General features: G+C 63.9%; 53 protein-coding genes and 1 tRNA gene (2 of these 54 cut by a window edge). 33 read left to right on the top strand and 21 right to left on the bottom strand.

What is annotated here, in order from left to right:
• The 3 genes in view from RDV64_RS19940 to RDV64_RS19930 are tightly spaced (at most 11 nt apart) and all read left to right on the top strand, a layout consistent with a single transcriptional unit that may run on beyond the window.
• Positions 1–1,051, top strand: the 3' portion of a protein-coding gene (locus RDV64_RS19940; protein WP_309196709.1) for a cysteine desulfurase. Its footprint begins 185 nt before the window's first position; only the last 1,051 of its 1,236 coding nucleotides appear in the window; its start codon lies off the left edge, out of view; the stop codon is at positions 1,049–1,051.
• A 10-nt stretch (positions 1,052–1,061) separates the two neighbouring features.
• On the top strand, positions 1,062–1,442 hold the full coding sequence (locus RDV64_RS19935; RefSeq protein ID WP_309196708.1) for an SUF system Fe-S cluster assembly protein: 381 nt from the start codon (positions 1,062–1,064) through the stop codon (positions 1,440–1,442).
• 11 nt (positions 1,443–1,453) lie between these two features.
• A complete protein-coding gene (locus RDV64_RS19930; RefSeq protein ID WP_309196707.1) occupies positions 1,454–1,804 on the top strand; it encodes an iron-sulfur cluster assembly accessory protein in 351 nt (116 codons plus the stop codon).
• 21 nt (positions 1,805–1,825) lie between these two features.
• Here RDV64_RS19930 and RDV64_RS19925 read toward each other — a convergent pair whose 3' ends face one another.
• Positions 1,826–2,677, bottom strand: coding sequence for a hypothetical protein (locus RDV64_RS19925; protein ID WP_309196706.1), 852 nt, complete (start codon positions 2,675–2,677; stop codon positions 1,826–1,828).
• 133 nt (positions 2,678–2,810) lie between these two features.
• The gene (locus tag RDV64_RS19920) at positions 2,811–4,397 is read right to left on the bottom strand and encodes a DEAD/DEAH box helicase (protein ID WP_309196705.1); all 1,587 of its coding nucleotides are present in this window, start codon (positions 4,395–4,397) and stop codon (positions 2,811–2,813) included.
• Between the two features lie 208 nt (positions 4,398–4,605).
• Here RDV64_RS19920 and RDV64_RS19915 point away from each other — a divergent pair, with 208 nt between their 5' ends.
• Positions 4,606–6,192, top strand: coding sequence for a gamma-glutamyltransferase family protein (locus RDV64_RS19915; protein WP_309196704.1), 1,587 nt, complete (start codon positions 4,606–4,608; stop codon positions 6,190–6,192).
• A 19-nt stretch (positions 6,193–6,211) separates the two neighbouring features.
• On the opposite strand, the gene RDV64_RS19910 is transcribed toward RDV64_RS19915, so the two are convergent.
• The gene (locus RDV64_RS19910) at positions 6,212–6,505 is read right to left on the bottom strand and encodes a hypothetical protein (protein ID WP_309196703.1); all 294 of its coding nucleotides are present in this window, start codon (positions 6,503–6,505) and stop codon (positions 6,212–6,214) included.
• 435 nt (positions 6,506–6,940) lie between these two features.
• On the opposite strand from RDV64_RS19910, the gene RDV64_RS19905 reads away from it, so the two are divergent.
• The 22 genes from RDV64_RS19905 to RDV64_RS19805 all read left to right on the top strand — a co-directional run bounded on the left by RDV64_RS19905 (position 6,941) and on the right by RDV64_RS19805 (position 30,128).
• The gene (locus RDV64_RS19905; protein WP_309196702.1) at positions 6,941–8,086 is read left to right on the top strand and encodes an ABC transporter ATP-binding protein; all 1,146 of its coding nucleotides are present in this window, start codon (positions 6,941–6,943) and stop codon (positions 8,084–8,086) included.
• Complete coding sequence (locus RDV64_RS19900) at positions 8,083–9,174, top strand: ABC transporter ATP-binding protein (RefSeq protein ID WP_309196701.1); 1,092 nt, start codon at positions 8,083–8,085, stop codon at positions 9,172–9,174. The genes RDV64_RS19905 and RDV64_RS19900 overlap by 4 nt, the downstream gene beginning before the upstream one ends.
• A gap of 77 nt (positions 9,175–9,251) precedes the next feature.
• Positions 9,252–10,634 (top strand): extracellular solute-binding protein, encoded by a 1,383-nt coding sequence (locus RDV64_RS19895; RefSeq protein ID WP_309196700.1) that lies wholly within the window; start codon positions 9,252–9,254, stop codon positions 10,632–10,634.
• A 68-nt stretch (positions 10,635–10,702) separates the two neighbouring features.
• Positions 10,703–11,644, top strand: a complete 942-nt coding sequence (locus RDV64_RS19890) for a sugar ABC transporter permease (protein ID WP_309196699.1) — start codon at positions 10,703–10,705, stop codon at positions 11,642–11,644.
• An 11-nt stretch (positions 11,645–11,655) separates the two neighbouring features.
• Positions 11,656–12,480 carry a carbohydrate ABC transporter permease gene (locus tag RDV64_RS19885; protein ID WP_309196698.1) on the top strand — a complete coding sequence of 275 codons (825 nt, stop codon included), beginning with the start codon at positions 11,656–11,658 and terminating at the stop codon, positions 12,478–12,480.
• Between the two features lie 4 nt (positions 12,481–12,484).
• Complete coding sequence (locus tag RDV64_RS19880; protein ID WP_309196697.1) at positions 12,485–13,426, top strand: acetamidase/formamidase family protein; 942 nt, start codon at positions 12,485–12,487, stop codon at positions 13,424–13,426.
• A gap of 36 nt (positions 13,427–13,462) precedes the next feature.
• Positions 13,463–15,091: a GMC family oxidoreductase N-terminal domain-containing protein gene (locus RDV64_RS19875; protein WP_309196696.1), complete on the top strand. Its 1,629-nt coding sequence runs from the start codon at positions 13,463–13,465 to the stop codon at positions 15,089–15,091.
• A gap of 269 nt (positions 15,092–15,360) precedes the next feature.
• Positions 15,361–16,584, top strand: a complete 1,224-nt coding sequence (locus RDV64_RS19870; RefSeq protein ID WP_309196695.1) for an integrase arm-type DNA-binding domain-containing protein — start codon at positions 15,361–15,363, stop codon at positions 16,582–16,584.
• A 167-nt stretch (positions 16,585–16,751) separates the two neighbouring features.
• Entirely contained in the window at positions 16,752–17,033 is a 282-nt protein-coding gene (locus tag RDV64_RS19865) for a helix-turn-helix domain-containing protein (RefSeq protein WP_309196694.1), read from the top strand.
• A 103-nt stretch (positions 17,034–17,136) separates the two neighbouring features.
• Positions 17,137–17,883 (top strand): hypothetical protein, encoded by a 747-nt coding sequence (locus tag RDV64_RS19860; protein ID WP_309196693.1) that lies wholly within the window; start codon positions 17,137–17,139, stop codon positions 17,881–17,883.
• Positions 17,884–17,984: 101 nt separating this feature from the next.
• Positions 17,985–18,365 (top strand): hypothetical protein, encoded by a 381-nt coding sequence (locus tag RDV64_RS19855; RefSeq protein WP_309196692.1) that lies wholly within the window; start codon positions 17,985–17,987, stop codon positions 18,363–18,365.
• An 84-nt stretch (positions 18,366–18,449) separates the two neighbouring features.
• Positions 18,450–21,050, top strand: a complete 2,601-nt coding sequence (locus RDV64_RS19850) for a DUF5906 domain-containing protein (RefSeq protein WP_309196691.1) — start codon at positions 18,450–18,452, stop codon at positions 21,048–21,050.
• Positions 21,051–21,659: 609 nt separating this feature from the next.
• Positions 21,660–22,292: a hypothetical protein gene (locus RDV64_RS19845; protein ID WP_309196690.1), complete on the top strand. Its 633-nt coding sequence runs from the start codon at positions 21,660–21,662 to the stop codon at positions 22,290–22,292.
• A gap of 178 nt (positions 22,293–22,470) precedes the next feature.
• A complete protein-coding gene (locus tag RDV64_RS19840; protein WP_309196689.1) occupies positions 22,471–22,920 on the top strand; it encodes a terminase small subunit in 450 nt (149 codons plus the stop codon).
• Positions 22,921–22,940: 20 nt separating this feature from the next.
• Positions 22,941–23,453, top strand: coding sequence for a hypothetical protein (locus RDV64_RS19835; RefSeq protein WP_309196688.1), 513 nt, complete (start codon positions 22,941–22,943; stop codon positions 23,451–23,453).
• A 90-nt stretch (positions 23,454–23,543) separates the two neighbouring features.
• Positions 23,544–23,900, top strand: coding sequence for a DUF3489 domain-containing protein (locus RDV64_RS23910; RefSeq protein ID WP_375143774.1), 357 nt, complete (start codon positions 23,544–23,546; stop codon positions 23,898–23,900).
• A 2-nt stretch (positions 23,901–23,902) separates the two neighbouring features.
• Positions 23,903–25,882, top strand: coding sequence for a phage tail tape measure protein (locus RDV64_RS19830; RefSeq protein ID WP_309196687.1), 1,980 nt, complete (start codon positions 23,903–23,905; stop codon positions 25,880–25,882).
• Positions 25,879–26,697: a hypothetical protein gene (locus RDV64_RS19825; protein WP_309196686.1), complete on the top strand. Its 819-nt coding sequence runs from the start codon at positions 25,879–25,881 to the stop codon at positions 26,695–26,697. Before RDV64_RS19830 ends, RDV64_RS19825 begins: the two co-directional genes overlap by 4 nt.
• A 56-nt stretch (positions 26,698–26,753) precedes the next feature.
• Positions 26,754–27,863 (top strand): Mu-like prophage major head subunit gpT family protein, encoded by a 1,110-nt coding sequence (locus RDV64_RS19820; RefSeq protein ID WP_309196685.1) that lies wholly within the window; start codon positions 26,754–26,756, stop codon positions 27,861–27,863.
• A gap of 742 nt (positions 27,864–28,605) precedes the next feature.
• The gene (locus RDV64_RS19815; RefSeq protein ID WP_309196684.1) at positions 28,606–29,319 is read left to right on the top strand and encodes a hypothetical protein; all 714 of its coding nucleotides are present in this window, start codon (positions 28,606–28,608) and stop codon (positions 29,317–29,319) included.
• Between the two features lie 127 nt (positions 29,320–29,446).
• Entirely contained in the window at positions 29,447–29,809 is a 363-nt protein-coding gene (locus RDV64_RS19810) for a hypothetical protein (protein WP_309196683.1), read from the top strand.
• A gap of 88 nt (positions 29,810–29,897) precedes the next feature.
• A complete protein-coding gene (locus RDV64_RS19805) occupies positions 29,898–30,128 on the top strand; it encodes a hypothetical protein (protein ID WP_309196682.1) in 231 nt (76 codons plus the stop codon).
• Positions 30,129–30,168: 40 nt separating this feature from the next.
• On the opposite strand, the gene RDV64_RS19800 is transcribed toward RDV64_RS19805, so the two are convergent.
• Positions 30,169–30,744: a hypothetical protein gene (locus tag RDV64_RS19800; protein ID WP_309196681.1), complete on the bottom strand. Its 576-nt coding sequence runs from the start codon at positions 30,742–30,744 to the stop codon at positions 30,169–30,171.
• A 247-nt stretch (positions 30,745–30,991) separates the two neighbouring features.
• On the opposite strand from RDV64_RS19800, the gene RDV64_RS23905 reads away from it, so the two are divergent.
• Positions 30,992–31,777, top strand: a complete 786-nt coding sequence (locus RDV64_RS23905) for a DUF3800 domain-containing protein (RefSeq protein WP_375143773.1) — start codon at positions 30,992–30,994, stop codon at positions 31,775–31,777.
• Between the two features lie 240 nt (positions 31,778–32,017).
• Here the strand turns inward: RDV64_RS23905 and RDV64_RS19795 are convergent.
• The 13 genes from RDV64_RS19795 to secG all read right to left on the bottom strand — a co-directional run bounded on the left by RDV64_RS19795 (position 32,018) and on the right by secG (position 42,864).
• Positions 32,018–33,129 (bottom strand): IS3 family transposase gene (locus RDV64_RS19795; RefSeq protein WP_309195819.1). Its coding sequence is split into 2 segments (ribosomal slippage): positions 32,018–32,880 and positions 32,880–33,129, totalling 1,113 coding nucleotides; the frame shifts between segments, so codons are not numbered across the junction.
• Between the two features lie 264 nt (positions 33,130–33,393).
• Positions 33,394–33,469: transfer RNA gene (locus tag RDV64_RS19790), tRNA-Lys, on the bottom strand.
• 125 nt (positions 33,470–33,594) lie between these two features.
• Entirely contained in the window at positions 33,595–34,287 is a 693-nt protein-coding gene (locus RDV64_RS19785) for an FAD-binding oxidoreductase (protein ID WP_309196680.1), read from the bottom strand.
• Positions 34,288–34,394: 107 nt separating this feature from the next.
• On the bottom strand, positions 34,395–34,781 hold the full coding sequence (locus RDV64_RS19780; protein WP_309196679.1) for a hypothetical protein: 387 nt from the start codon (positions 34,779–34,781) through the stop codon (positions 34,395–34,397).
• Between the two features lie 502 nt (positions 34,782–35,283).
• Positions 35,284–35,979, bottom strand: a complete 696-nt coding sequence (locus tag RDV64_RS19775; RefSeq protein WP_309196678.1) for a glutathione S-transferase — start codon at positions 35,977–35,979, stop codon at positions 35,284–35,286.
• Between the two features lie 65 nt (positions 35,980–36,044).
• A complete protein-coding gene (locus tag RDV64_RS19770) occupies positions 36,045–36,947 on the bottom strand; it encodes an AEC family transporter (protein ID WP_309196677.1) in 903 nt (300 codons plus the stop codon).
• 63 nt (positions 36,948–37,010) lie between these two features.
• Positions 37,011–37,340 (bottom strand): type II toxin-antitoxin system RelE/ParE family toxin, encoded by a 330-nt coding sequence (locus RDV64_RS23900; protein ID WP_375143772.1) that lies wholly within the window; start codon positions 37,338–37,340, stop codon positions 37,011–37,013.
• Positions 37,333–37,593 carry a type II toxin-antitoxin system ParD family antitoxin gene (locus RDV64_RS19760; protein ID WP_309196675.1) on the bottom strand — a complete coding sequence of 87 codons (261 nt, stop codon included), beginning with the start codon at positions 37,591–37,593 and terminating at the stop codon, positions 37,333–37,335. Before RDV64_RS19760 ends, RDV64_RS23900 begins: the two co-directional genes overlap by 8 nt.
• Positions 37,594–37,662: 69 nt before the next feature.
• The gene (locus RDV64_RS19755; protein WP_309196674.1) at positions 37,663–38,640 is read right to left on the bottom strand and encodes a DUF4062 domain-containing protein; all 978 of its coding nucleotides are present in this window, start codon (positions 38,638–38,640) and stop codon (positions 37,663–37,665) included.
• 28 nt (positions 38,641–38,668) lie between these two features.
• Positions 38,669–40,297 carry a CTP synthase gene (locus RDV64_RS19750; RefSeq protein WP_309196673.1) on the bottom strand — a complete coding sequence of 543 codons (1,629 nt, stop codon included), beginning with the start codon at positions 40,295–40,297 and terminating at the stop codon, positions 38,669–38,671.
• 129 nt (positions 40,298–40,426) lie between these two features.
• Entirely contained in the window at positions 40,427–41,293 is an 867-nt protein-coding gene (locus tag RDV64_RS19745; RefSeq protein WP_309196672.1) for an FkbM family methyltransferase, read from the bottom strand.
• A 442-nt stretch (positions 41,294–41,735) separates the two neighbouring features.
• Positions 41,736–42,275, bottom strand: coding sequence for a hypothetical protein (locus RDV64_RS19740; RefSeq protein ID WP_309196671.1), 540 nt, complete (start codon positions 42,273–42,275; stop codon positions 41,736–41,738).
• 130 nt (positions 42,276–42,405) lie between these two features.
• Positions 42,406–42,864, bottom strand: coding sequence for a preprotein translocase subunit SecG (gene secG, locus RDV64_RS19735; protein ID WP_309196670.1), 459 nt, complete (start codon positions 42,862–42,864; stop codon positions 42,406–42,408).
• 190 nt (positions 42,865–43,054) lie between these two features.
• Here secG and RDV64_RS19730 point away from each other — a divergent pair, with 190 nt between their 5' ends.
• The 3 genes from RDV64_RS19730 to RDV64_RS19720 all read left to right on the top strand — a co-directional run bounded on the left by RDV64_RS19730 (position 43,055) and on the right by RDV64_RS19720 (position 46,872).
• Positions 43,055–43,258, top strand: a complete 204-nt coding sequence (locus RDV64_RS19730) for a hypothetical protein (RefSeq protein ID WP_309196669.1) — start codon at positions 43,055–43,057, stop codon at positions 43,256–43,258.
• Between the two features lie 29 nt (positions 43,259–43,287).
• On the top strand, positions 43,288–44,982 hold the full coding sequence (locus RDV64_RS19725) for a hypothetical protein (RefSeq protein WP_309196668.1): 1,695 nt from the start codon (positions 43,288–43,290) through the stop codon (positions 44,980–44,982).
• A gap of 321 nt (positions 44,983–45,303) precedes the next feature.
• Positions 45,304–46,872 carry a hypothetical protein gene (locus tag RDV64_RS19720; RefSeq protein ID WP_309196667.1) on the top strand — a complete coding sequence of 523 codons (1,569 nt, stop codon included), beginning with the start codon at positions 45,304–45,306 and terminating at the stop codon, positions 46,870–46,872.
• A gap of 18 nt (positions 46,873–46,890) precedes the next feature.
• Here RDV64_RS19720 and RDV64_RS19715 read toward each other — a convergent pair whose 3' ends face one another.
• Positions 46,891–47,394, bottom strand: a complete 504-nt coding sequence (locus RDV64_RS19715) for a 2'-5' RNA ligase family protein (RefSeq protein ID WP_309196666.1) — start codon at positions 47,392–47,394, stop codon at positions 46,891–46,893.
• Between the two features lie 48 nt (positions 47,395–47,442).
• Positions 47,443–48,447, bottom strand: coding sequence for a hypothetical protein (locus RDV64_RS19710; protein WP_309196665.1), 1,005 nt, complete (start codon positions 48,445–48,447; stop codon positions 47,443–47,445).
• A 224-nt stretch (positions 48,448–48,671) separates the two neighbouring features.
• On the opposite strand from RDV64_RS19710, the gene aspS reads away from it, so the two are divergent.
• Entirely contained in the window at positions 48,672–50,447 is a 1,776-nt protein-coding gene (gene aspS, locus RDV64_RS19705) for an aspartate--tRNA ligase (protein ID WP_309196664.1), read from the top strand.
• Here the strand turns inward: aspS and RDV64_RS19700 are convergent.
• A complete protein-coding gene (locus RDV64_RS19700) occupies positions 50,431–52,017 on the bottom strand; it encodes a GMC family oxidoreductase (protein ID WP_309196663.1) in 1,587 nt (528 codons plus the stop codon). The genes aspS and RDV64_RS19700 overlap by 17 nt on opposite strands.
• 237 nt (positions 52,018–52,254) lie before the next feature.
• On the opposite strand from RDV64_RS19700, the gene RDV64_RS19695 reads away from it, so the two are divergent.
• Positions 52,255–52,857 (top strand): hypothetical protein, encoded by a 603-nt coding sequence (locus tag RDV64_RS19695; protein WP_309196662.1) that lies wholly within the window; start codon positions 52,255–52,257, stop codon positions 52,855–52,857.
• A gap of 212 nt (positions 52,858–53,069) precedes the next feature.
• On the opposite strand, the gene RDV64_RS19690 is transcribed toward RDV64_RS19695, so the two are convergent.
• Complete coding sequence (locus tag RDV64_RS19690) at positions 53,070–56,921, bottom strand: vitamin B12-dependent ribonucleotide reductase (protein ID WP_309196661.1); 3,852 nt, start codon at positions 56,919–56,921, stop codon at positions 53,070–53,072.
• Between the two features lie 511 nt (positions 56,922–57,432).
• On the opposite strand from RDV64_RS19690, the gene RDV64_RS19685 reads away from it, so the two are divergent.
• Positions 57,433–57,450 carry the 5' end (the start) of an EAL domain-containing protein gene (locus tag RDV64_RS19685; protein ID WP_309199555.1) on the top strand. Its footprint extends 1,542 nt past the window's final position, so only the first 18 of its 1,560 coding nucleotides appear in the window; it begins with the start codon at positions 57,433–57,435; its stop codon lies beyond the right edge, outside the window.

Below are 57,450 nucleotides of genomic sequence, written 5' to 3'. Positions count from 1 at the left end.
CCTGCACACGCTCGCCAACCGCTCCACCGAGGCCTACGAAGGCGCGCGCGAGATCGTCCGCGCGCACCTCAATGCGCCGAGTGCGGAGGAGGTGATCTTCACCCGCTCCTCAACCGAGGCGATCAACCTCGTGGCGCAGGCCTACCTGCGGCCGCTGATCGAGCCGGGCGACGAGATCGTGCTTTCCGTCATGGAGCACCATTCCAACATCGTTCCCTGGCACCAGCTGCGCGAGGAGAAGGGCGCTGTCCTCAAGTGGGTCGAACTCACCGAGGACGGCTCGCTCGACATGGACGGGCTGGAGGCGGCGCTTTCGGAGCGCACCAGGCTCGTTGCCGTCGTCCACATGTCCAACGTGCTCGGAACCGTGAACCCGGTTGCCGAAATCGCGCGCCTTGCCCACGACAAGGGCGCGGTGGTGATGGTCGACGGCTCCCAGTCCGCCGCCCATGGCAGGGTCGACGTTCAGGCGCTGGATTGCGACTTCTTCGCCTGCACCGGGCACAAGATCTATGGCCCCAGCGGCATTGGCGCCCTCTATGGCCGCCGGTCGCTCCTTGAGGCGATGCCGCCCTTCATGGGCGGCGGGGAAATGATCGCCTCCGTCGGCCGCGACACCATCACCTATGCGGGCCTGCCCAACCGCTTCGAACCCGGCACGCCGCCCATCGTGCAGGCCATCGGCCTTGGCGCTGCCATCGAATACGCCAACGGCGTCGGCTGGGATGCGATCCATGCCCATGAGATGGACCTGCGCGATTATGCGCGCGAGCGGCTGCGCGGCATCAATGCCCTCACGCTGTACGGCGATGCGCCGGGCAAGGGTGCAGTCTTCGCGTTCAATCTCGAGGGCGCGCACCCGCACGACGTTGCCACCATCCTCGACCGTGAGGGCGTGGCCGTGCGGGCAGGCTCCCACTGCGCCGAACCGCTGATGACATATTTTGGCGTGAACGCATCCTGCCGGGCTTCGTTTGCCATGTACAATACGAGGGATGACGTGGACCGCCTTGCAGCGGCGATCGAAAAATCCCATAGATTCTTTGCGTAAGGAGAGCGTCATGGATGCCGTCGCCGAGAACGCAAAGGTGGATGCCGTCGCCGAGGCCGAAGAATCGGCCATCCCGACGGAGGAGCTGGACCGGATCACCAACGATATCGTCGCTGCACTGAAGACCGTGTACGACCCGGAAATCCCGGTCGATATCTACGAACTGGGCCTGATCTACCGTGTCGACATCGAGGACGACCGCTCGATCAAGGTGGACATGACACTCACCGCGCCAGGTTGCCCGGTTGCCGGCGAAATGCCGGGCTGGGTGGAAAATGCGATCGGTACCGTCGAGGGAATTGCCGGCGTCGAGGTCAACATGGTGTTCGATCCCCCATGGGATCCGTCACGCATGTCCGACGAGGCCCGTGTCGCCCTCGACATGTTCTAGGAGACTTTGCCATGCCCCGTCCCGCCGTGATGACGTTGAGCGATGAAGCCGTGAACCGGGTTTGCGAAATAATGTCCGCGCAGGAGCCGCCGCTCGCCGGCCTGAAGGTCGGCATCAAGAAGGGCGGTTGTGCGGGAATGGAGTACACCATGGCCGCCGTTGCCGAGGTCGACCCCAAGGACGAGGTGGTCGAGCGGGACGGCGCCCGCGTGTTCGTCGACAAGATGGCGACGCTTTATCTGCTCGGTTCGCGCATGGACTACGAGGTCACGAAATTCCGCGCCGGCTTCGTCTTCCAGAACCCCAATCAGGTGTCCGCCTGCGGCTGCGGCGAATCGGTCGAACTGAAGGCCGCTGGCTGACCGCGCGGCGTTGAGCCAGCGCTATGCGCGCTGGCCGGCTGCGGCCCGGCGCATCTGCGGGTCAGATTCGGCGATGACGGCGGACTGACCCTCTCGCTCTGCAACAGCCAGGCAGCGCTCTGCGAGGCACAGCGCTGCCACCGGGTCATCGTCCCGGTGGATTGCCGCCACACCCGCCGCAAAGATCAGCGGCGACGACGTTGCGTCCGACACCCGCGCTCCGATGGCCTTCTCGATGGCTTCGGCAATCTTCGTTGCCTGCCGGACGGATTTGTCCGCCATCAGCATGCCATTGGTGGTGTCGGTCAGCGTGTAAAGCACCCCAAGTTCCCGCAACGCCTCCGCAAGCGCACGGTTGGTCCGGTGCAGAAGATTCTCCGCCGACGGGGCGTTTGCGCCCGGCACCCGTGCCAGCCGGACCGAGGTGATGACCAGCGTATGCGGCACGCGCTTGAACGCCGATCCCATCCATGCGCGCCGGATGTCACGCAGCAGCAGCAGGCGCTCGGAAGGGACGGGCGCCTGGCGCGACGCCATGGGAGCCGCCGGCTCAAGGCCGCGGTCGGCCCGGATCGGTTGCCATGTGCCGGTCTTGAACGCTGCCGGTTCATTGTCTTCGACCGCACTGTCGTCCGGATTGTCGAAGGGGAGGGCCACGATGGAGCGGGGCATGGCCTGGGTGGTTCGCAGGCCAGGTCTGCTGCGTCCTGCAATGCGTGCGGGCCTGTCAGCCGGTGCATTCAGCGTATTAGAGCCACCGCCTTCAATGGCTCTGAGCGGCGATGCGGCCATCTCTTCGCTGAGGGCGGCGGCGAACGAGCCTTCCGTCCGCAAGTCACGCGGGGCGGCCGGGATCGGGAGCGTCTGTGCCATTGTCTCTGCCTCATGCGACCATTGAAGGGGGCGCTTGGAGGTCCGCGCGGTGGCGCGAACCCATGGCAATCAAGGTTGACGATCTAGGTTAATGGTCGGTTAACATCCACAGCACGCGCGGGAATATGGCCGCCTATTCGGCCGTATCCTTGCCGCTGTCGCGGCGCACATGGAACGGGCGCAGCAGAAACGCCGGGACGTAGGGCGTCTTCTCGAAGGGCACGCGGCTGTCGCCGTCGTCGTCCTGCCGGCGGTTGCCACGGCGGGAATTGCGGTTCGTATCCGACTTTTGCGCGGGTTCGGCTTGTGCCTGCGGTTGCGGCCGGGCCTGCTCCACCGGCTGCTCTTTCGGCGCTTCCGGTTTCCGCCGTCCACGCCCTTGCGTCTTCGGCTTCGGGGACGGTTCGGGTGCCGACGCTTCAGCGGGCGTCTCTGCCGGCGCAGCGGCGGGGGCTTCTGCTTCCGGCGCGGCTTCGACGGTTTCCGTCTCGGCGGTGCGCTTGCGCGACCGAGTGCGCGGCGGCCGCTTGGCGCGCTCTTCGCGGGCAGGCGTCTCGCTGGACGCGGGCGCCGGAACTGCGGCGGCGGCAACATCTTCCGGCTCGTCCAGCCACGGCACCTTCAGGCTCAGCATCTCTTCGATGCCGGCGATCAGCTTGGCGTCTTCCTTCGGCGCGGCAATGGTGAACGCCTTGCCGGAGCGGCCGGCACGGCCCGTGCGGCCGATGCGGTGGACGTAATCCTCCGAATTGTGCGGCACGTCATAGTTGAAGACGTGGCTGACTTCCGGAATGTCGAGGCCGCGGGCCGCCACGTCGGACGCGACCAGGAGCGTGATCTGGTTCTTCTTGAACCCGTCCAGCGTCGCCATGCGCGAGCGCTGGTCCATGTCGCCGTGGAGGGCGCCGACGGAGAAGCCGTGCCGCTCCAGCGAGCGGAACAGGGTGCCGATGTCGCGCTTGCGGTTGCAGAAGATGATGCCGTTGGTGAGCTCGGTTTCGGCCTTCAGGAGGCGGCGCAGCGTCTCGCGCTTCTCGGACGCGGCGCTGCCGGACTTCACGAACGCCTGCTCGACGGTTTCTGCCGCGGAGGAGGTTTTCGATACTTCCACGCGCACAGGATTGTGGAGGAAGCGGTCAACCAGCGACTGGATCTCCTTCGGCATCGTCGCCGAGAAGAACAGGGTCTGGCGCGTGACCGGGAGCTGCTTGCAGATCTTCTCGATGTCCGGAATGAAGCCCATGTCGAGCATCCGGTCGGCCTCGTCGACCACCAGGATCTCGATCTGCTGGAGCAGCAGCTTGCCGCGCTCCATGTGGTCCATCAGGCGGCCGGGGGTGGCGATCACCACGTCGGCGCCGCGGTCGATCTTGCGGTTCTGGTCGCCGAACGAAACGCCGCCGATCAGCAGCGCCACGGTGAGCTTGTGGTTGGCGCCGTACTTCTCGAAGCTTTCGGCCACCTGTGCGGCCAGTTCGCGGGTGGGCTCCAGAATGAGCGTGCGCGGCATCCGCGCGCGAGCGCGGCCGCGCTCCAGCAGCGAGAGCATCGGCAGCACGAACGAGGCAGTCTTGCCCGTCCCGGTCTGGGCAAGGCCCAGCACGTCCCGCTTTTCGAGGGCGTGCGGAATCGCCTCCGCCTGAATTGGCGTCGGTTGGCTATAGCCTGCGGCTTCTACGGCACTCAGCACCTTGGGGCTGAGGCCGAGGTCTTTGAACATCGGATCAGAAATGGTTTCAGTGTCTCGTGTTTTGGTGCGCGCCGGGGCATCGAACCGGGGCCGCGCACTGGCGCTGCGGTGCAGCATCTACAAAGGTGTAGCTAACCAATAAAATCGCGATGTCAATGCGCGTTTGGCTTTGGCCACCCTGCTCCTTTAAGCCTATCCATTCCCTGCACCCAAGTTGAACACGGCCGCGATCAAAATTATGAACTTCTCGCAACGCAACCTGTACCCCAGCCAGCGCTCCACCAATTTCGGGCGGGCGGCGGTGGCCACCTCCGAGCCGCTGGCCACTGCGGCTGGCCTTGAGGTGATGGCGCAAGGTGGCAACGCAGTCGACGCAGCCATTGCAACCGCCGCCACGCTGACAATCACCGAGCCCACCAGCAACGGCCTTGGGGCCGACACCTTCGCTCTGGTGTGGGACGGGACGGCGGTACACGGCCTCAACGCCTCCGGGCGGGCGCCGGCCGCATGGACGCTGGATCGCTTCAGTGGGATTGACACGATGCCGACCCGCGGGTGGGATGTGGTGACCGTGCCCGGCGCCGTCTCCGCCTGGGTGGCGCTTTGCGAGCGGTTCGGCACCAGAAGCCTTGCCGATCTGATGGCGCCCGCGGCCCGCTACGCCCGCGAAGGGTTCCCCGTTGCGCCGGTGACGGCCGCAAACTGGGCAGCGCAGGCCGATCTGGTGCCGCACGAGAACGGGTTTGCCGCCAACTTCCTGCCGGGTGGCCGCGCTCCCGCGGCGGGCGAAGTGTTCCGCTTGCCCGGCGCGGCGGATGCGCTGGACCTCATTGGCGAGAGCAATGGCTGGGCGTTCTATCGCGGTGCAATTGCCGAGGAGATTGTCGCCCAGTCGCAGGCGGGCGGCGGGGCGCACACCATGGAAGACTTTGCCGCCCACCGCGCGGACTGGGTCGACCCGCTGACCGTGGATGCGCACGGCCTCACCATCCACCAGATCCCGCCGAACGGGCAGGGGATTGCGGTGCTGATCGCGCTTGGCATCATGGACCGGCTCGACCTTGGCGACGAGCCGGACAGCGTGCGTGCCCTCCATCTCCAGATCGAGGCGGTGAAGCTGGCGCTGGCGGATCTCCACGCGCACGTTGCGGACCCCGGCTCGATGCAGCTCACGTCGGCGGATCTCCTCGATCCGGCCTACCTTGATGCGCGCGCAAAACTGGTCGATCCCGGCAAGGCCGGCGCGCCCGAAACCGGCAAGCCGCTGAAGGGTGGCACGGTCATCCTGACGACGGCGGACCCCTCGGGCATGATGGTATCGCTCATCCAGTCCAACTACGAGGGATTCGGCTCCGGCTGCGTCACGCCGCGCTATCAGGTGAGCTTGCAGAACAGGGGCGCAGCGTTCTCCCTCGATCCGGCGAGCCCCAACTGCGTTGCGCCGGGCAAGCGGCCCTTCCACACCATCATTCCGGGTTTCGCCACAAAGGATGGCGCGCCGTTCATGGCGTATGGGGTGATGGGCGGGCCGATCCAGGCGCAGGGGCAGGCGCAGCTTGTGACGCGGATCGCAAGGTTCGGGCAGGGCGTCCAGACGGCGATCGACGCACCGCGTTTCCGGGTGCTGAGCGGCCGTGAGGTGGCAATCGAGGACCACATGCCGGCAGAGACCCTGGAAGGGCTCCGGGCGCTGGGGCACGAGGTTGTGGCGGAGGCGCCCAATGTGGCGTTCGGCTTTGGCGGCGCGCAGGCCATCGTGCGGCACGGCGCGGTGTATGCGGCAGGGTCGGACCCGCGCAAGGACGGTATGGCGCTGGTGCGCTGACCATCCCGGAAGGACGGCCTCAGGCGAAGATGAGGCCGAAACGGACGCAGTGCCCGCCAGGGATCTTGCGCGTCCACGGGTCCGGCGTGATGCGGTAGGTGGTTGCGCTGACCGCATCGCACTTTGCGCCGTAGATGCCGGTCACCAGAGCCGGGACGCGGATGTCGAGGGCCCAGTTGTCCACATCGGCGCCGTCGACAGTGCCGCTCACCTCGACGCTGAGGTGGTTGCAGCTTTCAAGGCGGCTGAGATCGGTCCGCACTGCGATCCCGGTGGTGATGTTGGTTGCGAAGTCACACGGTGTCATGGTCATCGCTCGATCCCCTGTTGGTAAACAAGAGATACGCGATGCCGCCGAGGATGTCCGTGACGGCGGTCACACAACGGGTGAAGCACCAATGCGGCGCGTGGACGGGGCCGGCACACCGTCACCCGGTGCACAACCTTCGTGCTGAAGAATTGCCCTTGAACCGCCCGCCGATACGGCCGGCGTGTCAGAAAACTTGCGGCTTGTCGCGCGCCATCCGCGATTTTTAGCATCGACATCAATGCAATCCCGGCGCGGGGCCGGGCCAATCTGTCTCGGCGCGTTTCGCGCTGGTGGTTGGCACACCCGTTGCATCCGTGCAGCCAGTCATTTGGATGGCGCTGCAAGGGAAGAGTGCACGATGTTGAGCTTGGAAGATGTTGTTGAGGTCTTCCATGCGCCAGCCGCAGAATGGTCTGCCGGCCGGACGGGCCTTCGCCGATGAGCATCGCGCTTGAAGGGCTGGTCAAGGATTATGGCGACTTCATCGCGGTGCGCGGCGTCGACCTCCATTGCGAGACCGGCCAGATGCTGGGGCTACTCGGCCCGTCCGGATGCGGAAAAAGCACGACGCTGAAGATGATTGCCGGGATCGAGGATGTGACCGCGGGCCGGATCCTGTTTTCCGGGCGCGAGGTGCAGGCCCTGCCGCCGGGCGCCCGCAACATCGCGATGGTGTTCGAGGATTACGCCCTCTACGCGCATCTCTCTGTCTTCGAGAATATCGCGTTTCCGCTCCGGGTCACTCACCGGCCCAAGGCTGAAATTGCCAAGCGGGTGGGGGCAATTCTCAAGCTGCTCCGCCTGGAAGACATCCAGCACGACCGGGTGCGCAAATTGTCCGGCGGGGCGCAGCAGCGCGTGTCGATCGGCCGGGCGCTCGTGCGCAAGCCCGAAGTGATCCTGTTCGACGAGCCGCTCAGCCATCTCGACGCCGATCAGAAGGTGCAGCTGCGCTCTGAGATCAAGCGCTTGCAGCAGCTTCAGGGCCTGACTTCGATCCTTGTCACCCATGATCAGACCGAGGCGATCGCGATGTGCGACGTCATTGCGGTAATGAACAACGGCGCGCTGGAGCAGGTGGCTGCCCCGCAGACGCTATACGACACGCCGGCAAACACCTTCGTGGCGCAATTCATCGGCGAGCCGCCGATGAACCTCCTCGATGCCCGGATCGAACGGACCGCCGGAGGGGTGGTGATTGACGGGCCGGGCTGGCGGCTGCCGATCACGGACCGCCATCCCGTGCTGCAATCGATGCCCGGTCGGGACGTGACGCTCGGCCTGCGGCCCGAAGCCTTCTGGCTGAAGGGCAGCGCGGGCCCCGACACGGCCACGAGTTTGACCGGTGCGGTGCGCTTTCGCGAACACCGGGGCGATACCGATGTGCTGCTGGTCGCGCTGGACGACACCCCGGACGGTGCCGAGGAAATCCAGATTTTTGCCGACGTCCCCGGTCCGAGCGCTCTGCGGGAGGGGGACAGGGTCTGCCTGAGCTTCGACGACAGCAAGATCAGCGTCTTCGACCGGGAGAGCGGACGCAATCTGGAGCTGGACGCTGTGGCGGGCGTGGAGATCGCGGCATGATCCACGACGGGCTCCATCTTCGCGGGCTGACGCGGCGCTATGGCAATTCGGTCCAGATCGGGCCGCTGGATCTGGATATCGCCCCCGGTGAGATCGTCGCGCTGACAGGCCCTTCCGGTTCGGGCAAATCGACCACCTGCCGGATGATCAGCGGGCTTGAGCGTCCCGATGCCGGCGCCGTGACGCTGGGTGGCAGGAACATTGCCAGGCTCTCCGTCCCGCAGCGGGGCGCCGCGCACATGTTCGAATCCTACGCGCTCTATTCGCATCTGAACGTCGCCCAGAACGTCGCCTTTCCGTTGAAGGCCCCGAGCCGCCCCAAGCTCAACGCCGCCGAGATCGAGGCGCGTGCCGACGCCCTTCTGGAAGTTGCGCAGATTGCGCATCTGAAGCATCGCAAACCCGGCGAATTGTCCGGCGGACAGAAGCAGCGGGTCGCGCTTTGCCGCTGCCTTGTGCAGGACGCCGCGATCTACCTTCTGGACGAGCCGATCTCGCACCTCGACGCCAAACTCAGGAACGAGCTGCGCGGCTGGATCCGGCGCAGGCAGACCGGGCGCGATGTGCCGACGCTGTGGTTCACGCCCGATGCGATGGAAGCGCTTTCCGTGGCCGACCGCGTGGCGGTGATCATCGACGGCGAGATCGCGCAGTTCGGCACGCCCGAGGAGATCTATTTCAACCCCGCAACGCCGGACGTCGCGCGTCTTGTCGGTGATCCGGCAATGAACCTGATCGAAGGCCGGCTGGAAAGCCGGGACGAGGGCGCGATGGCATTTGCGGCGCGCGGGATCGACCTGATGCTGAACGGCGAGCTGGCGGCGCGCGCCCGCGCTGAGGGCCCGCGGGATGTGGTGCTCGGCATCCGTCCCTCCGCCATGCAGATCGGCGGCGAGGACGCGAAGATCGAGGTCTATTCCTGGGAGCCCTTCGGCAAATACTCGATCATCACCGCCATGCTCGACGGGACCATGGTCCGGATGAAGACGCCGCGGCTCGACCGGTTCGACGCGAACGCGGTTCTCAACATCGCCATCGACCATCAGGGCGTCGTGCTGTTCGACGGCGCGACGCGGCGGGCCATCTGACGACCGGCACCGCGCCGGGGCGAGACGGAAAAACACGACCATCAACAAACCAAGGGTGAGCGACAATGGCGAAGAGAGTGAATCTGAAAATGGGCTGTGCTGCGGGTCTGAGCGCGGTGGCGCTGGTCGCCGCCGGGCCGGCTTTCGCCTGGACCTATGAAGAAGCCGCCGCGCCCTACAAGGGTGTCGAGATCAGCATTCTCGACGAGGTGACGCCGCTGCAGGAGCAGTTTGCCGACATCGTGCCGCAGTTCGAGGAAGAGACCGGCATCAAGGTCAACTATCAGCTGATGAACCATTTCGAGGTCATCAACCGCGGCCAGGCGGACATGCTGTCCGGCCGGGGCGAGTATGACGCCGTGATGGCGCACAGTCTGCAAGTGGGGCTCCTGATGGACGCGGGCGTTCTGTTGCCCATCGAAGATTTCGTGAAAGACGAGAAGCTCGTCAATCCGGAGTTCGACGTTGACGACCTGATCGACCCGGCATTTAAGTCGCTCGCCTATCTGGACGACACGCTCTATTCGTTCCTCAACTGGAATTACAACATGGTCTACTGGGGCCGGAACGATCTTCTGACCCACCCGGACGAGCAGGCCGCCTTCGAAGAGAAATACGGCTACAAGCTCGCCCCCGCGACCACGTTCCAGCAGCTCCACGACATCGCCGAGTTCTTTACCCGTCCGGCCGGCGAAACGCTGGCTGGCGAGACCCTGGACAGCGATTTCTACGGGATCGTCATGGAGGGCATGAATGGCGGCGGCACCTACGTGCCGGTCTGGCAGATCTTCATCAAGAATTCCGGCGGCGACATCTTCGATGCCGATGGCCATCCGACATTCGACACGCCCGAAGTGATTGCCGGGCTCAAGATGTACGGCGATCTGTGGGCGTTCTCACCGCCGGGACAGGCGGAATACTCGCTGATCGACGTTCCCACCGTCATGGGCAACGGGATCGCGGCACAGTCGATCGCCTATTCCGACTTCGTGCTGGGGATCGACCGCGAGGGCGCCTCCGCCCTCCACGGCCAGTTCGTCTACGGGGCACCGCCGACCCATGAGGGCAACGAGGCTTATCACAGCGCAGGCGAGCCCTCCGCCTATTTCATCTCCCGCCACAGTGACAATCCGGAGGCAACCTTCCTCTTCCTGCAATGGGCGGCAGAGAAGAAGACGCAGGAAGCGCTCCTGTCCAGCGGTGTCGGCGTGCCGGTCCGCGACGGGTCATGGGCCGAGCTGATGACCAAGGGCAAAGAGCTGAGCGGCCTTTACGACGCGATGAAGGCAAGCATGGCCGGCATTGAGGCGACGCCGAAAGCGCCGCGTTGGGCGCAGATCTCGGACGCGATGAACCGGGTGTTCCAGCAGGTCGGCCTCGGCCAGCTCACGGCTGAAGAAGCGGCCGCGCAACTGCAGCAGGACGTCACCGCAATCTGCGATCCCTGCCTCATCCAGTAACGCTGCACGGAGCGGGGAGGCGGCCTTTGCCGCCCTCCCGCCCACCCGGCCGGTTGCGAAGGACCGAAATGACCAAGATTTCCGCCCGGCAAAGCAGTGCCGCCGAAACCGCTCCGGTGGATGAGACAGCCGACTACTACCGGGAGAGCCCGTGGTATCCGTATGCCCTGATTGCGCCGACCATGGTGACACTCACCGTCGTTGCCCTGCTCCCGTTCCTCTACATGGGCTGGATCAGCCTGCACGAGGCCCGCTACGGCCAGATCGGCGATTTCGCCGGCTTCTCCAATTTCATGACCCTGCTCGGCGATGCGCGGTTCTGGAACTCGATGAAGGTTGCCGGCCTCTTCGTCGCCATCGCCGTCCCGATCGAATTCATGCTGGGTCTCGTCGGCGCGCTCGTCCTGTCCCAGAACATCCGCTTTCGCAATGTGCTGGTCCCGTTCCTGTTCATCCCGTCGATGATGGCGCCGATTATCGTCGGCCTGGTCTGGAAAACCATGCTGGCGGGGTCCTGGGGTTTCTTCTCCTACAACATCCTCGAACGCTTCGGGATCTTGTCCGGCACCTCGGTGTTCGCCTCGCCGGATCTTGCGCTTTACGGGTTGATCTTCGTCGACGTCTGGCAATGGACGCCGTTCATGGTGCTGACGTTCTTTGCCGGAATGCAGGCTCTGCCGGCCAGCCCGTTCCGCGCGGCCCAGGTCGATGGCGCCAACCCGGTGCAGATCTTCTTTCGCCTGACACTGCCGATGCTGGCGCCGCTGCTCTTCGTCATCGGGCTCTTGCGGCTGATCGATGCCTTCAAGATCTATGACACGATCTACATCCTGACCAATGGCGGCCCCGGCATCACCACCGAAAGCCCATCGGTCCTCGGCTACAAATACACGTTCGACTTCTGGGAGATCGGCACTGCCTCGGCGCTGGCCGTCGTCATCTGGATCATCTTCTTCGCGTTCTGCAATATCTTTTATCAGATCGCGAAGCGCCGGCTGAACGTGTTCTGACAGGACCTTCGATGCAAAATTCCAAATCCCGCAGCCTGCTGTTCACGACCATCACCGTCGTCTACGCGATGCTGATCCTGTTTCCGGTCTTCTGGATGTGGAGCTACGCCTTCAAGAGCGAGGCGGACATGTTCGCGCGCCCGACGGTCTGGCTGTTCACCCCGACGCTAGAGCATTTCGACTACATGATCGAAAACGGGTTCCACCACTATCTGATCAACTCGCTGATCGTCTCGGCGGCGTCGACCGTGCTGGTGGTCATCATCGGCACGCCTGCGGCCTATGCCTTCGCCCGCTACCGGAGCATGAAACTGCGCGATGACCTGTTCCTGTTCGTCCTCGCGACCCGGATGGCGCCTCCGGTCTGCCTCGTGATCCCGTATTATCTGCTCTATTCGAAGTTTGACCTTCTCGACACGTATCTCGGCCTCATCATCGTCTACCTGACGTTCAACCTCTCCTTCTACGTCTGGGTCCTGTCGAGCTTCTGCCGGGATCTGCCGTTGGAGCTGGAGGAGGCGGCCCGGACGGAAGGCTATTCACGCATCGGCGCCTTCGTGAAGGTGCTCCTGCCGCTTCTGCGCTCCGGCATCACCGCGACGGCAGTGCTGTGCTTCATCTTCGCGTGGAACGAGTTCATGTACGCGTTCCTCCTTGGCGGCCAGACGGTTAAAACGCTGCCCGTCGGCATCCCCTCGCTGATCACCACCCAGGGGGTCCGCTGGGGCGAAATGGCCATCATCGGCATGGTCGGGACGATCCCCGTCATGATCGTCGTCTTCTTCCTGCAAAAACACATCGTCCGCGGCCTCACCATGGGCGCGGTAAAAGGCTGAAATCATGGCGCATCACAATCTTCCCGCCACTCCGGAAACCGTTGCCTGGGGCTATTTCGATGCGGCACGCGCCCCTGTCCTGGAGATCGACAGCGGCGACACCGTCACCTTCGAAACCCTGTCCGGGGAACCGGAGGACATGCCGCCCGCCGGGTTCGAGATCCTGCCCGAACACCCCGAGGTGCACCAAAGGTGCGAGCGCGGCCGGGGGCCGCACTTTCTGACAGGGCCGGTCTTTGTCCGCGGCGCGCAGCCCGGTGATGTGCTGGAGGTGCGGATCCTCTCGTGCGAGCTGCGGCAGAGCTGGGGCTGGAACGTCGTCGAGCCGCTGCTCGGCACGCTGCCCGAGGATTTTCCCGAGCGCCGGCTCCTGCACATGCCCATCGACATTGCGGCGGGCACGGTCAAGACCCCCTGGGGCAAGACGCTGCCGCTCGATCCGTTCTTCGGCATTTACGGTGTGGCGCCCCCCGCCGCCTACGGCCGCATCGGCACCGCCGAACCGCGTGAGCATGGCGGGAACATGGACAACAAGGAGCTGAAGGCCGGTACGACGCTGTTCCTGCCTGTCTGGAACGAGGGCGCGCTGTTCTCCACCGGCGACGGGCACGGCGTGCAGGGCGACGGCGAGGTCTGCCTCACCGCGCTGGAGACCGCCATGCGCGGCACATTCGAATTCCACCTTCGAAAGGACATGACGCTTTCATTGCCTCGCGCGGAAACGGCCAGCGAGATCATCACCATGGCCTTCGACCCGGATCTTGATGACGCGGCCAAAACGGCGCTGCGGCAGATGATCGATCTCCTTGCCACCGAGCACGGCATGGACCGGCGCGACGCCTACACGTTGTGCTCGCTCGCCGCCGACATGCGGGTCACCCAGCTCGTCGACGGCAACAAGGGCATTCACACGGTCCTGCCGAAGTCGGCAATCGGGCGCGATTGAGATGACGCGGCCATCAGGTTTCCGATCGGACACTCCATGAACCAGAAAAGCCCCGCTCTCCTGAAAGCCGACCGGGAACGCTACAGCGATGGTCTTCGCGGGACGTACGACTTCATCGTCTGCGGCGGCGGCACCGCCGGCTGCGTTGTCGCGCGACGCCTTGCAGAAGATCCGTCGGTGACGGTCCTTCTGCTGGAGGCCGGCGGATCCGACCTTGTGCCGTCCGTGGTCGACAGCACGCTGTGGATGTCCAACATCCAGTCCGAGCGCGACTGGTGCTACAGGGCTGAGCCGGCTGACAGCCTGAACGGTCGCACGCCGGTGCTGCCCATGGGCAAGGTCCTGGGGGGCGGCTCGTCGATCAACGGGTCGATCTGGGCGCGTGGTCACAAGCACGATTACGATCTCTGGGCCGAACTGTCCGGCGATGAGGGGTGGAGCTACGAGAACGTCCTGCGCATCTACCGCAAGATCGAGGACTGGCAGGGTCCGCCCGACCCCGAGCGCCGGGGGCAGGGCGGATTGCTGAACATCCTCCAGCCCACTGACCCGGTTCCGCTGGTGGCCGGGCTGATCAAGGGCGCCGAAGCGATCGGCATTCCCTTCGTCGAAGACATCAACGGCGCGGCAATGGAGGGCGAGGGGGGCTGCGGGCTCGCCAACGTTCTGGTGCAGGACGGCAACGAGCGCGTCTCGATGGCCGCCACCTATATTCACCCCTTCATGGGCCGGCCCAATCTCGACGTGAAGCTGTGCGCCGAGATCGTCTCGCTGACGCGCGAGGGCAAGCGCGTGACCGGGGTGAACTTCGTCCACCGGGGCCGGCAATATACCGTTGCCGCGTCGCGCGAAGTGATCCTGAGCGCGGGCGCAATCAACACCCCCAAACTTCTGATGCTGTCGGGGATCGGCGATGCCGGCAAACTGGGGCGCCACGGGATCGAGGTTGCTCAGCATCTGCCGGGTGTCGGGCAGAATTTTCAGGATCACATCCTTCTGGCAGGCTGCTGCTGGGAGTATTTCACGCCGGAGCCGCCCCGCAACAACGCGGCGGAGTTCGTCTTTTACGCCAAAAGCCGCCCGGACCTTCCCACGCCCGACCTGATGCCGGTGCTGGAAGAATGCCCCTTCGGCTCCGAGATCACGGCGGCAGAATATGATCTGCCGAAGGGCCCATCCAGCGCATGGACGCTGGCGCCGGGCCTTGCCCGCCCCGACAGCCGCGGGGAGGTTCGCCTGGCCTCGGCCGACTGGCGCGACGCGCCGCTGATTGAGGCAAATTTCCTCAGCGCGCAGACGGACCTCGATGCAATGGTGGCTTGCGTGAAGATGTGCCGCGAAATCGGCAATTCTGAATTTTGCGCGCCCTATCGCAAGCGCGAACTCATGCCGGGCAACCTCGGTGGCGCTGAGATGGAGGCCTTCATCCGCGACGCCGCCGGCACCTATTTTCACGAGAGCTGCTCGGCGAAGATGGGGCGGGACGACATGTCGGTGGTGGACGGAAAGCTGCGCGTTTACGGCGTGGAGGGGCTGCGCGTCGCGGATGCCTCCATCATGCCGGAGATTGCGACTGGCAACACGATGGCGCCGACGGCAATCATCGCTGAACGCGCCGCGGAAATCCTCGTCGCGGCGCACGGCCTCAGCCCGGAAAAGCGTTGAGCTGAACGGGTCCCCGCGATGTGGCGGCGTTCGTGCTCAGGCGGCTGGGCTGAGTTGCGGCGGTACTTGACGGGCCAGGGAGATTGGTACGCCGGCGGGGGCTCGAACCCCGGACCGTTCGATTAAAAGTCGTTCTGTTCTGGTACTCGCCCACCGAATTCCACCCCCGAAACGCTAGATTTTCTGCCGCTTTCGCGCTAACTTCGGCTAGCGGGTGGCCGACCCTCTAAGACGGCTGACCGTCTTTAATCCGTCTTAGGAGGGGCGGCGTGAAGTTTACGAAGGACGCCATCGAGGCGCTGCCGTTCGCCGAGCAGGGGCAGGTTATCGTCCGCCACGAAGAGGAGCCGGGCTTCTTCCTGGTCGTGGGAAAGCGGACCAAGACCTTCACCGTGCAGGTGGACACCATCGACCGCTTGGGCAGGCGCGTGACGCGGAAAAAGACGCTCGGCCGGCATCCTCAGATCACTGTCGCCGACGCCCGGCGGGCAGCGCGGGCAGCGCGGGTGGAGCTGGCCGAGGCGAGTGCGCCCAAGACGCGGCGGCTGACCCTGGGCGGCGCGCTGGACGAACTGTTTGCCGGCCTCGACGCAGACGTTGCTGCTGGGCGGCGGTCGACCAACACGGTGACCTACTACCGGTGGGGAGCGGGGATCCTTGCGGACTGGCGTGATGTCCCGCTCGCGCGGCTGTCGGAGAACCCCGCCGAGGTCCGGCAGCGGCACGCCGAGGTTGCGGCCGCCCGCGGTCAGTCCGCGGCACGGGCCGCCGTCGTCACCCTCCGTCGCGCCTATAACCTCGCGTTCCGTCAGCGGCTCGACCCCGAGCTACCAGCCTACAACCCGGCGATGGCCGTCCGGCTCGACGCACCGCAGCGCCGCTCGACCGCGCTGGACGGGGCAGCGCTCCCGGCTTGGTTTGCGCAGCTCGACCGCCTAGACAATCCTCTCCGCCGCGCGTTCCACGCGCTAACACTGCTCACAGGCAGTCGGCCGGGTGCGCTCGCCGAGGCCCGTTGGGAGCACATCGACTTGGCGCGCCGCACTCTCTTTATCCCCCGCCCAAAAGGGGGCGAGCGGCGGGCATTCAAGGTTCCGCTTAGCCGCGAGGCATCGCGGTGCCTGATCCTCGCTCGCCGGGCGGGCGCGGTGCTGTTCCCGGGCTCGCCCTGGATCTTCCCGGCGCAGAGCAAGAGCGGCCACATCGAGGAATGGCGGGAGGACCGCAACACGCTGAGCCACTGGGGCAACGACCTGCGGCAGAGCTTCCGGACGTTCGCCGCCACCGCAGGCGTTCCCAAGACTGACTCGATGGCCCTCATGAACCATGCATTCGGCGACGTACATGACGGCTACCTCACATTGCGTGCGATGACGCATCTCCGGGCCGAACAGCAGCGGATCAGCACCCATGTGCGCCGCCTCGGCGGAGACCCACAGCTGCTGCGAGATAAGGGTGCGCCCTTGCCTTCCACCGCGCGCACGCGTAGGTAGAAGGGGACTACACAACCCCGGCCGGCCTTAGCGGGACGCGCCGATTGACCGGGGGACCCCGCATGCCCTTGTGGGGGGACGCAACCCGAGAGCGGCCGAGGCTGCACGCGTCCGTCACTGTGAGCCGGGAGGAGGAAGCACCCGGCTTCAGCTGACGGGGGTAGTCCGTGACCACCACACATGAAGAGATTGAGCGCGCCGTCGAGCGCGCCGTTGAGAAGATGCGCGGCACGCTTCGTGACGAGCTGCGTGCCGAGTTGCTTGGTCAGGCGCCTGCCGAGTACCTGACCACCGCTGACGTCGCGCGGATCATTGGCAAGACCGCGCGTTCGCTGGAGGCGATGAGGGAGCGGGGCGAAGGCCCGCCGTTCGTCCGCCCAACCGCACGCACGATCCGATACCCCCGAGCGGGCGTGGTCGCCTGGATGAACCAGGGGGCGGTGCAATGAACCTCACATACGTCATCAGTTTCCCGGACGGGCTCCGCGCGGATCTTGACGCGTTCATGGAACAGACCTCTGGCGAGCTTCCTCATGCGCGGATGCGGAGGGCGTGCAGGTGAACTTCCATGAATGGATAAGCTCCGGTCACGCTGCGACCTTCCTCACGCACAGCGCGCCGACATTTCGGGCGGCTATTCAGCTGCGTGCAGTAGTGCTCCTCGGCCGGAAGATCACGACCATCACCGAGGCCCAGATGGCGCTGCCACGCCGAGAGGCCGCGCGGGCCGATGCCCTGTGGAAGGCATTTGCGGAATGGACGGAGCTGGTCGGATCGGATCTCGCACGTGAACCGCGCGACGTGATCAACCATGTCGAGGCGCTGGCAGCGCGGGTTGCCGGGGGAGGGTCCCAGCGCCAGAGCGCGACACCGTCGCTTGCGGCTGCCGGCCGTGCGGCACTCCGCGCAGAAGACGATGGTGCCAGCCGGCGGCGCGCGGCTGCCGATGATGAAACCGGCAGAGCCGAGGCGACCCGAGAGCGCCGCAGCGCGGCTGGTAAGCGGGCCGAGGCCGCGAACCGGGCGCGCCGGGAGGTGCCGGCGGTCAAGCGGGCCAGGTGCGTCGAGAGCGGGCATCGCGCCAGGGCGAAAGTCGAAGAGGCGCTCCAAGAGGCGAGGGATCAGGCGGCGCAGCGGGGTGACCAGCTCATGATCACCCGCGAGGCGGCGGACCACCTCGGCATCCGCACGTCGCGGCTCGAAAGCTGGCGGCGCGGCAGCGGAGGGCCTCCCTTCGCCCGCGTGGGGAACACTGTCGTGTATCTCCGAAGTGCGCTTGAGGCATGGCAATCGAAGTAGATTGTATAAGGCTAATTCTTGTAGCATCGGCAAAGTGAACTATACGACAAACTACAGTACAACTATAGTTCTATCGGCATTCGAACAATGGAGTTGTATTCATGATGAGCGACACGATGATCTTTGCGAGCGAGGATGTGGCGCCCAAGGAGGAGCGGGTGATGCGCCAGCTCATCGAGGCGATGGAGGACACGATCCGCGCCGATAAGCAGTGGCTCTCGCTGATGGGCCGGAGCTGCCGCATTCGCGAGGCCACGCTGGCGGAGACCCAGTTCTGGGAATTGGGGGGCGGCAGCCCAAGCCCCGCCGGATACCGCCTCCACGCAGTCATCCTCCTTGCGGGCGACGAGCGGCAGGTGCGCTTCTTCAGCGGGGCCGACGGCTGGGCTGCCGAGGCGCTGTCAGAGGAGGAGGCGATGGTCGAACTTCGGAAGCAGCTCCGCGGGGCCGGGCCGAAGCAACAAGTGTCGGGGCTTGCGTGACGGACGCGAAGTGCTGAAATGGGGTTTCAGAAATGGAGAGCGAAGAGATGCATCAACACGTGGCCCAGATAAAGGATCTACAAAATGAAGAGCAAAAATGGGAAGACTGTAAAAGAAAACCCCGGCGGTGAAACCGCCGGGGTTCAGAGGAGCGCAGGTTATGCCAAAACCCACAGTGTAGCCAGTACCGCCCGAGGAGCTGGTTACTCTAAAAATATAGAGGAACCGCGGCCGGAAGTCGATACCGAATTCTTGTCGGACGATGCGGCGAGCGGGGCAATAAAGGGGAACACCCCCGAGGCGGTCCGCTTCCTTCAGGCCTGGGCTCCGGAAGGTCCCTGGGTCCTCACGTCCATCATCGTGGACGCCGGCAAGACGAACACCCGCACCTTCCAGCGCGGGGAGGAGGACGCGCTCACCGAGTGGGTCGATGAGCGCCAGGGAAAGCAGAACCTCTACTTCACCGTGAACCCGACCATCAACCCGATCACGAAGAAGGCGAGTAAGGAGGACGTGAAGAGCATGGTCGCTTTGCACGTCGATTTGGACCCGCGGGCCGGCGAGGACTTCGCCGCCGAACAGGAACGGACGCTGCAAGTTCTAAAAGAGTTTGACCCCGCTCCCACGGTTATTATTTTTTCGGGAGGGGGGCATCAGGGCTTCTGGATGCTCGACAAGGAGCACCGCACGGACGGCGACGTGAGCCGGGCCGAGGAGCTGGAGGCGTACAACATCCAGCTGGAGGTCCTGCTAGGCGGCGACCACTGCCACAACATCGACCGCATAATGCGGCTGCCCGGCACCATCAACGTGCCCAACGAGCGCAAGAGGTCGAAGGGGCGCGAGCCGGCCCTGGCGCGCGTGGTCGATGAGGACTGGGACCGCGTCTACAGCCTGAAGCAGTTCACCGCGGCGCCTCGGGTCCAGTCCAACGACGATCCGACCGGGGGAGCGACCAAGGTCAGGATCAGCGGCAACCTTCCGACGCTGAACAGCCTCGATGACCTCCCCGCAGGCGTGTCAGCTCGCGTCAAGCAGCTCATCGTCCAGGGGTTCGATCCGGATGAGCCCGGCCGCTACGGCTCCCGGTCAGAGGCTGTTTTTGGTGTGCTCTGCGAGATGGTCCGGGCCGATTGTTCGGACGACGAGATGGCGGCCGTCATCCTTGACCCGGACTATGCGATCAGCGGTCACATCTTGTCGCAGCCGAAGCCGCAGGCCTATGCCGCGCGGCAGATCGAGCGCGCGCGGGAGACGGCCCATTGCCCACAGTTGCTTGAGATGAACGCGCGCCATGCGGTGCTGAAGAGGGGCGGCCGGAGCGGCGGAAAAAGCGGGACTGTAGTGGCGACCTTTGGCACTGACGAGAAGGGCCGGCCGGATGTTGAGCTTCAGACCTTTGAAGACATCGTCAAAAGCTACCAGAACCGGTTCGTGGTCACCGGCCAGAACAAGGACGGTGACGACATCAAGAAGCCACTCGGGAAATGGTGGTTGGACCACAAGAACCGTCGTGAGTACGATGGTCGATTGACGTTTGTGCCGAACGGGCCGGAGGAGATCAACGGGCACTACAACCGCTGGCGGGGCTTTGGTGTCGAGCCGAGGGCTGGCGACTGGTCGATGCTGCGGGACCACATCCGCGACAACCTCGCCGCGGGCGATGGGGAAGCGGACCGCTACATCATGCGGTGGGCGGCGTGGGCGGTGCAGAACCCGGACAAGCAGGCCGAGGTGGCGCTCGTCTTCGTCGGTGAGAAGGGCGTCGGCAAGGGCATGTTCGGGTGGGCCATGAAGGACCTTTTCGGCACGCACTCCTTCTACTGCCAGGCGGGTGACCTCACCGGCCGGTTCAACGCTCACCTCGCCGAGTGCTGCCTGCTGTTTGCCGACGAGGCGGTGTGGAGCGGCGACCGTGTGGCCGAAGCTAGGCTCAAGAGCCTCTTGACCGAGTCAACGCTTGCCATCGAGCGCAAGGGCGTGGACCTCGCCGCGCAGGACAACTTCCTCCACGTCATAATCGCGGCGAACGAGGACTGGGCGGTGCCGGCCGGGATCGATGAGCGCCGGTTCGCGGTGTTCAACGTCGGCAGCGGCCGAAAGGAGGACGAGGTGTACTTCACCGCCCTCAAGCGGCAGATGATGGACGAGGGCGGCCACGCGGCGATGCTCCATGACCTCCTCAAGATGGACCTTGGCGACTGGCATCCGCGCCGAGGTGTGCCGCAGAACGCCGGCCTGATGGCCCAGAAGATCGCCGGCCTCCAGGGCGAGCAGCGGGCCGTCTTCGAGTTGCTGTGGCGAGGCATAACCCCGGCCGTCATCCGCGAAGGGTGGCTGAGCGGGGAGCGCGCGGCGACGCTCACCGGCGACAATGGGAGCGTGTTCATCGCGACCGAGGACCTAGCGCGTTGGGCAAGGACGCAGAGGATCAAGCTGCGGGAGGACAACCGCTCGCTCGGGCGTGCGCTGATCAAGGCAAATGGCGGGCGGACCGCGGTGAAGGAGAAGGTGCACACCGAGTGGGTTCGCGGCTGCTGGCTCCCGAGGCTGCCCGAGGCGCGGGCTGCGTGGTGCGAGGCGAACCGCATCCCGTTTGACTGGGAGGACGGCGCCGAGGTTGAGTGGAGCATCGGTGGTGGGTTAGCCCCTGCCCAAGGGGGGAGCAGCGACGAACCATGGTAATACGGAAAATTAACGTAAAGCATTGAAGCGTAAAGTGAATTCGCGGCTCTCGCCGGATGTCATTCCGTTACGCAGAGAGAAACGGAAAGTGTGTTAAGTGATTGAATCGGCTGGGGAAACCCGGCCGATTTTCCGTTATTCCGTTACTCTCTGCAGAAAATTACTTAAGGATATTTTTTCGGCTCCTGAAGAATCACCTTCGAGGGGTTCATCTCATTCTCTACCAAAATCTAAACGGAATAACGGAATAACGGAATAAATCTCTCTTTTAGTATAAAAAAGTTAATAAAATCAGCAGGTTAGAGTTTTCCGTTTCCTATTCCGTTAGCATTCCGTATTTCTCTGGAGTGTTCTTCTGGGCGAGGGGAGGCGCTGCTTGCCGCTCCAACCCATCTCGTCTCATCGCTGGCTGGCGACCGCGCGCTAACCTCTGGGCGAGGGGTCAGCAACAATCGACTATGGTGCAGCTTCATTGTCGGCGCATCGCCCAAAGAGATGAACAATACAAAGTTCAAACCAATCCTTTTGATACAAGAATTAGTGGTTTCGGGCGGCAGCAAACCAGCGTAATCCTAAAGTTGTATTAAGGGATTGATCTGGAGGGTAGCCATGAGACTTCTTGAACTGATCACCAGAAAGAAGAGTGCGCCGTCGGTGGATGAACTTCAAGTCGCTCTGGGTGACGATGAGGCGAGCATCGAGCAGGCGAACGCCGAGCTGGCGCGGCTGCGCGCGGCCCGGGGAGAGGCGCTGCTCGCGGGGACCGACGCGCAGGTCCAGAAGATCGACGCGGACATCAGCATTCAGGCGATCCGGATTGAACGAGTGACGGCCGCCCGGGCACGCGCGCAGGACCTGCTCGCCGAGGCTGAGGCCCGCGAGGAGGCGGCCGAGCGGCAGCGCGCCTATAGGGCCGCGAAGGCGAGCGTAGCGGACGCGCAGCGCGCGCTGGCGGAGTATGAGCCGGCCTGTCGGGCGCTGCTCGGTGTTCTGCGGCAGCTGTATGACGCTGAGGCGCTGATCCACGCGGCCAACCAGAAACTTCCCGAGGGGGCCACCCCAATTCCGTCGCCGGAGTTCACCGCGCGCGGGAGTGCGAAGGGGGTCAGCCTATCGCGCGACCTGGAGCTGCCTGCGGTGGCGGCGGGCGAGTGGCTGTGGCAGCCGTCCGGGACTGACTTCCAGTTCTCGCCCCCGGGCACGCACGCCGCCGCTACGGCGAAGGAGATGCGAGAGGCGTAGGCCTCCGACACACACCCCACCCCCCAGGTCGGGTCCCTGCAGGCACTTTGTTACAAGCGGGTGTGCGACGGCCCGGCGTGTGGCGCGCAAAAATTTTTTATAAACAAGGTCGCTGCCGACGCGACCAACATGGAGACGGAGAACCGGAGCGATGCAGCCATCACACGAGGAACATAAAGTGAACGTCACCGCTCTGGGCGACTGCTTGGGCATCACCGCGAGGCAGGTTCAGCGCCTCTGCAAGATGGGGGTTTTACAGCGAGAGGACCGTGGCCTGTACGACCTCAAGGAGAACACCCGGCGATATTGTCAGCGTCTCCGCGATAATATTCCCAGCTCGGATCCGAACGCCATCGACTGCCGCCGCGAGCGCGCGCTCTTGGCCCGCTCCCAGCGCGAGCACCAAGAGATGAAGAACGCGCGACAGCGTCAGGATGTCATCGACTGCGACACCGCAATCGCGACCTTCCAGACGGTGCTCGTCCAGATCCGCAAAGCCATGCTCGATGTCCCGGCGCGGGTCCGTAGCCGCCTCCCCAACATGTCGCCTTTCGACATCAACGAGTTGGACCGCGAGATCCGGCAGGGCCTTGCTTCGGCGGCCGACGGCGGGCGGGGGGGCGACTGATGGAAATGGAACCGCCACACATGAGTTCCGCGCTGGCGCTCGCCGACCTGCTTGGGCTCACCCGCGCCGGCATCTCAGCGCTCGCCGCTTCCGGCATTCTGGAGCGCCGCGCCGATGGAATGTTCGACACGGCCAGCTCCGTTCAGAGGTACTGCGCCCACCTGCGCGACGCCGCCCAGGAGGGCACCACCATCGTTTCGCTCGCCGCGGTATGTGATGCTTTCGAGGCCGATTGTATGCAGGTCCGCCGCGCCGTCCGTCGGCTACCCGATTGCTTCAGCGGAAGTGAGCACGACATCGTCAGTCGCGAGGTCGGCCGGGCATTGGTCGCAGCCTTCACAGATGCGCGCCTTCCACTACCAGCCGGCATCGACCTCTTCACGTCGGCCCGCGCCACGTCGGCCCTCGCCGCCGCCCGCCATACGCTGTGCACCGCCATCCGAGACGACCTGCTCAACTGCCCCGGCGCGGATACCTTGGGCGAGGCGGGCTGGTCGCGCCTTGAGAAGGAGCTGAACGATGCCCTCCAATAACCTCGACTTTGTTTTCGGCCGGCTCTTCGTTCTCTCCGCTCGCGAGATCGAACTGCTCCTGAATGCCCAAAAGCAGAAGGACGACGCAAAATGAGTGCAGGCTGCAACCTCCGTCCTAAGCCCCTAGAACAAGTCAAGCCGTGCCGCGCCGGGACGAAGCGGGCCACGCTGATTGACATCCTCGCCCGGCCGAAGGGCGCGACGCTCGCCGAGCTGATCGCCGCGACCGCGAGCGGCCGTCGCCCTTGGGCGCAATCGACTGCGCGCGCAGCCCTGAACTGGGATGTCCACACCGTGAAGGGTTACGGCATCCGCACGACGCTCCGCTCCAGCGGCGAACACTGCTTCCACCTCGTGCTCCCGGCTGGGCTGGAACACCCACTCAGACATCTGCCTCGCACGCCATCCAAGCGGAGCGGCGGACCCTCAAGCGACGGGGGGCGCTGAGCATGGCAACCTTAAACAGCAAGCTGGTCCTCACTCTCGTTGACAAGGTCTCCGCCCGGGCGCGTACCGTCTCGGGCAACCTTGACCGCCTTCGCGGCCAGATGGCCCGGAACCAGGCCGCGATGGCGGGCATGCGCTCCTCCATGTTTGAGGCGGCCGGCGTCGGCTATGCCCTCTACAGGGGTCTCAAGGCCCCCATCTCCGTCGCCGGCTCCTTTGAAGCCTCCATGAACCGTCTTCAGGCGAACCTTTCCAGCACGACCTCCGACATGGCGGTCATGTCAAAGATGGGGCGCCAGCTCGGCCGTGACACGCAGTTCAGCGCGACGGAAGCAGCGAACGCGATGGAAATGCTGGCCAAGAACGGCCTCAACTTCGCGCAGATCACGGGGGGTGCCACGGCCGCCTCGCTCAACCTCGCTGCCGCCACGGGTTCAACCCTCTCTGACGCCGCGGACCTCGCGACCGACGTCATGGCCAACTTCAACAAGACGGCGGGCGAAATGCCCGGCGTGGCCGACCAGCTTGTTGGTGCAACGATCCGCTCCAAATTCTCGTTCAACGACTTCGTGCTGGCCGTCGGTCAGGCCGGCGGTGTCGCTGGGCAGGTGGGCGTTGAACTGGAGGACTTTGTAGCCACCATCGCCGCGACCTCTTCGGCCTTCAAGTCCGGCTCCGACGCGGGCACCTCCTACAAGACGTTTCTCAGTCGACTGAACCCTGAGTCGAAAGAGGCGGCCGAGATGATGGAGCAGTATGGACTATCATTCTTCAACGCCTCCGGTGAGATGAAGTCCATGGAGGAGATCGCGCAGTCACTTCAGGACGGTCTCGGGGACCTGAGCGAAGAAGCAAAGATTGACGCCACCAAGACCATCTTCGGCATCGACGCGATGCGGACCGCGCTGGCCATGTCCAAGCTCGGGGCCGAGGGTATCCGGGAGATGAAGTCCGAGATCGGGGACGTGTCGGCCGAAGAGATCGCCGCTGCCCGGATGAAGGGCTGGGAAGGCGCCGTGAAGCGCTTCCGGAGCGCCATGGAAGATGTCGGCATCAGCCTCGGCAACACGCTTCTTCCCGGCCTGACCGCGCTCCTCCAGAACCTTCTCCCGGTCCTGAACGCGATCTCCCTCTGGATTGAACGGAACCCCGAGCTGACCGCGACCATCGTCACGCTGACCTCCGCCCTCATCGCGCTGAAGGTTGCCTCCGTCGCTGCCCGGTGGTCCTTCCTCTGGATGCGCGGGGCGGGTCTGACGGCGGCCATCGGCGGGATGGCTTCGATGACGGCCGCCTCTCGCGCGCTTTCCTTCGCGCTTCTCCCCTTGGGCTCAGCCGCCCGGGGCGCGAAGCGGGCCATGATGGGTTTCGCTGCAGCCGCCGCCATCGGTGGTCTCCCCTCGGCCGCGAAGATCGCGGGAGTGTCCGCCGCCTTCCGAGTTCTCCGGGGCGCGATTGTTGCCGTGCGCCTCGCTCTCATCGCCTCCGGGATCGGCGCCGCTATCGTCGCGCTGGCCGTCGCCGGCACGTGGGTCTACACCAATTGGAGCGGGATCAAGGAGATGTTCCGCGGGATCGCAGAGGGGATCAAGACCTCATTCCCCGCCGCCACCGCGGTCATCGACGGCCTCGGGAACGCGGTGAACAAGGTCTCCGGCTGGATCGGAGATGTCAGCGAGGCGCTGTCCGGGACCGATGAAGAGTTCCGCGCCCTGGGTGAAGCAATTGGCGAAACCATCGGCGGAAAGCTTCAGTCCGCGGCCGATACCGTCCGCGGGGCCTTCCAAGGCGCACTCAACATCGTCAACAAGATTAAGGCCGCGATTTCTTCTCTGACCTCCTCCATCGCGAACATCTCCTGGCCCGAGGCTCCCGTTTGGGTAAAGGACCTGTTCGGCTCGGAAGGGGAGACCTACGGCCCGCCGCTACCGGACCGTGTCCCGTCAATGCCGCTCCCCCCGCCGCCAACTCCAACAATATGAACGCTTTTTTGGGGGCGCTCGCGGGCCGGCCGACGGAGCCTGTGGTTCCACCCGCGGATCTCCCGAACCTGGAGCGCGCGCTGGCGCTCGTGGAAAAGATTGAAGCCATCCGAGCGGCCAACCCGGGTCGCGCGGGGAACGCTCTCCTTCGCGAACCCAGCCGCGAGCTGCAGACCGAACTTGCTACCCTAGGCCCGGCCGCCCAGAAGGGCATCGGAGAGTACCAGGCCGCGCTCCGGGCCGGCGGTGGACAGGTTACGGCCGAGGCCGAGCGGATCGCAAATCAGCTCCGGTCGTCTCTGGAGATCACGGTCAAGCCGATTGTTGACAGCAGCTCCCTCACCGCGGCCGAGACCGCCGCCAACTCTGCGACACGGGCCGTCCGTGCCTTGGGCACAGCTCAACGGGCCGCCGCCAACGCCAACGCCAACTCGGCCGCTGCCTCGATCCCCGTCCAGGCCCGCGCGAAGGGCGGACCCTACCGCGCCGGCCTTCCGCTGCTGGTCGGCGAGCGTGGTCCCGAGCTGCTGATGCCGAAGGTGCCCGGCCACGTCTTCAACGCCGTCAAGACAGCGTCGATGCTACAGCCCCGGGCGCGCTCGCCTCACTCGGCTGCGGCGTTGGGCTCTGGCGCTCCATCCAACAACGCATCGAGCCAGAGTGGCGCGGCGGGCGCCGTGTCCACGACGACAATCTCAGTCGGCCCCGTCCACATCCACGGTGCGCCGAACATGAGCCCGAGCGACATGGAGCGGCACCTGGAGCGCGGTGTCTCCCGTGCGATCCGCAACTCGTTCAGCGACGGGGCGGCCTGATGGCTGACCGCCCCGCGCTCCACCGACCTCACCACCCAACAGAACAGGATCCAATCATGACCTACCATCAACGTGCACGCATCACCGGCGACCAGCGAGACCGCTTCCGCGAGGGCGCAACCCGCGCACTGCTCGCCCGCTCCGGAATGCCGAGCGGTGAACAAAACGAGTACACCGGAATGTCCCTCATGGCGCTCGCACAGCAGGCCGTGATGCTGGCGACCGGGAAGGCGTCGACAAACCCCGCCTCCGATGCGCTTGGGCTCTCCATGGCCGCCGGCGGAATGCAGTCCACGTCCGACTTCGTCAACATCCTCGCCAACGTCGCCAACAAGTCGATGCTGAAGGGGTACAACGAGGTTGAGGAGACGTTCCACCTGTGGACCGCGAGGGGCGAACTGCAGGACTTCCGGCCGGCGTCACGGATCGACCTCAGCTCCTTCCCCAGCCTCAGCGAGGTGCCCGAGGGGGCTGAATACAAGTACGCGCAGCTCAGCGGTCGCAGCGAGACGATTCAGCTGGCCACATACGGGCGGATGTTCGCCATCACCCGGCACGCAATCATCAACGACGACATCGGGGTGTTTACCCGCATCCCGAACCGGATGGGGCGCGCGGCCCGCCGGACCATCGGCAATCTCGTCTACGCGATCCTGACGGGCAACCCGGCCTTGTCCGACGGCATTCCGCTGTTCCACGCCGACCACGGCAACCTCGCAGGCAGCGGGGGCGTGCCGTCCGTGCCGGCGCTCGATGCGGCGCGCTCGTCAATGGCGGTGCAGACCAGCGCTGAAGAGGCCGGCATCTTCGGCACGCGCCCGCGCTTCCTGCTCGTGCCTGTTGGGCTCCAGGGCACTGCCAGCGTTGTCGTCGGCAGCGAGTTTGATCACTCGGCTGCCACGCTCGGGAAGCCCAACACCGTCCGCGGGATGGCCGAGGTCATCTCCGATCCGCGCCTTGACCTCGCCTCCGCGTCAGCGTGGTACCTTGCCGCCGATCCGAATTCGACTGAGACCATCGAGGTGGCCTATCTCGGCGGCCAGGACACGCCGACCATCGAGCAGCAGCCGGGTTGGGCCTCGGATGGTGTCGAGTTCAAGGTGCGCATCGACGCGGGCGTGAAGGCGATGGGCTGGCGCGGCCTGTACCGGAACCCGGGCGAGTAGCTGGCTGAGGCAGATTTCCGCGTTCGACCGCGGGCAACATTCACGAGCGCTGTTTCTGCCCTGCCGTGGATGCTGAAGCCCCGGCGCGACTTTCTCTAGGAACTTGGCCCCGCGGTGCATTGGAGCGCGGGGCCTTCAGCTGGTCGGTTGCGCAATCTGCCTACCCGGCAAAGGCAGCATTACCTTTGGCTAGACAATAGCTGGCGAAGTTGTGTTTCAAGTAACTGAATTTTTCGATCAGCTTGGTCTACCTTTTGCTCAAGGCTCTTAACAACGGTGCCAATGTTGAGGTAATCGATCACGCCCAAAATCGCGTTGCACTGAGTGCAGCAGACAGCGAGAAGTTTATACCGCGACTGGGCCGGCTCAATCTCGGTAATTTTTGTTCCAGACCCGCCGCAGTGACCACACTTTGCAAACCCGAACATAGAACATCCTCTCAATAAAGATCCACGTTAACCAGAATCAATTACTTTGCAAAGGGCATAGTCAAGCACCACAAGTCGCGGAAAGCCCTGCGAGGTAGCTCTCACAGGTCGCCGGGGTACTCTCTGCCTAGATCGGAACCACCTACCGCGCCCTCACGCGGGCGCAGAGCCAACACCGCTCTGCCGCTGTTACACCCCACGGCGCGTCGTCCACCACCACGCCTCGCGCATCTAGGCCAGCCGACCGCCGGCCTTGACGCCACTGCGCCGTTGCCCGTCTCATCGCCCTCCTTGGGCATGGGGAGGACGGGGCCATGGACAGAGACGAGCACCGCGTCGCCGTGAAAGCCGCCGCGGACGCGATCCGCGACGCCACGCGAGCGGCCATCACCGGCAAGCAACCCGCCTATGGCCAGAAGGGTAAAGCGCGGCGGCGGGCGATAGACGCCTTCGCGGGGCTAACGGAGTGGGAATGGCGCCGGCTGGCCTCCGGCATCTCGCGGGCCGCGTTTCCGGACCAGAACCGGTTCCGCCCCACCCGCGAGCGCCAACGCACGGACGATTCAACGCGCTACTCCAGCGACCTAGATCGCAGGGACTGGACAGCCGCAAAGGCCGCGGTCGAGCGGGCCGCTGTCGCGCTGCGGGAGGCTTACGAGGCCCTGGGCGGAAACATCAGTGAGGGGTGCGGAAAGCGCGTGCCGCGGATAGTGGAGCTCATCGGTGGTCGCGAGCACGAAGACGCGCACGAGGCGATCTATGAGGCGCAGATCCTCGTCAAGGGAGCGTTAAAGTCATTTGGTGATGGCCCGCGGCCGGAGGACATCGCCTCGCGGGCATTTCCGGCGCTGACTACATTCTGGACGGACACCCTTGGCCTGCCGCGCGACCGCGGGCTGTTTACCGAGTTTGCAGGCGCGGCGCTGGTCGAAGCTACGCGGCATCTGTCTCCCGATGAGCCATGGCCGGAACTCGCCAAGAGGAGGGGGCTGGATCGGCTCGTTCGCGAATGGGCGGCAGAGCTGTAAAGTCAAGCAGAATTTTGCACCCCACCGGCCGTGCAACTTTACGCGTGTCTTCTGGGCGTGGTCTGCGCATCTTCGGACTGCAAGCCGGGGATGCTCCCAGGCTGATCGCAGTAAAGGAGAATTAAAAATGACGGATCACTCATTTGACGGCGCATCGGCGAAGTTTGTGAAAAAATCTGGTCTCCACAACATCTACAAAGACGAGCATGGATCACGGTGTCTTGTTGCTAGCCGGCGGGGTCCGGGAGATGGGGTCTTCGTGAATTCAATTGCATTGAGCGAAATTGATGCGAATGACTTCGTGAGGCTGATAAGCGAGGCGATGGACAGGATCGTCATGAAAGCAGACCTGCCCGAGAAGGAGGAGCGCGATGGGCGGCGGGGCGCTTTTCGGCTCTACGAGCCGGAGGACTTTGACACTCCGCCATACCCAGCGGAGGCGGATGACACGCATCACGCTGGCACGGAAGAGCAACGCCCGCCGTTCTGAACAACCCGGTCGAAAAGCCTCTGGGGAGCGGGATCCGCTCCCCCGACCTGTGGTAGCATTGTGCCGGTTCAATTTGTGGAGCGGCACCGTGGATGTAGTAGTCAGGCCCTGGCGCTATCAGCGCAGCAAAGTCGATGAGACGAGAAGCGTAACTATCGTGGTCGAGACGGACGCGGGGGTGGGCACTGTTCCGCTACCGCTGCCGTTCACGCATGGTGAGGATAAGGACGCCGATTTCCATGAGGCCTTGCGCGCATTTGCCGAGGCGGTGAACCAGTACGCAGCGACGAAGCCGCCCTATGTCCGACCTAAGGATTGACGTAGAGTCACGGATCTTGGAACCCCAGAGAGATGGATCGCTAGTCGTCGCCCTTCGGCGCTTCTATTTTGTCAGCCTCCTCATGTATTGCTCGGATCTCATCAACCACTTTCTCGACACAAAGTCGGTTTCCGAGCCAATGGACACCATCTTTTATGATGGTGCTTGTAGCGTCGGCTGTGATACCAGCCTCCTGACGGACAAACTTGTCTTTATGGTGGCCTCCGCCGGAAAGATAGCCATCCTTCCCGTAAGCGTGCTCGATCATATTTCGGATTTGCTTTCCCTCTTTTTGAAGGTGATTGGCGCGGCTGTATGGAGGCTGGATCGATGGGAACAGATACTGTGATCGCTCTAGCACTCTTATCAACACGCCCATGGCGGTGACGAAATTGTATCCGGCGAGGGTCGTTTGCTTTTTCAAGTCATCGAGGTTGGTGCGGACGTCGCTTCGCGTAGATATGTCTTTATTAAACATATCAGCGATTGCCGCTTGGAATGCATTGCTTGATGAAAAATAGCGGTCAGCGTTGTTTAGAGCAGCCCAAAGCCAGAAAGTCAGCTCATGATGATCCCACCAAGTTGGGTTTTGTGGTTGCGGTGATCCGTTCGACATGCAATCTTCCGAGGTTTAAAGTGACGGGGGCAAAAGCACGAAAACGAAAAGCGCATGGACCATGCGCTGCGTTGTGCGTTTAATGCGCATGCCAACCCAAACAATCGTCGCGAGGAAGGCGAGCGTTCCTACAAGTTGGGTCCATGAAAATCGTCACAGCTGTTAATTCATTGGCCCGCTTCCTGGTCTGCTTTCGTCGATTATAGATTTCGGACTTATTCCTACCCCATGTTTCAAGGCATATTCGGTGTCCCACTCTTATCTCGCCTACATTGATGAGTCGGGGGACGATGGCCTGTCGGACTTTCGGACACCGGGTCAGCGGGGCGGTGCCTCTCGCTGGCTTGTAATTTCCGCGTGCGTCATCCGAGCAAGCCGTTCGCTCGATGCTGTTGGGTGGCGCGACGAAGCTTTGCGGTTAGCGGGGCGGACATCTAGAGAGCTTCACTTTCATAAGTTGTCGCACTCGCAGAAAAAGGTGGTTGCAGCGGCGATTGCTAGAAAAGAGCTTCGCTTTTCGGCTGTACTGGGCAAGAAGGACACGTCTGAAGCGTCTCCGTTCACAAGGAAGAACCAGTTATATTGGTATCTAACAAGGTATTTGATCGAACGGATTTCGTGGCTATGCCGAGACTTTCGCGGCCGGGTTCGTGAGGGCGACGGTCGCGTGCAAATCACGTTCGCCCGTCGCGGTGGGATGGACTACAAAGACTTTCAATCGTACCTTTTTAATTTAAGAGATAATATGGATACCACCATACATTGGCCGGTTATCGATATCGATAGCGTCACTGCTACAGAGGCCTCGCGGCTAGCATCCCTTCAGCTCGCTGACTGCGGCGCTAGGGCTGTCGCTGAGGCATTCGAACCGGACATGTATGGAAACGTCGAAGGCACGTATATCCGCGCTCTACGGCCGCGGCTATACCACCGTAGCGGTAATTATATGAGCTATGGGCTCAAGTTGCTTCCGAGCGAGGAACGCGCGGCTTTGACCGATCAGCAGCACGCGGTCCTCCAGCACTTTAAATGAAGGTCTGTGAGCGGCCCCCCGGGCCATGATTGCGGATAACCGCCTGCAGCCTGTTCGGGTGCTCTGGCTAATTCCGGCGCATGACCGCCCACCACAATAATTTAAACGAGGCGGAGCGAATCATCAAGGACTTGCGGCTCGTTAAGCCTCGCAAATGAATCGCCCTACGACTCTAGCGCGTGCCGGTAACTCACGGCCCCACATGGCTAACGGTTGACGTTGCCCCAGAAGTGTCCCCGCTCATAGCTGGACTCTGTTCGTGTTGTGGTCCCATCGGGACCGGGTTGCAAACTCGTTCGGGGTGAGGCCGCCCAGGCTGGTGTGCGGCCTGTCGTGGTTGTAGTCGGTGCGCCATTCCTCAATGATGCGGCGAGCGCCCGGAAGGCTGCGGAAGAGATGCTCGTTGAGGCACTCATCGCGGAAGCGACCGTTCAGGCTCTCTACGAAGCCGTTCTGCATCGGCTTGCCGGGCGCGATGTAGTGCCAATTGACGCGGCGGTCCTCCTGCCATTCGAGGATGGCATGGGAGGTCAGCTCGGTGCCGTTGTCGCTGACGATCGTGAGCGGCTTGCCGCGACTGACGATCAGGCGGTCGAGTTCCCGTGCCACGCGAGCCCCCGACAGTGATGTGTCGACAACGAGCGTCAGGCACTGGCGGGTGAAGTCGTCGAGCACCACCAGCACACGGAAGCGGCGCCCGTCGCTGAGCTGGTCGGAGACAAAGTCGAGGCTCCAGCGCTGGTTTGGTCCTCGCGGCAAGGTCATTGGCGCCCGCGTTCCGATGGCACGTTTTCGGCCGCCGCGCCGTCGTACACTCAGCCTCTCCTCGCGGTATAGGCGGAACAGCTTCTTGTGGTTCACCTCGATACCCTCGCGCCGCAAAAGGATATGCAGCCGCCGATAGCCGAACCGGCGCCGTTCGTTCGCCAGCGTTTTCAGGCGTTGGCGCACCGTCGCATCGTCCGGCCGCTGCGACCGGTAGCGGTAAGTCCTTGGATGCATCCCGATCAGGGCACAGGCGCGCCGCTGGGAATACCCCTTCTTTTCAATCGCCCAACTCACGAAGCCTCTCCGTGCGCTGGGCGTCAGAAGTTTTTTCCCAGAGCGTCCCGCAGCGTCGCCACATCGAGCATCTGTTCGGCGAGAAGCTTCTTCAGGCGGCCGTTCTCATCTTCCAGCGCCTTCAGCCGCCTGGCTTCAGACACTTCCATTCCGCCGTAGCGCTTGCGCCACGTGTAGAACGTCGCGTCGCTGATCCCGTGCTTGCGGCACAGCTCCGACACACCGATCCCCGCGGCATGCTCCTTCAGGACCGCGATGATCTGCTCTTCGCTGAAGCGGCTCTTCTTCATCTCCGTCTCCTTCTGACGGAGTCCAGTTCAGACCGAGGACATTCCAAGGGGCAACGTCACGGTATTTGCACCGATTAGGCCAAATTGGGCGCACATCACTTTGCTGCTTATGCCTCGGCCGGAACCTGGCGCAGGAGCCGGTTGCGACAGTTCGGTTCTGCCTTACGGTTGCTTATTACCTTGCCCAGCGCCCGTTGCCCGGCTTAGAGCCCGTCTTTTTATATCGTCTTAGATACGCGAAGGGGATTAACGCTTTGAAACGGTTGGTACGCCGGCGGGGGCTCGAACCCCGGACCGTTCGATTAAAAGTCGAATGCTCTACCAGCTGAGCTACCGGCGCGTCCGTCGGGGGATGGGTTAGCCTCTTGCGCGGGAAACCTCAACCCGCCTTTCCGGCCTTGCGGGTTTGCGATCCCCGCTTTTTTGCCACGGGCGCCATCCTGACCCCGGACCAGGGTGGCAGCGTCATTCCAGCCACTTGGTTTCGACCACAATGCGGTCGTCCGGAACGCCGTTGTCGCGCAGGTCGGCGATGACGGCCTTCATCATCGACGGTGGACCGCAGACGTAGAAGCGGTGGTCGAGGTTGCCGAGGGTCCGCTTGAGGAATTCGGCGTCGATCTGCCCCTTGGGCAAGGGGGAACCCTCGTGATCGGTGACGGTGAAGATGGTCTGAAGGCCGGTCATTCCCTCCCATTCCTCGCGCAGGATGATGTCGCGCTCGGTCTTGTTGGAATAGACGAGCGTGCAGCCTTCGAGCGTGTTGTTCGCCGCCCTTGCCCGCAGGATGGGAATGAACGGGGTGATCCCGGCGCCGCCTGCGATGAAGACGCCGGCGCCCTTGTCGGAAATGTCACCGGAGGGGTCGTCGACCTCGACCGTGGCGCCGGGCTCCATCGTGCCGATGTGTTCGCTGCCGCCATCATGGTCCGGATTTTCGGCGACGCGGTAGGTCTTGATGACGAACTGGAGGTGGTTCTCGTCCGGCAGGCTGGTGATGGTGAAGGGCTTGCCGGCGTCGCGCATCCCGTCGACCGGAAGATCCCAGTGATTGGCCTGGCCTGGGGTGAAGTCGTACCCGGCGGGACGGTCGAAGGTGAGGTGGACGACGTCGTGGGTGAGGTTTTCGCGCGATTGCAGCGTGAGGGTGTGGGTCATTTGGGGCCTCGTTCGTTTCGAGGTGAACGCGGTGGCCTCAGGTCGGGTTCGCGGGGCGGGGTGTCGCGGGGGGCGTCGGCGGGGCCGGGATACGGCGCGCGACCGTTTCAGGATTTTTGCGGGCGGTAGCGAAGGGCCTTCGGAAGCGGGCCCTTGCCGTGGCGCGCGGGATGGGCGTGGGCAGGCCCGCCGGGGAGTGTTTGCGTGATGGCGCGGGCGGCATCCTCGATTTCGCGCAAGGCGGCCAGCTGGCGGTTTGTACGTTCGCGATAGTCGCGGCGTTCCCTTGCGGCGGCCGCGGCGGTGGCGGCTTTTTCGGCGGCCATGGTTTTGACGAGGGCGGCTTCGCGCAGGGCGCGGGCGGTGCGGTAGGCCTCGCGCGCCGTTTTGCGAGCAATGAGGCGCGCGGCGCTGGCGGCGTTGCGGCGGCGGGCGCCTGCGGCCTTTGTTTCGGGTTTTGCGGCGCGGCGGGCGCGGCGTCTTCTGTGGTTCATGGTGCCGTCCTTTCGCGGGGTTGGCAGGGGTGATCGGCCCGCGCCGCTGGATTGCGGGCAGGTGGAATGGGGGAGAGGGCGGGACGCTGTGGGCGCAACCGCTAAGATAATTTGTGAGGTTGCCCCCACAGTGTCCCGCCTTCGGCGTGGACGGGGCGAGCGGTTTCCCGCACCGGCTCTCCGGCTGCCACTGGAGGGACCTTGGCTCGGGCGCCTTGTTGCCCGTCCTTGCTTTCGCCCCTCCGCCCGCTTCGGCGGATTGAATTGGGCGCGCCCCTCTCTCTCGACCGCCGTTCGGGTGGCCCCGGCGGCGGCAGCGGCCTCGACCCGGCCAGCTTCGTGACGCGGCGTCCGTTACGCGCCGTTTCGCAAAGCAGCCGAAGCCCCTGGCTCTCGTGGCGGACGGTCCGGCACACGCCTCCCCCTTGAGCCAGATGGCGAAGGGAGGATGCCACGGGTTTTGGCGGCGGGGATTAGTTGCGCCCGGCGCCGGGCGTCGAATTCAGATGATTTTGCGCAGCGAGGCCTCGATCTGGCCGCCGCACCATTCATTGCCATAGGCCTCGTCGCTGCGGCGCTGGAGGTCCTTTTGTGCGGGAATGGCTGCGATCCGGTCCGACAGGGCGGCGATGGCGGGGGCGGTTTGTTCCAGAGCTGAGCGCAGCGGCGGGAGCTGGCGCGTCATCACGCCCCAGAGGGCGTGAGTGGCAAAATCGGCAATGCCGGGACTTTCGGTGCCGAGGATGTGGCCCTGTACGGGGGTGAGGCCGTGGCGGTGGCCGAGCTCTTCGAAAATCGTCATCCAGCGGGTGAGGCGGGGGCGGTATTCGGCCCACGCGTCATCGGTCCACATCTGCGCGCCGTTGAAGCGCGTCATTTCGTAAAGGACGTCGTTGGCGTCGGCGACGACCTTGTGGGTGAGGGCGGCGCGGACGGGGTCTTCCGGCATCAGGCCGTGCTTGTGACCGAGGTAGGCGAGGATCGCCCCGGTCTGCGCGAGGGTGACGCCGGCCGCATGATCGGTGAGGAGCGGCGGGCCCATGTGGGGGACAAGCTGGTCCGCCGGGGCGCGGGCGCGCTGGTCCGCAACCTCGCCGATGTCCGCTTCCTGCCAGCTTGCGCCCGCATGGGTGAGGACGATGCGGACGAACTGGCCGCGGAAGGGGAAGGGCCAGTAGTGCAGCGTGTAGTCGGTCATGGCTGAGGTCCGTTGGGGCAGGGCTTGCCCTGAGTTGGGGGCTTTGGCGGCCTTTGCCAGGGGGGTCAGGCGAGCGCGGCCAGCGTGAACAGGGTGAGGACGCTCGACCAGATGATGACCTTGGCGATGGCATCGGTCCTGACGCCGTAGAGAAGGGCGAGGCTGAAGGCCATGGCGCCCGCGGGGCCGGCCGAGCCCAGAATATATTGCTGCGATGCGCCGGGGGACGTGATTTCAAGCCCCGCCCACACCGCGAGCGGAAAGACGGCGAGCTTGATGAGGGTGAAGGCGACGACCGTGCGGTCCGGCGTCAGCGGGGCCTGCGACAGGACCACGCCCAGCGAGAACAACGCGACGGGGGCCGCCGCGCCGCCGTTGAAGTCCACGAACGTCTCGACCGGGGCGGGGAGGGTGATTCCGAGGAGGTTGAGCGTGAGGCCGGACGCCATCGCGATGAGGAGCGGCGTCTTTGCGATGCTGAGAAGCGTGCGTTTGAGGTTGGTGCGTGTTTTGGCGAAGACTTCCATCGCGATGATGAAGCTTGCGAAGACGAGCGTTGAATCCAGCGTGACGATTTCGGTGACGGGGAGGATGTTGCCCTGCCCGTAAAGGATGATCGACAGCGGCAGGACGTAAAGGACGGTGTTGGAGAAGATGCCGGCCATGGCGAGCAGCAGCGCTTCGGCGAGCGGGCGGTGGAAGACGTACCGCGCCAGCGCGAAGCCGAGGGCGAAGACGACGGCTTCGGCGGCGGCGTAGGTGGCGATGGGGGTCGCCTCGAAGTCTTCCAGCGGGGCGCGGACGATGAGGCCGAAGAGGAGGGTGGGCAGCATCAGCGTGAGCGCGAAGCGGTTGAGCGCGCGCGCCTGCTCGACGGTGGTGTGGCCGGTGCGGCCGAGCCCGTAGCCGATGGCGACGATGGCGAAGACCGGGAGGATGGGGTTGAGGAGGGTTTGGAGGATGGTCACGCCGCTGGTATGCGGCGGGAAATTTGTGGGGGCAAGCATCTGATTGTTGCTTGCGGCGGGGTGCTATAGGTCGCGTGTCATCTCGGCTAGCCGCCGGGGCATGTCCTGCCTCGGGTGGAGGAAATCGATGATGATGATTTCGTCAGGACGATCGATGAATACGATGAGGTGCGCGCCGGCTCGTGTGAGGAAAAGGTCATCGGGGAGGGTCGGATCGATCGCTGCGCGCGCTTTGCGAACATGAGACCTGCCATCTGCCACAGCGTTGCACCGGGCGATGATTTCCGCCTCGTACGAGCTCGCCTGACGATCGCCGAAAGTGTCGAGAGTCCACTCCGCGATCTCGACGAGGCGGGCGCTGGCGCGCTGTGACAGGCGCCAGGGCTTAGGCACGCCGCTGGCGAGCTTCCTCGAACGCAGCGTGTACGGCGTCCTCGCCGGCGCCGGGGGTGAGTTCGCCGCGGACGGCTTCGTCGTAGCCTGCCGCAAGGCGGCTGCGCAGCGCCGTGCTTCTGGCTTCGTCGTCTTCGAGGAGCCGCAGGGCGGCGCGCACGGCGTCGCTCACGTCATGAAACTGGCCGCTGGCGATGAGCTGCGTGAGGAGCGCGTCCTGGTCGTCCTCGACGAGGATCGTGTGTTTGCCCATTAGTCTCGCTTCCGCTATTTTTCGCTAGACTATGCGCCGTCGATAAACGGGTGCAAAGTGAGGATTGAGCTAGAACGGTATATCATAATCGTAGGGCTCGTTGACCTCACTCATTGACAGAAATGCAGCCTTAAGTAGATATCTTTTTTTGTCTTGTATGGTATAAATGATTGCCCCATCTGGGGAAGTTTTTGATTCAATAAGTTCGAAAACATTAAAGAACAACTTAATCTGATTGACATTTTTTGGGTGAGCATCGAATTCGGAACCGGTATTTGAGTGTATTAGATCGTGAATTCCACTCTTAATTTCCTCATCGTTTGTGCCTTCAAAAAGGCTTGCAGCAAAGTGCTCAATAACTTGCTTTCCGTCGAGGCGTAAGGTTTGAAGGTAGGAGTCATCGTAATACAAGATATTGATCTTGGCTCGGTCAATAGCCTCGTATTCGTCTATCTTTATTCGAAGGGTTGAGATTCTTGAAGAAAGGCTTTTAACAAGCTCCTTGCTGCGAATTGCTTCTTTAATCAGGTCTTCACTGGCTGCATTATTTCCACGAATCCATCCAACTTGCGGATTTGATCTCATCTCCTGAGAGAGCGCTGAAAAGACTTTCCCTGTCAGATCTGAAATAGCGGAAAAATATTTGACAACTCGGCCGGAGCTAGCACGGTCACGGAATTCAATTAATTTCTCCAGTTGTGATTTATCTTGTTCAACGTTGCCATGCTGAATTTTGTTTATATCCTCGTGTATAAACGTCAATATTGGTATCTTTTTGTGTTCCGCGTAATTTAATTCTTTCTCAGTATAACTAATGCCGTTCCCGTCCACGCTTCCATACCTGCCGCCTATCACTAGGATATAGTAGTCGCACTCATCAATAACCCTATAGATGTAATCTATTTGAGAATCGTTTGTTGCAGGAAATAGCTCCATTCCTGCCGGAATGTGATTTAAATCGAGCACAGCGCGAATAATTGCGTCGCGTTCGTCTTTAAGGTCTTTGTAAGTAGAACTGACAAATATTTGGTACTTCGGGTCATTCATATTCGTGTTCTGACCTAATTATTCTGGGTTACACTAACCGAGACTGCTCCACAGCCGCCGCAACAAACCCCGCAAACAACGGATGCGGCTCAAACGGCCGGCTCTTCAGCTCCGGATGGAACTGCACCCCGATGAACCACGGGTGCCCCTCCATCTCCACAGTCTCCGGCAGCACCCCATCAGGCGAAGTCCCGGAAAACCGCATCCCCTTCGCCTCCAGCGCCTCGCGATAAAGCATGTTGACCTCGTAGCGGTGGCGGTGGCGCTCCTCGATCTGGGTGGTGCCGTAGACCTCGGCGATGCGGGTGTCCGCGCCAAGGTCGGCCGGGTAGGCGCCGAGGCGCATCGTGCCGCCGAGGTTGCCGCCGGCGGCGCGGCGCTCCAGCGCGTTGCCGCGGAGCCATTCGGTCAGGAGGCCGACCACGGGCTCGGGGGTCTCGCCGAACTCGGTGGAGCTGGCGGCGGGGAGGCCGGCGAGGTTCCGCGCCGCCTCGATCACCGCCATCTGCATCCCGAAACAGATCCCGAAATAGGGGACCAGGCGCTTGCGGGCAAAACCGGCCGCCGCAATCTTGCCCTCCGCCCCGCGCTCGCCAAAACCGCCGGGGACGAGGATGCCGTGGACGTCTTCAAGATGCGCGGCGGGGTTCTCGGTCTCGAACACGGACGCCTCGATCCATTCGAGGTTGACGCGCACGTTGTTGGCGATGCCGCCGTGGGTGAGCGCCTCGATGAGCGATTTGTAGGCGTCTTTGAGCTCGGTGTACTTGCCGATGATGGCGATGGTCACCTCGCCCTCGGGGTTGGCAAGGCGGCGGGAGATCTCGTGCCAGCGGGAGAGGTCGGCGTCCGGCGCGTCGGTGATGCCGAACGCGGCGAGAACTTCGGAATCGAAGCCCTCCTCGTGGTAGGCGACGGGGACGTCGTAGATGGTGCCGACGTCGAGCGCGGGGATGACGGAGGTCTCGCGCACCGAGCAGAAGAGGGCGAGCTTGCGCCGCTCGGACACGGGAATGGGGCGGTCGCAGCGCACCAGCAGAATGTCGGGCTGGATGCCGATGGAGCGGAGCTCTTTCACCGAGTGCTGGGTGGGCTTGGTCTTGAGTTCGCCCGCCGCCGGGATCCAGGGCATCAAGGTGAGGTGGATGAAGAGGGTGTCGCCGCGCGGGAGGTCCACCGAGAGCTGGCGGATCGCCTCGAAGAAGGGCAGGCCCTCGATGTCGCCGACCGTGCCGCCGATTTCCACCAGCACGAAGTCGTAGTCCTCGTTGCCGGTCAGGACGAACTGCTTGATGGCGTCGGTGACGTGGGGGATCACCTGGACGGTGCCGCCGAGATAGTCGCCCCGGCGCTCCTTGGTGAGGATGTCCTGGTAGATGCGGCCGGTGGTGATGTTGTCCTGCTTGTTGGCGGGACGGCCGGTGAAGCGCTCGTAGTGGCCAAGGTCGAGGTCGGCCTCGGCGCCGTCGTCGGTGACGAAGACCTCACCGTGCTGGTAGGGGCTCATCGTGCCGGGGTCGACGTTGAGGTAGGGGTCGAGCTTGCGAAGGCGGACCTTGTAGCCGCGGGCCTGAAGAAGGGCACCCAGCGCGGCAGAGGCGAGACCCTTGCCCAGCGAAGAAACGACGCCGCCTGTGATGAATACGTAGCGCGGCATAATTCCCCCGGAAGTTCGCGTCCGGGGCTACTCAAAAGCACGGGCGGCCGCGGGCTTCAAGCGCGGCGGCCCGGATCGAGGGCGGTTATGCCCCGCTAAAGGGACGGCCGCCGCAGCGCCCGCGCGGTTCTAGACGCCGATCGCGCCGGCGCCGATGGGCGAAGCTGCGATCACCTGCGCCAGCTGATCCCGGAAGTTGCGGTGCAGCTTTGTGCGCGAGATCAGCACGTTGTGATACTCGCGGAACTCGTAGTCGTCGCCCTTGTGGTCCTTCAGGTCCATGGAATATTCGTGGATGGCGATGTTGGTGTCGTCGATCACGTAGACCGCCGCGTATCCGTGCGGGCGGAGGACGTCGACCATCTCCATGAGGTTCTCGCGCGACAGGATTTCCAGAACGAGGAAGGGCTTGTTGTGGGAGAGGAAGGCCTTGGCGCCCTGGAGAGCCGGGACCTCGTGGTTCTCCACGTCGATCTTGACGAGACCAACCTGCGGCCGGCCAAGCGATTCCCAGTGGTCGTCGATGCTGGTCACCGGCACCGTCTTCTCGACCACGCCCTTTCGCTTCAGCCGGTTGGGCAGCGCTTCGATGGATGCGCCGGTCCACATGGTCTCTGCCTCGTCAAAGAAGACCGAGACTTCTCCCGATTCGCGAGACACGCCCTTGGGCACGATGGTGACCTTGTCGGCCACGTTCGATATCGCGAAGTTGACGGCGGCACGGGCGCGAATGTGCTCCAGAATCTCGAAATAGTGCACCTCGGTCGCCCAGTTCGACCTGGCGGCAACCAGCGAGAACAGGCCGGTGTGACCGCCAATGTCCCAGACCATCCGGGTCGTTTTTGCAAGTTGCCCGAAGAGGATCATCGTCAGGCATTCATAAGACCCTTCGCCGAAATAGAAGAAGGTACGGGCAACGTTGTCGTCGTCTTCCACCCACATGGTCATGGGCATGACACCAGGGACGCGAACATCGACCGGGCCGTGATAGGCCATTTCTTTCCGCAGCTTCTGGAAGATCGGCAAGTGTCCTTTGACACTCCGGGCCCTGAACCCGAGTTGCATGAAGGGCCGGCTGGCGAGCGCGCGTTGATTATCGTCCGATTTTGTTTCCACACCCAGCTCGCGTTATGATGATTTATGCAAAAGAAATGGAGCGCCAAGCAAAAAGCCGAGCGCTGTGCAGCATAGCTTTATCGCAAACACATGCCGCTCAATCAATCCGGGTAATGTGCCGCGAAATCTATCGAGCCGTAGACACGGAGGCGCGGCACCGTGGGATTGGATCCGTTCGCGAACACGGTCCGCACTCTCAGCCTTGTCCGCAAGCATGCGGGGATCATCGATGCGGGGACGCCTACGGGCGAGTTGGGCCGCAGCAGGTCAGAATGCGCCACTCGATGAAGGGGAGGTCGTGTCGGCTTATCTTAAGCCTCGATCATCCGTTTGACCGTGGGAAGGCCTCGTCGAAATCGACGCTGTTGATCCTGGCGATCCAGTCCGCGTCGAGGTTCAGCAGGGCCTCGGCGACATCGACATGTCCCTTGGCAACGGCTTGCGCTGCCGCGGCTGACAGGAGCATCGGCTGATCCCACGCCTCGGCGCGGTGGCGGCTTACGTTTTCAACCAGTTGCGTGATCGCGCGATGATAATCGTCCGCAAAAGGCACGGGGATGTCAGGCCCACGGCCAGTTTGCCGGGCGACCTCAACGGCTGTTGGCAGTTGGAAAAAACCGAAGTCGACGGGACCGCTTGCTTCGCTTGCAATCTGCACGATGTGGGGAATGGCTGCGTAGGACGCGGTGAACACGTCGCCCTGATGGCACAAGCACGACCAGAGAGTGAACCATGGTTCGTCCTGGTCGCGCGCCTTTGGAGCGGTGGATGAGGCCAGGGTCCGCAGCAGGCTGGGGATATTGGCCGCATCACCGTAGGCGTGCCGCAACTCGCTCCAACGGGGGTCATCGAGGGATAGCATCGGACCACATCTGGCGACCGCCGGAAGAATGCGGCCGGTGCCGGATCCTGCGCGCTCGATCTTGCCGGGCGCGTTGCAACCGCCCGTGAAGCGGGGCGGTTGCGGGAGTGGGCGGGGTCGCCCGGCGGGCCTACTGGCCCGTGGGAACCTGCGGAGACGTCGGCGCGGCAGGGGTGCTCGGTGCTTCAGGCGCAGCGGCGTCACCGGAAGGCGGGGCGGGGGTGCCGTCCGCTTCGGGCTGGAGCGCGTCCAGAATGCCGGTGCCTGTGCCGCGGGTTTCACCGTCGCCCAGCGGGGTGCCGCTTTCGGTTCCGGTCAGACCATCGAGGATGGACGGTGCGCCGGCCTGCTGGCGGGCAAGGATGCCAAGGCCCAGCGAGGTGACGAAGAAGGCAATGGCCAGGAAGGTGGTGGTGCGCGTCAGAAGGTTGGCACTGCCGCGGGCGGAGAACATGCCGCCGCCGGCGCCACCCCCGCCACCACCACCGCCGCCGATACCGAGCCCGCCGCCTTCCGAGCGCTGCAGGAGAATGACGGCGATCAAGGCGATCACGATCATCAGGTGGATGACGATGATGACGGTCTGCATGGGAAAGTCCTACTCGCGGCGTTGGCCGTATGTAGCGAAGACACGGTGTGAATTAAAAGGGGGTCAGCGTTTGGTCGCGCCAGACAGCGGCTCGCATATAGGACGCAATGGCGCGCGAGGATAGTGCAGGCGGCCATCGGCGATGGCTTTTTTGCCGGAGACAGGCCAGTTGCCCGCCCGAAGGCGCCTTGTGACGCCAATGCTGATAACAGATTTTGATCCGCCGGAACCCCGCAATGCGTGCATTTTAAGTGGCGCGCGCGGCAAGACGACGTATTTTTTTTCCCGCCGCCATGCCGGCGCGCTCAGTGATTTGGAGCAGATTGGCGCGGGCTGGATTTTCGTGATCTCGGATGCGCCGCAAGTGGTTTATCCTGCGCGTGGGTGCCCATAAATTGTTGCCGTCGAAAAAGGTAATCGGTCATGTCGTTCCAGGCGATCCTTGCGGGCGGTGCTTATTCTCTGAACAATTTTCACGGGAAAGGCGTGCCGGTCATCCTCACCTATGCGTTTGCCGGCCGGGGGGATTTGCGGGGCACCGACTATGCGGTGGCCGACGCCAAGCTGAAGGCCGCAGCGCGAGGGGCCATGGCCAAGATGGAAGACGTTGCGGGTGTCCGCTTCGTTCAGGTCGAGCCGTCTGCTGACGAGATGATCAGCATTTTTTACAACGACGATACTGACGGATACTCCTGGGCGAACTACCCGTACACCTTTGAGACTGGTGAAAATTCCAGCGGCTCCATCGGCATGAACCGCTTTTATGGCAACTACGCGCGAGGGTCGGGCGCCTTCCAGATCATGCTGCATGAGCTTGGCCATGCGGTGGGGTTGAAGCACCCGTTCGATGGCAGCCCGCGCCTGCCGCCGGCACGCGACAACACCAACCACACCGTGATGTCGTATGACTGGGCGGGGCCGAACAAGACCGCTTATCAGTCGCTGGACGTTCGCGCGCTCACTTATCTTTACGGGGACGACAGCGCGCTCGCCGGCGTGGGTGTCCGCTGGTTTGCCGGCGCTGACATCTTGCAGATCTCCGGCACGGCACGGGGCGACAGGCTGATCGGCGTGAATGGCGACACGCGCATTCTGGGCCGGTCCGGCAATGATTTGCTTGTGGGGCGCGCTGGCGACGACACGCTGCATGGCAACGCACACTGGGACAGGCTGTACGGCTACAGCGGCGACGACCGGCTTTGGGGCGGCGATGCTGGCGACGTGCTTGTGGGCGGGCGCGGGGACGATACGCTGATTGGCGAGCGCGGCAACGATGTGCTGCGCGGCGGGGAGGGCAGCGACCTTCTGACCGGCGGCAACGGGAAGGATCGTCTCTCCGGCGGGGACTCCAGGGACACGCTGGCCGGCTTTGCCCACAACGATACGCTGGATGGGGGCGGCGGCTCTGACATGCTTCATGGCGGCGACGGTGCCGACCGACTGCTCGGCGGCGGAGGCAACGACACCATCAGCGGCGGTGCGGGGCCGGACATCATCACCGGCGGTGCCGGAAATGACTGGCTGTGGGGCGGATCTGGCGGCGACCGAATGTTTGGCGGAGACGGCAACGACACGCTGAAAGGGCAGGAGCAGCCCGACATCCTGAATGGCGGGGCAGGCCATGACATTCTGGATGGCGGCGACTGGAGCGACCTTCTGAACGGCGCCAACGGCAACGATACCCTGTTTGGCGGCACGGGCGACGACACGCTCACGGGCGAGCGCGGCGCCGACATATTGTGGGGCGGTGGCGGCAAGGACAGGCTTTTTGGCGGTCCGGGGGCCGACACGCTGGTTGGTGACCTGTGGGACGACACGCTGAACGGTGGGGACGGACAGGATCTGCTGGTTGGCGGACAGGGTACCGATCTGATGAGTGGCGGGGCTGCTGCGGACATTTTCGTTCTCGGCACGAACGCTGGCCGCGACACGATTGCAGATTTCGATCCGGATGAGTTCGACCGGCTGATGATCCGCGATCTCGGCATTTCCGCCGAACAGGCGCTGAACCGGCTAGTGGTTGCCGGCGATGACATGATGTTCACATGGGGCGGCGTGGAAACCAGACTGCTTGGCAATGCGACCACGAACTTCGACATGGCGGACTTCATCGTCTGACAAACGCCGCCTGCAAAAAGCGTAGCGTTTATGCCACCGAGCCGCCGTGCATGGCGGCCGGGCGAGAACGACGGCGACACTTCATTGCAGGATCTTGTTATTTTGCGTTAGAGATAGATTGCGCATCAGTCTGGACTGTAAGCCCAGCGTTCGCAGGGAAAAATACAGTCAACATGTGTGGAGTGAGTCTTGTTTAGAGTGTTTGACGGAATTCTGGCTGGAAAATTTGCAATTTTTCATGGATTCCAGGAGAACAGCCCGCCGGTAATTATTACTTATTCCTTCGCCAGTGCTTCGGATCTTTCCGGTTCGAACTATGCCGTGGCCGACCGCAAGCTGATTGACGCGACAAAGTCTGCAATGGCGGTGATGGCGCGGACCACCGGGATCCAGTTCGTGCAGGTCGAGTCCAGCGCCAACGAGATGATCTCGGTCTTCCACAACGATGATGTGGAAGGGGTGTCCTGGGCGAACTATCCGAACACCACGCCGTGGAGCCAGAGCACGTCCGGCTCGATCGGCATGAACCGGTTTTACGGCGATTATACCAAGGGTAGCGCCGGTTTTCAGATCATGCTGCACGAGCTTGGCCATGCCGTGGGCCTCAAGCATTCGTTCGACGGCGTGACCCACCTCCAGTCCCGGTACGACAACACCGAGTACACGGTGATGTCCTATAACTGGGAAGGGAGCTACAAGTCCGATTACCAGTCGCTGGACAAACAGGCGCTGCAATCTCTCTACGGTTCGCCCCGCGGGCTCGATGGCGTGACGATGCGCTGGTACGCCGGGCCGGACGTGATGGTGGTGGACGGGACCACCGACGGGGATACGCTGATCGGCGTCAACGACGACACCTGGATCCGCGGCGACGTGGGCAGCGACCTTCTGATGGGCCGGGGCGGCGACGATACGCTGGACGGCAACGCCCAGTGGGACACCCTGCGCGGTTTCAATGGCGACGATCTCCTGCTGGGGGGCAACGCCGGAGACTATCTGTTCGGCGGCAACGACAACGACACGCTGCGCGGCCAGAATGGCCACGACGTCGCATCCGGTGAAGATGGCGACGACATGGTTTCCGGCGGGGTTGGCGAAGACAAGCTGTTTGGCGAGTTCGGCAACGACACGCTGCTTGGCGAAGCGCACCAGGACACGCTGAACGGCGGGCCGGGCGACGACCTCATGCTGGGCGGCGACCATTCGGACCTGATGCGCGGCGGCAGCGGCGACGACCGGATGAGCGGCGGCTCCGGCAACGACACGATAAGCGGCGAAAACGACCACGACGCCATGTGGGGCAATGGCGGCTCTGATCGCATGTATGGCGGTCCCGGCGAGGACCGGATGGCCGGCCAGGTGGGCGAGGACACGCTGTTCGGCGGCTCGTGGGACGATTTTTTGAACGGTGGCGCGCACAAGGACCTTTTGCGCGGCGAGACCGGGTACGACACCCTTGTCGGCGGTGATGGCAACGATGTTGCGACCGGCGGTGACCAGAATGACATGCTCTGGGGCGGCACCGGCAATGACCGGCTGTTCGGCGATGCGGGCAGCGACACCCTCAGCGGCCAGCAGGGCAACGATACGCTGGTTGGCGGCACGCGGGAGGACAGCCTCGTCGGCGGCGAAGGCGAAGACGTCATGTTTGGCGGCGAAGGGTCGGACGTTTTCGTCCTGAATGCCCAGGCCGGACACGACCGGATCGCGGACTTCAATGCCAGGGAATACGACCAGCTCCATGTGCGCGGCCTTGGCCTTACGCAGGATGAGGCGCTGGACCGGCTGCATGTCTCCGGCAACGACATGATCTTTTCCTACCGCGGTGTCGAGACGACGCTGACGGGGCAGGCGGAGACGGTGTTCGAGGACTATTTCTTCATCGCCTGACCGGCAAAGGGCTGCGGATCAGCCGCTGAACGATACCGCAGCAAGCGGGTCCCAGGGGCCACCGCGATACCACCAGAGCTGCAGACCCTCCGCCGTGGCGGTGAAGGGCCTGAAGCCGTCCGACAGTGCGGCCAGCGTCGCGCAGGCGGTCTCCGGCGTCACCTTGTTCTGGATAGTGACGTGCGGGCGGAAACGCTCGCGGTCCTGCCGGGTGAGATCGTCCGCAAAGGCATCCGCGAGCGTGCGGCGGACGGAGGCCAGACTTTCGGAGGCGATGCGGTAGGCCACGCCGCGCCCGAGCGGCATGAGCCCGTCCACGGCCACCTTGAAGGGCGCCCTGTTTGCCGCGGCCGCCACCGCCTCGAGAATGCGCGTTTCATCGTCACCGGGCAGTGCGTGGAACAGCGTGAGGTGCGCCGGGATCTTGTTCAATGCCGGCGGGAAGTGGGTGCGGCGCGCGGTTTCGAAAAATGATGCCGATGCCGCATCGAACTGGACGGTGAGGATGATCGGGTCTGCCATGGCCTCCACGTCCGTATCTGCCGCGATGCCAGGCTTCGCCGTTGGGGCTCAGTCCCTCAAGTCCGAGTTGCCGGCGACCTTTGCAAAGCGCCCGGTGCTGTCGACCTCGACCTCGGCCCGGTCGTCCGCGTTCCAGTAGGCCACGTTGCCGAAGCGGAAGACTTTTGGATAGACGGTGATCTTGGTGCTTTTTGCCACATCCTTGTTGTGGTCGATGGACATGATCCCTTCCTGCATCTGGCCGACGGGACGGTAGTTGGAAAGGTTGATGCCTGAAAACCCCATCCCGTCGCGCCGCTCGAAGAGGAAGCCCTCATAGACGTAGCCCTCGATGTGATATTTGTGCCGTGAGCCGACCCGGCCTTCGCCCTTGATCTTTTCCCAGCTGATCAGGGGGTCGATGCCAATTTCGTCGATACCGAAGCCGATGCTGATCGCCGTGCCGTCCTGCTCGGGAATGTTGCAGAGCTGGAAATAGACGTCGCCCCCGGCATTCTCGATACTCCAGCGCGGCGACATGTACTGCCAACCGATCTTGCCCTCCAGAAGGTTGAGCGTTTGCCACTCGTAAAAGATCCCGGCGCCAAGCCCGAAGGAGACCGGTGAGGGGATGAGGTTGAACTGCTTGCCGGACTGGACGACCCCAAGGTCGTCCATCGTCCACTGGACGAAGCGTTTGGCGCTTTCGTGAACCGCCCAGTTGGTGCCGCCAGCCGCAGCCTGGGCTGCCATGGTCTTGAACAGCTTGGCGCCGGTCTTGGCCAGGGTGCTGCCTTTCAGCCCGACCGCAAGCTCCCAGTCGAGACCGGAGGACGTGATGCCCTCCATTTCCGAGCCCTTGCGGCATCCGGTGACGACGAGCGCCGCCAGGGCGGTGCCGACCTCTGCCATGAGGCCGAGACGCTTGCCGGTGACGAGCGCGCGGACCGGAAGCCGTTCGCCGCCCATGTGGAACACGTCGATCTGGTAGACGCTGCCGCCCCCAAGAATAGAGCCGGACACGCCGCCGCCGAGCAGGCCCACCCACGTGGTGTCGGGTTTGAAAGTCGCCATGAAGTCTCCATAAAAGAAACGAGATGATTAAATATGAACTATTGTTTCGTATCAGATGACGATTGCGTAATTTCAAGTAAATGTAGGATGGGGATCCATGCCGGTGTGGTCAAGGCGGCGAGGCCGTTCGGGCGCCGCAAGCCGGTGGGCTTTGGCCAGCGCACCTTGACTTGGGGGCTGCATGATGGCGAATGCGGGCACTACCCCACACCTTGAGGCCTGACATGCATCGCTACCGATCCCACACCTGCGCCACCCTTCGCGCCGAGGATGCGGGGAATAATGTGCGCCTCTCGGGCTGGGTGCACCGTGTCCGCGACCATGGCGGCCTTCTGTTCATCGACCTGCGTGACCATTACGGGCTGACGCAGGTGGTGGTGGACCCCGATTCGCCGGCCTTCAAGGTTGCGGAAACCGTGCGCTCCGAGTGGGTGATCTGCGTCGACGGCGAGGTGAAGGAGCGCGCCGACGAGGTGAAGAACACGCGCCTGCCCACCGGCATGATCGAAGTGTTCGCGCGCGAAATCGAGGTGCTCTCGACGGCGCCGGAACTGCCGGTGCCTGTGTTCGGCGAGCCGGACTACCCGGAAGAGACGCGCCTCAAATACCGCTTCCTGGATCTTCGCCGCGAGACGCTGCACAACGACATCGTGAAGCGGTCACAGATCATCTCGTCGATCCGCAGGCGGATGGTGGAAGGCGGCTTTACCGAGTTCCAGACGCCGATCCTGACAGCATCGTCGCCCGAGGGTGCGCGCGACTTTCTGGTGCCCTCGCGTCTCCACCCCGGCAAGTTCTATGCGCTGCCGCAGGCGCCGCAGCAGTTCAAGCAGCTGATCATGATTGCGGGCTTCGACCGTTATTTCCAGATCGCGCCGTGTTTCCGCGACGAGGATGCGCGCGCCGACCGCTCGCCGGGCGAGTTCTACCAGCTCGACATCGAGATGAGCTTTGTGGAGCAGGAAGACGTATTCTCGGCCGTGGAGCCGGTGCTGCGTGACCTCTTCATGGAATTTGCCGATGGCAAGCGGGTGACGGCGGGCTTCCCGCGCATTCCGTACCGCGAGGCGCTGGCGAAGTACGGCACGGACAAGCCGGACCTTCGCAACCCCATCGAGATGGAAGACGTCACCCAGCATTTCGCGGGCTCCGGCTTCAAGGTGTTTGCGGGGATGATCGAGGCGGACCCGAAGGTGCGCGTCTGGGCGATCCCGGCCAAGACCGGCGGCAGCCGTGCGTTCTGCGACCGGATGAACTCCTGGGCGCAGAGCCAGGGGCAGAAGGGGCTCGGCTACATCTTCTGGCGTGAAGGCGAAGCTGAGGGCGCCGGGCCGGTGGCCAAGAATATCGGGCCGGAGCGGACCGAGGCGCTGCGCGAACAGCTTGGGCTGGCCGCTGGCGACGCCGTGTTCTTTGCCGCAGGACGGCCGGAGCATTTCCGCCAGTTTGCGGGAGTCGCGCGGCAGAAGATCGGCAACGATCTTGGGCTTTGCGACAACGACCAGTTCGCGTTCTGCTGGGTGGTCGACTTCCCGATGTTCGAGTGGGACGAGGAGAACAAGAAGGTCGACTTCTCGCACAACCCGTTCTCCATGCCGCAGGGCGGGATGGAGGCTCTTGAAACCAAGGACCCGCTGGAGATCGACGCATTCCAGTACGACATCGTCTGCAACGGCATCGAGCTGTCGTCGGGCGCAATCCGGAACCACAAGCCGGAAATCATGCGCAAGGCGTTTGCGCTGGCGGGCTACGACCAGTCGGTGCTGGAAGACAAGTTCGGCGGCATGCTGTCGGCGCTGGAATATGGCGCACCGCCGCACGGCGGCATTGCGCCGGGCATCGACCGGATCGTGATGCTCCTTTGCGGCAAGGAGAACCTGCGCGACGTGACGCTGTTCCCCATGAACCAGCGCGCCGAGGACCTGATGATGAAGGCCCCGTCCGACGTGACGCCCGCTCAGCTGCGCGAGCTGCACATCCGCCTCAACCTGCCGAACTGATCGGCACCTTGCCGGTCGCCTTCAGGTGATCGGCAAGACGCAAGGTGAGCGCAAGGAGCGTCAGCGTCGGGTTTGAGGCGCTGCCTGTGGGGAAGACGGCTGAGCCCGCGACATAGAGATTGTCGATGTCCTGGGCTTTTTGCGTGTCGTCCACCACGCTGGTGGCAGGATCGGTGCCCATCCGCGCCGTGCCCATCTGGTGATAGAAGTCGGTGACATTCTCGCGCCAGTCGTCGCCCAGCAACCACGACGGGACCGTGGCTTCGGCAAGACCGGTGCGCGCCAGCTCGCCCTGCACGGTCTCGGCGAACACCCTGAATGTTTTCTGCTCCAGCGCGGTGAGGCGCCAGTCGATCCTGGCGCGAGGCTCGCCAAGGCTGTCGCGCTGGTCTGACAGGGTGATCCGGCTGTCCGGGTTGGGCGCCTGCTCGATATGCGCCCACAGGACCACCGTGGAGCCCCTGGCGGTGGGGGAGCGGCGGCGGACCACAACGTCGCGCATGGTGCGCGGCAATTCCGACACTGCGCCAAACAGGTTTCGGAAATTTCGTGCGGCCGGCATCCGCCCCGCCCCCAGCGATCCGTAAAAGGCGCGGGCCGTCTCCATGGGCGAGCCTTGCGGGAGCTGAAAAACCACCTCGGCGGTGGCATTCATCACCTGGCTTTGCGCCTGAACCTCTGGCGCCAGCGGCACCTTGGGAAAGAGGCGGTAGTGGCGCCGGTTGTGCGGCCGGTAAAGGTGCGCGAAGGCAAACAGATCCTTCGGCACGATGTCGAGCACGTGGCCGCTGGGGTGGTCCTGAAAATAGCGACCCACCACGTCGTGCCGGTTGGCGATCCCGCTCCCGTCCGGCGATGGGGACGCCAGAAGGAGGCGCGCCGTCTCGATGCTGCCGGTGCACACCACAAATGTTTTCGCGGTAAGCGTTCCGGTCCGGCCGCCGGGTGCCTTGAGGGTGACGCGCTCGATCCGCTGTCCGTCTTCGCCGGCCACAAGCCCGGTGGCCGTGGCGTTGAGAAGGATCGTGACGTTGGCAGCCTGCGCCAGCGCGCCGCCATAAAGGGCGGCAAAATTCTTGCGGTGGGAAAGCCACGACATCTGGCAGCCAACCTTTGCAGGGTCGAACGGCGGCGGCGTGACGCCGACGAATTTCCAGCCGTTTGCGCCGTAAGCCATCTGGTCGAGGTGGAGGAGCTGTTCGGCGGGCGTGTACCAGGGCGCCAGCGCCTCATAGGGGATCGGCCAGCCGCTGTTGGGCACATGGGCGCGCGCGGTAAAATCCACAGGATCGAACGGGAGGGACTGGCCGCCCCACAAGGTGGTTGCACCGCCAAGAACCCGAGCACGGCCCTCCTCGGCGCCCGGAAAGGGAAGCCCCGCCACTTCGCACGCGTTGAGGCTGTCGAAATTGTCGCCGGGTGCCGCGCCGCCGCTTTCGGTGATGACGATCCGCGCGCCGGTGCCGGCCAGCGCCCGCGCCAGCGTGATGCCGGCAGCGCCTGCGCCGATGATTGCAATGTCGGCGCTATGGTTGGACGGGGTATCGGTGTTGCGAAAGTCTTGCTGCACGAAGGGCCTCGGCGGATGGGGGGCGAGGGGGCAGGAAGGCGTTCAGGCGGTGGTCTGTCAATTGCGCGGGGTTAGCGTCGTGGTTCCTCGCGCCGTTTTTGTCCGCGTTCAGCATCCAAAACACCGGATGAACGAAGCCTTCGTCTGCGGTTCATGGAAACCGTCTTAGGTTCAGCGGCGTTGTGCAGATAGATGAAGGGTCCGCCGCTTGCGCGGTCCCACTCGGAGGGAGACACGATGAATTTCTTGAAGACGACCGCTGCCGCTGCGCTCTTCGCACTGCCGCTTGCTGGCGCCGCCCAGGCTTTCGGCCCTGTCGCCGTCCCGGCCGGTGCACGCGACGCGGTGATCACCGTGCAGGCCAGCGAAGCGGAGCTGCGCACCTGGGTGCGGAACCTGCGTGAGCAGAAGTTGACGCTGGAAGCCCAGAACGAGAACCTGCGCAGCCGAAACAACGATCTGGAGCGCAAGGCGAACAACCTCGACTCCGCGAGCGCCAATGCCTCCCGGTTGCGCGAGACCAGGGACCGCCTGAAGTCCCAGAACCTGAACCTTCGCGAGCGGGTCGACACGCTCCAGGGTGATGTCAACAAGCTGGAGCGCCGGCTTGCCGCCAACGACAACAACAACTCGCGCAACGAGGTCAGCCGCCTGGAGAAGCAGAACGGCAATCTGCGTTCGCGCATCGACGAGCTGCAGCAGCAGGCCCGGGCCGACAACCAGCAGATCACCGAGCTTCGCGAGCAGGTGCGCGATCGTGGCGCCCGTACTGCCGAGTTCAAGGAAAAGATTGCCGACCTGCAGGACCGCATCAAGCGTCTGCAGAAGCGCGCGAACTAAGCCATTTTGCGCCGGGCCGCCCGGCCAGGGTGATGCAAAAGCCAGCGCGGAGAATTCCGCGCTGGCTTTTTTTTCGGATAGGTGGTGGCCGCTGCGCTGTCCGGGCATGGCATCGCGGATGCGGCTTGCCTTGAATATGCAAAACCCCCGGCGCAAGCGCCGGGGGTTTTTTGTGCGTCGGGGGCAGAAGGGCGCCAGAGGCGCCCGCCCGTTCAGCTGCAGCCGGAGGTGCCGCCGCAGGTGTCGCACTTCAGGCAGGTGCCGTTGCGCACCAGGGTGAAGTTGCCGCACTCGCCGCAGGGGTCGCCCTCGAAGCCCTTGAGGCGGGCCATCATCGCGCGTTCCGCCGAACTCTCGGCCTTCCGGGGCTCGGGGGGCCGCTCGGCAGCCGGCGCGGGCATTTCGGCCTGACGTTCGACGAGGCCCAGAAGTGCCGCAACTTCGGCGCGGATCTCGTCGATGGGGGAGCGCGGCGCGTCGCCGCCACCACCGCTGCCAGCGGGGGCCGGGGCGGGTGCCGTCGACTGACGGGCCTCGGACCCTTGCGCATAGCCGGCGCCGGTGGGCGAGCCGGTGGGCGCCAGTTCGGTCGGTGCAAGGGCCGTGGCGACGTTGCTGCCGGCGGCCGCCTGCTGCGCACCGGCGCGGTTGATGGCGTTGGCGATCACGTCCACCGCCTTGGCCTCGGGCGCATCGGCGCGGATCAGCTTGAAGCGCTGACCGCGGACGAGACCGTGGGACACCATCTGCGGCTGCGGCTTGTCGCCCGCCACACCGCGGCCGAGCGTGGTGGACTGGATGTCCTCGGGCGTCACGTGCGCAAGGTCGTTGCGGCCAAGGTAGGAGACGGCCAGCTCGCGGAAGATGTAGTCGAGGATCGAGGTGGCGTTCTTGATCGCCTCGTTGCCCTGCACCATGCCAGCCGGCTCGAACCGGGTGAAGGTGAAGGCGTCGACGTACTCCTCCAGCGGCACGCCGTACTGGAGGCCGAGCGAGATGGCGATGGCGAAGTTGTTCATCATCGCACGGAAGGCGGCGCCTTCCTTGTGCATGTCGATGAAGATCTCGCCGAGGCGCCCGTCGTCGAACTCACCGGTGCGCAGATACACCTTGTGGCCGCCGATGATGGCCTTCTGGGTGTAGCCCTTGCGCCGGTCGGGCATGGAGTCCCGCTTGCGGTTGACCACTTCGCGCTCGATGACGCGCTCCACCATCCGCTCTGCGACCGCTGCGACGCGCTTGGGCATCGGCTCGGCCATCACGTCGTCCATGTCCTCCTCGTCGTCCGCCACGAGGGAGGCCTGGAGGGGCTGAGAGAGCTTGGAGCCGTCACGGTAAAGGGCGTTGGCCTTCACGCCGAGCTTCCACGAAAGCTCGTACGCGCCGGTGCAGTCGGCCACCGTTGCCGAGTTCGGCATGTTGATGGTCTTCGAGATGGCGCCGGAGATGAACGACTGGGATGCCGCCATCATGCGGATGTGCGCCTCGGCGGAGAGGTAGCGCTTGCCGAGCCGGCCGCAGGGGCTGGCGCAGTCGAACACCGGGATGTGATCTTCGGACAGGTACGGGGCGCCTTCCAGCGTCATCGCGCCGGCCACGTAGATGTTGGCCTCGTCGATCTCCTTCGGCGTGAAGCCGAGCGCTTTCAGGGTGTCGAACTTCGGATCGTCGAGGTCGGCATCCGGCAGCACCTGCTTCAGCAGAGCCTCGCCCAGCGTCCACTTGTTGAAGACGAAGCGGATGTCGAAGGCCTGCGCGACGGCTTCCTCGGCAGCCTTGATGGCGTCCTCGGTGAGGCCCTTCTTCGCAAGGCTTTCGGCGTTGATGTGCGGGGCGCCGACAAGGGTGCCGTGGCCGACCGCGTAGTTGATGATCTCCTCGCGCTGCTCCTTCTCGTAGCCGAGAACGCGGAGCGCCTGCGGCACGGCGCGGTTGATGATCTTGAAGTAGCCGCCGCCGGCCAGCTTCTTGAATTTTACGAGCGCGAAATCAGGTTCGATGCCGGTGGTGTCGCAATCCATCACCAGGCCGATGGTGCCGGTGGGGGCAACGACGGTCGCCTGCGCGTTGCGGTAGCCGTATTTCTGGCCGAGCGTCAGCGCGCGGTCCCAGCAGGCGCCGGCGCGTTCCACGAGGTTGGCGTCAGGGCAGGCGGCCTTGTCGAGCGGCACAGGGCGGGTCGCGAGCTTCTCGTAGCCGCCGGTGTCGCCGTGGGCGGCGCGCCGGTGGTTGCGAATGACCCGCAGCATGGAGGACGCGTTGGCCTCATACTTGGGGAACGGGCCGAGGTCGCGCGCCATCTCGGCGGAGGTGGCGTAGGCGGTGCCGGTCATGATTGCGGAGATGGCGGCGCAGATGGCGCGGCCCTTTTCCGAATCGTAGGGGATGCCGGACACCATGAGCAGGCCGCCGATGTTGGCAAAGCCAAGGCCGAGGGTGCGGTAGTCATAAGAGTTCTGCGCGATGGCGGGCGAGGGGAACTGCGCCATGGTGACGGAGATTTCCAGCACCATCGTCCACAGCTTCACGGCATGCTCGAAGAGGCCGATGTGGAAGTCGCCGGTTTCCGACTTGAACTGCATCAGATTGAGGGATGCGAGGTTACACGCCGTGTCGTCCAGGAACATGTATTCCGAGCACGGATTGGACGCGTTGATCTCGCCGCCCTCGGGGCAGGTGTGCCAGTCGTTGATGGTGGTGTGGAACTGGATGCCGGGGTCGGCGGATGCCCAGGCGGCGTAGCCCACCTTCTCCCACAGGTCACGGGCGTTGATGGTCTTCGCCACATCGCCGGAGGTGCGGTAGGTGAGGTCCCAGTTCTCGTCCTTTTCCACGGCGCGCAGGAACTGATCGGTGACGCGCACCGAGTTGTTGGAGTTCTGGCCTGCGACGGTGAGGTAGGCTTCGGAATCCCAGTCGGTGTCGTATTCGGGGAATTCGACGTTGGTGTAGCCCTGCTTGGCGAACTGGATGATGCGCAGGACGTAGTTTTCCGGCACATGCGCGCGGCGGGCAGCCTTGATCTCGCGCTTGAGGGCGGGGTTCTTTTCGGGGTCGAAGCAATCTTCGCCCGAGCCCTCGCAGTTGACGCAGGCCTTCATCACCGCGGTGAGGTGCTGCTTGACGACCTTGGACCCGGTGACGAGCGCCGCGACCTTCTGCTCCTCGCGGACCTTCCAGTCGACGTATTCCTCGATATCGGGGTGATCGACGTCGACCACCACCATCTTTGCCGCACGGCGGGTGGTGCCGCCCGATTTGATCGCCCCGGCGGCGCGGTCGCCGATCTTCAGGAACGACATCAGGCCGGACGACTTGCCGCCGCCGGCGAGCTTTTCACCCGAGCCGCGGATTGCCGAGAAGTTGGAGCCGGTGCCGGAGCCGTACTTGAAGAGGCGCGCCTCGCGGACCCACAGGTCCATGATGCCGCCATCGTTGACGAGATCGTCGGACACGGACTGGATGAAGCAGGCGTGCGGCTGCGGATGCTCGTAGGCGGAGTTCGAGCGCGTCAGCACCTTTTTCAGCGGATCGACATAATGGTGGCCCTGGCTGGGACCATCGATGCCGTAGGCCCAGTGCAGGCCGGTGTTGAACCACTGCGGCGAGTTGGGGGCCACCTTCTGGGTGGCGAGCATGAAGCGTACTTCGTCGTAGAAAGCGAGGGCGTCGCTCTCGGTGTCGAAGTAGCCGTGCTTGTGGCCCCAGTAGGTCCATGCGCCGGCAAGGCGGTCGAACACCGCGCGGCTGTCGGTCTCGCCCACATCGCGCTCGTCGGCGGGAAGGACATCGATGGCCTTCTGGTCGGGCACGGAGCGGTTGAGCCACGATGGAACGCCGGACTCCTTCACCTTCTTCAGCTTGGCGGGGACGCCGGCCTTGCGGAAATATTTCTGCGCGATGATGTCGGTCGCGACCTGGCTCCAGGTCTTCGGGACCATCACGTTTTCGAGCTTGAACACCGTTGATCCGTTGGGATTGCGGATCTCGGAGGTCGCCGTGCGAAATTCAATTCCGTCGTAGGGGGACTTGCCGTCCTTGGTGTAGCGTCGTTCGATCCGCATCAATAAGCATCCCGTCTTCGGTGTCGGCGTCTATGGCCGCGACGATGGTCTTGCGAGGCAGTTGGGGGAACCCGCAGGGGGATTCGTTCCTGTGGAAGAGCGGGTTTTTCCACCGCTCGTGAATTCTACCGGACACAATATATGGTGTTTTGCGTTTGCTGAAACAACAAGATGCAGGTGGATCGGTTAGCGGATCGTAAACGGCCGGGAAAAAGCCGTCCGCCGCAGGCCGGCGCAAAACGCGAAAAATTCGGGTGCTTCGGTCGCCGCCTATTGCGTCGAGAGTCTTGCCACTTTCCAAGGTCCGTGATCACCGCGAAGCAGGCGGATCCAACGGGTGTCCGCGCGGCAGCAGCCGGAGCAGCTTTGCTGCCATGCATAAATGCCGGGCAAATCGCTCTCCTTTGGTTTGTAGGACAATCGACAAATTGATAGGCGTAAAGGCAGGCGCTGATGCGCATGGCCTTCGATGCCTTGGCGGGTGTCGAGAGGGGGAGACATTGTGTCGAAGATGCGGGCTGCCTGGACC

It is taken from the genome of Acuticoccus sp. MNP-M23 (assembly GCF_031195445.1).
Classification (GTDB): Bacteria; Pseudomonadota; Alphaproteobacteria; order Rhizobiales; family Amorphaceae; genus Acuticoccus.
Note: the sequence above shows the minus strand (reverse complement) of the source record. Positions and strands in the feature narration are given on the sequence as shown.

Excerpts from the sequence above, each read along its gene's own strand:
- RDV64_RS19745 (WP_309196672.1), bottom strand. The coding sequence starts at position 41,293 with ATGGCCTATCACGGCCCGGTCGATGTTCGCGTCCCTGGTGTCATGCCC.
- secG (WP_309196670.1), bottom strand. The coding sequence starts at position 42,864 with ATGCAGACCGTCATCATCGTCATCCACCTGATGATCGTGATCGCCTTG.
- RDV64_RS19740 (WP_309196671.1), bottom strand. The coding sequence starts at position 42,275 with ATGCTATCCCTCGATGACCCCCGTTGGAGCGAGTTGCGGCACGCCTAC.
- RDV64_RS19695 (WP_309196662.1), top strand. The coding sequence starts at position 52,255 with ATGAATTTCTTGAAGACGACCGCTGCCGCTGCGCTCTTCGCACTGCCG.
- RDV64_RS19855 (WP_309196692.1), top strand. The coding sequence starts at position 17,985 with ATGATGAGCGACACGATGATCTTTGCGAGCGAGGATGTGGCGCCCAAG.
- RDV64_RS19930 (WP_309196707.1), top strand. The coding sequence starts at position 1,454 with ATGCCCCGTCCCGCCGTGATGACGTTGAGCGATGAAGCCGTGAACCGG.
- RDV64_RS19760 (WP_309196675.1), bottom strand. The coding sequence starts at position 37,593 with ATGGGCAAACACACGATCCTCGTCGAGGACGACCAGGACGCGCTCCTC.
- RDV64_RS19815 (WP_309196684.1), top strand. The coding sequence starts at position 28,606 with ATGGACAGAGACGAGCACCGCGTCGCCGTGAAAGCCGCCGCGGACGCG.
- RDV64_RS19800 (WP_309196681.1), bottom strand. The coding sequence starts at position 30,744 with ATGTCGAACGGATCACCGCAACCACAAAACCCAACTTGGTGGGATCAT.
- RDV64_RS19690 (WP_309196661.1), bottom strand. The coding sequence starts at position 56,921 with ATGCGGATCGAACGACGCTACACCAAGGACGGCAAGTCCCCCTACGAC.
- RDV64_RS19715 (WP_309196666.1), bottom strand. The coding sequence starts at position 47,394 with ATGGCAGACCCGATCATCCTCACCGTCCAGTTCGATGCGGCATCGGCA.
- RDV64_RS19755 (WP_309196674.1), bottom strand. The coding sequence starts at position 38,640 with ATGAATGACCCGAAGTACCAAATATTTGTCAGTTCTACTTACAAAGAC.
- RDV64_RS19885 (WP_309196698.1), top strand. The coding sequence starts at position 11,656 with ATGCAAAATTCCAAATCCCGCAGCCTGCTGTTCACGACCATCACCGTC.
- RDV64_RS19820 (WP_309196685.1), top strand. The coding sequence starts at position 26,754 with ATGACCTACCATCAACGTGCACGCATCACCGGCGACCAGCGAGACCGC.
- RDV64_RS23910 (WP_375143774.1), top strand. The coding sequence starts at position 23,544 with ATGAGTGCAGGCTGCAACCTCCGTCCTAAGCCCCTAGAACAAGTCAAG.
- RDV64_RS19920 (WP_309196705.1), bottom strand. The coding sequence starts at position 4,397 with ATGTTCAAAGACCTCGGCCTCAGCCCCAAGGTGCTGAGTGCCGTAGAA.
- RDV64_RS19750 (WP_309196673.1), bottom strand. The coding sequence starts at position 40,297 with ATGCCGCGCTACGTATTCATCACAGGCGGCGTCGTTTCTTCGCTGGGC.
- RDV64_RS19825 (WP_309196686.1), top strand. The coding sequence starts at position 25,879 with ATGAACGCTTTTTTGGGGGCGCTCGCGGGCCGGCCGACGGAGCCTGTG.
- RDV64_RS19935 (WP_309196708.1), top strand. The coding sequence starts at position 1,062 with ATGGATGCCGTCGCCGAGAACGCAAAGGTGGATGCCGTCGCCGAGGCC.
- RDV64_RS19710 (WP_309196665.1), bottom strand. The coding sequence starts at position 48,447 with ATGGCGACTTTCAAACCCGACACCACGTGGGTGGGCCTGCTCGGCGGC.
- RDV64_RS19830 (WP_309196687.1), top strand. The coding sequence starts at position 23,903 with ATGGCAACCTTAAACAGCAAGCTGGTCCTCACTCTCGTTGACAAGGTC.
- RDV64_RS19835 (WP_309196688.1), top strand. The coding sequence starts at position 22,941 with ATGAGTTCCGCGCTGGCGCTCGCCGACCTGCTTGGGCTCACCCGCGCC.
- RDV64_RS19910 (WP_309196703.1), bottom strand. The coding sequence starts at position 6,505 with ATGACCATGACACCGTGTGACTTCGCAACCAACATCACCACCGGGATC.
- RDV64_RS19915 (WP_309196704.1), top strand. The coding sequence starts at position 4,606 with ATGAACTTCTCGCAACGCAACCTGTACCCCAGCCAGCGCTCCACCAAT.
- RDV64_RS19890 (WP_309196699.1), top strand. The coding sequence starts at position 10,703 with ATGACCAAGATTTCCGCCCGGCAAAGCAGTGCCGCCGAAACCGCTCCG.
- RDV64_RS19725 (WP_309196668.1), top strand. The coding sequence starts at position 43,288 with ATGTCGTTCCAGGCGATCCTTGCGGGCGGTGCTTATTCTCTGAACAAT.
- RDV64_RS19845 (WP_309196690.1), top strand. The coding sequence starts at position 21,660 with ATGAGACTTCTTGAACTGATCACCAGAAAGAAGAGTGCGCCGTCGGTG.
- RDV64_RS19900 (WP_309196701.1), top strand. The coding sequence starts at position 8,083 with ATGATCCACGACGGGCTCCATCTTCGCGGGCTGACGCGGCGCTATGGC.
- RDV64_RS19810 (WP_309196683.1), top strand. The coding sequence starts at position 29,447 with ATGACGGATCACTCATTTGACGGCGCATCGGCGAAGTTTGTGAAAAAA.
- aspS (WP_309196664.1), top strand. The coding sequence starts at position 48,672 with ATGCATCGCTACCGATCCCACACCTGCGCCACCCTTCGCGCCGAGGAT.
- RDV64_RS19850 (WP_309196691.1), top strand. The coding sequence starts at position 18,450 with ATGAAGAGCAAAAATGGGAAGACTGTAAAAGAAAACCCCGGCGGTGAA.
- RDV64_RS19905 (WP_309196702.1), top strand. The coding sequence starts at position 6,941 with ATGAGCATCGCGCTTGAAGGGCTGGTCAAGGATTATGGCGACTTCATC.
- RDV64_RS19880 (WP_309196697.1), top strand. The coding sequence starts at position 12,485 with ATGGCGCATCACAATCTTCCCGCCACTCCGGAAACCGTTGCCTGGGGC.
- RDV64_RS19785 (WP_309196680.1), bottom strand. The coding sequence starts at position 34,287 with ATGACCCACACCCTCACGCTGCAATCGCGCGAAAACCTCACCCACGAC.
- RDV64_RS19775 (WP_309196678.1), bottom strand. The coding sequence starts at position 35,979 with ATGACCGACTACACGCTGCACTACTGGCCCTTCCCCTTCCGCGGCCAG.
- RDV64_RS19925 (WP_309196706.1), bottom strand. The coding sequence starts at position 2,677 with ATGGCACAGACGCTCCCGATCCCGGCCGCCCCGCGTGACTTGCGGACG.
- RDV64_RS19780 (WP_309196679.1), bottom strand. The coding sequence starts at position 34,781 with ATGAACCACAGAAGACGCCGCGCCCGCCGCGCCGCAAAACCCGAAACA.
- RDV64_RS19875 (WP_309196696.1), top strand. The coding sequence starts at position 13,463 with ATGAACCAGAAAAGCCCCGCTCTCCTGAAAGCCGACCGGGAACGCTAC.